Annotated in this window: 48 protein-coding genes and 2 pseudogenes (1 of these 50 cut by a window edge); 24 read left to right on the top strand and 26 right to left on the bottom strand. The window is 71.3% G+C overall.

Features of this window, described 5'->3' with window-relative positions; all coding sequences use genetic code 11:
* Nucleotides 1–641 carry the 3' portion of a M56 family metallopeptidase gene (locus tag P8T65_RS21605; RefSeq protein ID WP_316726940.1) on the top strand. The gene continues 292 nt to the left of window position 1, outside the view, so 641 of the gene's 933 nt are visible here — the last part of the coding sequence; its start codon lies beyond the left edge, outside the window; the stop codon is at nucleotides 639–641.
* Nucleotides 642–712: 71 nt separating this feature from the next.
* On the opposite strand, the gene P8T65_RS21600 is transcribed toward P8T65_RS21605, so the two are convergent.
* Entirely contained in the window at nucleotides 713–1,732 is a 1,020-nt protein-coding gene (locus P8T65_RS21600; RefSeq protein ID WP_316726939.1) for a sporulation protein, read from the bottom strand.
* Nucleotides 1,733–1,825: 93 nt separating this feature from the next.
* Nucleotides 1,826–2,044 (bottom strand): hypothetical protein, encoded by a 219-nt coding sequence (locus P8T65_RS21595; protein ID WP_316726938.1) that lies wholly within the window; start codon nucleotides 2,042–2,044, stop codon nucleotides 1,826–1,828.
* Nucleotides 2,045–2,215: 171 nt separating this feature from the next.
* Between P8T65_RS21595 and P8T65_RS21590 the strand changes: the two genes are divergently transcribed.
* The 3 genes from P8T65_RS21590 (at nucleotide 2,216) to P8T65_RS21580 (ending at nucleotide 4,110) form a co-directional block, all read left to right on the top strand.
* Entirely contained in the window at nucleotides 2,216–2,359 is a 144-nt protein-coding gene (locus P8T65_RS21590; protein ID WP_316726937.1) for a hypothetical protein, read from the top strand.
* A gap of 71 nt (nucleotides 2,360–2,430) precedes the next feature.
* A complete protein-coding gene (locus P8T65_RS21585) occupies nucleotides 2,431–3,102 on the top strand; it encodes a HEAT repeat domain-containing protein (RefSeq protein ID WP_316726936.1) in 672 nt (223 codons plus the stop codon).
* Between the two features lie 3 nt (nucleotides 3,103–3,105).
* Nucleotides 3,106–4,110 carry a MerR family transcriptional regulator gene (locus tag P8T65_RS21580; protein WP_316726935.1) on the top strand — a complete coding sequence of 335 codons (1,005 nt, stop codon included), beginning with the start codon at nucleotides 3,106–3,108 and terminating at the stop codon, nucleotides 4,108–4,110.
* A 559-nt stretch (nucleotides 4,111–4,669) separates the two neighbouring features.
* Here the strand turns inward: P8T65_RS21580 and P8T65_RS21575 are convergent.
* From P8T65_RS21575 to P8T65_RS21495, 17 genes and pseudogenes are all read right to left on the bottom strand, one after another.
* Entirely contained in the window at nucleotides 4,670–5,023 is a 354-nt protein-coding gene (locus tag P8T65_RS21575) for a helix-turn-helix domain-containing protein (protein ID WP_316726934.1), read from the bottom strand.
* A 749-nt stretch (nucleotides 5,024–5,772) separates the two neighbouring features.
* Nucleotides 5,773–5,976, bottom strand: a complete 204-nt coding sequence (locus P8T65_RS21570) for a cold-shock protein (RefSeq protein WP_184905941.1) — start codon at nucleotides 5,974–5,976, stop codon at nucleotides 5,773–5,775.
* Nucleotides 5,977–6,284: 308 nt separating this feature from the next.
* Nucleotides 6,285–6,560, bottom strand: a complete 276-nt coding sequence (locus P8T65_RS21565) for a hypothetical protein (RefSeq protein ID WP_316726933.1) — start codon at nucleotides 6,558–6,560, stop codon at nucleotides 6,285–6,287.
* A 369-nt stretch (nucleotides 6,561–6,929) separates the two neighbouring features.
* Nucleotides 6,930–7,253, bottom strand: a complete 324-nt coding sequence (locus P8T65_RS21560; protein ID WP_316726932.1) for an SCO5918 family protein — start codon at nucleotides 7,251–7,253, stop codon at nucleotides 6,930–6,932.
* A 6-nt stretch (nucleotides 7,254–7,259) separates the two neighbouring features.
* A complete protein-coding gene (locus tag P8T65_RS21555) occupies nucleotides 7,260–7,571 on the bottom strand; it encodes a CBS domain-containing protein (protein ID WP_399099612.1) in 312 nt (103 codons plus the stop codon).
* Between the two features lie 102 nt (nucleotides 7,572–7,673).
* On the bottom strand, nucleotides 7,674–9,185 hold the full coding sequence (locus P8T65_RS21550) for a DEAD/DEAH box helicase (protein ID WP_316726931.1): 1,512 nt from the start codon (nucleotides 9,183–9,185) through the stop codon (nucleotides 7,674–7,676).
* Between the two features lie 176 nt (nucleotides 9,186–9,361).
* The gene (locus tag P8T65_RS21545; protein WP_215447838.1) at nucleotides 9,362–9,565 is read right to left on the bottom strand and encodes a cold-shock protein; all 204 of its coding nucleotides are present in this window, start codon (nucleotides 9,563–9,565) and stop codon (nucleotides 9,362–9,364) included.
* 226 nt (nucleotides 9,566–9,791) lie between these two features.
* Complete coding sequence (locus tag P8T65_RS21540; protein WP_316731654.1) at nucleotides 9,792–10,136, bottom strand: hypothetical protein; 345 nt, start codon at nucleotides 10,134–10,136, stop codon at nucleotides 9,792–9,794.
* Between the two features lie 617 nt (nucleotides 10,137–10,753).
* Nucleotides 10,754–10,993 (bottom strand): annotated as a pseudogene (locus P8T65_RS21535) (SecDF P1 head subdomain-containing protein); the annotation flags it as partial.
* Between the two features lie 154 nt (nucleotides 10,994–11,147).
* The gene (locus tag P8T65_RS21530; protein ID WP_316725954.1) at nucleotides 11,148–12,239 is read right to left on the bottom strand and encodes an IS630 family transposase; all 1,092 of its coding nucleotides are present in this window, start codon (nucleotides 12,237–12,239) and stop codon (nucleotides 11,148–11,150) included.
* Between the two features lie 88 nt (nucleotides 12,240–12,327).
* The gene (locus P8T65_RS21525; protein WP_316726930.1) at nucleotides 12,328–12,540 is read right to left on the bottom strand and encodes a ferredoxin; all 213 of its coding nucleotides are present in this window, start codon (nucleotides 12,538–12,540) and stop codon (nucleotides 12,328–12,330) included.
* A complete protein-coding gene (locus P8T65_RS21520) occupies nucleotides 12,537–13,880 on the bottom strand; it encodes an NADH-ubiquinone oxidoreductase-F iron-sulfur binding region domain-containing protein (protein WP_316726929.1) in 1,344 nt (447 codons plus the stop codon). The genes P8T65_RS21525 and P8T65_RS21520 overlap by 4 nt, the downstream gene beginning before the upstream one ends.
* Nucleotides 13,877–14,563 (bottom strand): ferric reductase-like transmembrane domain-containing protein, encoded by a 687-nt coding sequence (locus P8T65_RS21515; RefSeq protein ID WP_316726928.1) that lies wholly within the window; start codon nucleotides 14,561–14,563, stop codon nucleotides 13,877–13,879. The genes P8T65_RS21520 and P8T65_RS21515 overlap by 4 nt, the downstream gene beginning before the upstream one ends.
* Entirely contained in the window at nucleotides 14,560–15,588 is a 1,029-nt protein-coding gene (locus P8T65_RS21510; RefSeq protein WP_316726927.1) for an FAD:protein FMN transferase, read from the bottom strand. The genes P8T65_RS21515 and P8T65_RS21510 overlap by 4 nt, the downstream gene beginning before the upstream one ends.
* Complete coding sequence (locus P8T65_RS21505) at nucleotides 15,585–16,028, bottom strand: hypothetical protein (RefSeq protein ID WP_316726926.1); 444 nt, start codon at nucleotides 16,026–16,028, stop codon at nucleotides 15,585–15,587. The genes P8T65_RS21510 and P8T65_RS21505 overlap by 4 nt, the downstream gene beginning before the upstream one ends.
* Before the next feature lie 128 nt (nucleotides 16,029–16,156).
* Nucleotides 16,157–17,506 carry a sensor histidine kinase gene (locus P8T65_RS21500; RefSeq protein WP_399099604.1) on the bottom strand — a complete coding sequence of 450 codons (1,350 nt, stop codon included), beginning with the start codon at nucleotides 17,504–17,506 and terminating at the stop codon, nucleotides 16,157–16,159.
* Nucleotides 17,503–18,897, bottom strand: coding sequence for a response regulator transcription factor (locus P8T65_RS21495; protein WP_316726925.1), 1,395 nt, complete (start codon nucleotides 18,895–18,897; stop codon nucleotides 17,503–17,505). The genes P8T65_RS21500 and P8T65_RS21495 overlap by 4 nt, the downstream gene beginning before the upstream one ends.
* Nucleotides 18,898–19,304: 407 nt before the next feature.
* Between P8T65_RS21495 and P8T65_RS21490 the strand changes: the two genes are divergently transcribed.
* Nucleotides 19,305–21,794, top strand: a complete 2,490-nt coding sequence (locus P8T65_RS21490; RefSeq protein ID WP_316726924.1) for a PAS domain S-box protein — start codon at nucleotides 19,305–19,307, stop codon at nucleotides 21,792–21,794.
* A 354-nt stretch (nucleotides 21,795–22,148) separates the two neighbouring features.
* On the top strand, nucleotides 22,149–25,745 hold the full coding sequence (gene putP / locus P8T65_RS21485; RefSeq protein ID WP_316726923.1) for a sodium/proline symporter PutP: 3,597 nt from the start codon (nucleotides 22,149–22,151) through the stop codon (nucleotides 25,743–25,745).
* 285 nt (nucleotides 25,746–26,030) lie between these two features.
* Here putP and P8T65_RS21480 read toward each other — a convergent pair whose 3' ends face one another.
* Nucleotides 26,031–27,551 carry an NCS1 family nucleobase:cation symporter-1 gene (locus tag P8T65_RS21480; protein WP_316726922.1) on the bottom strand — a complete coding sequence of 507 codons (1,521 nt, stop codon included), beginning with the start codon at nucleotides 27,549–27,551 and terminating at the stop codon, nucleotides 26,031–26,033.
* A gap of 341 nt (nucleotides 27,552–27,892) precedes the next feature.
* Between P8T65_RS21480 and P8T65_RS21475 the strand changes: the two genes are divergently transcribed.
* From P8T65_RS21475 to P8T65_RS21450, 6 genes are all read left to right on the top strand, one after another.
* Nucleotides 27,893–28,234: a helix-turn-helix transcriptional regulator gene (locus P8T65_RS21475; protein ID WP_316726921.1), complete on the top strand. Its 342-nt coding sequence runs from the start codon at nucleotides 27,893–27,895 to the stop codon at nucleotides 28,232–28,234.
* A complete protein-coding gene (locus tag P8T65_RS21470) occupies nucleotides 28,231–29,172 on the top strand; it encodes a phosphatase PAP2 family protein (RefSeq protein ID WP_316726920.1) in 942 nt (313 codons plus the stop codon). The genes P8T65_RS21475 and P8T65_RS21470 overlap by 4 nt, the downstream gene beginning before the upstream one ends.
* A 291-nt stretch (nucleotides 29,173–29,463) precedes the next feature.
* Nucleotides 29,464–30,600: a PQQ-dependent sugar dehydrogenase gene (locus P8T65_RS21465; RefSeq protein ID WP_316726919.1), complete on the top strand. Its 1,137-nt coding sequence runs from the start codon at nucleotides 29,464–29,466 to the stop codon at nucleotides 30,598–30,600.
* Nucleotides 30,601–31,660: 1,060 nt separating this feature from the next.
* Nucleotides 31,661–32,956: a heparan-alpha-glucosaminide N-acetyltransferase domain-containing protein gene (locus tag P8T65_RS21460; RefSeq protein ID WP_316726918.1), complete on the top strand. Its 1,296-nt coding sequence runs from the start codon at nucleotides 31,661–31,663 to the stop codon at nucleotides 32,954–32,956.
* Between the two features lie 261 nt (nucleotides 32,957–33,217).
* Nucleotides 33,218–33,481: a cation:proton antiporter gene (locus tag P8T65_RS21455; RefSeq protein WP_316726917.1), complete on the top strand. Its 264-nt coding sequence runs from the start codon at nucleotides 33,218–33,220 to the stop codon at nucleotides 33,479–33,481.
* 478 nt (nucleotides 33,482–33,959) lie between these two features.
* Nucleotides 33,960–35,759 carry an ABC transporter ATP-binding protein gene (locus P8T65_RS21450; RefSeq protein WP_316726916.1) on the top strand — a complete coding sequence of 600 codons (1,800 nt, stop codon included), beginning with the start codon at nucleotides 33,960–33,962 and terminating at the stop codon, nucleotides 35,757–35,759.
* Nucleotides 35,760–36,552: 793 nt separating this feature from the next.
* On the opposite strand, the gene P8T65_RS21445 is transcribed toward P8T65_RS21450, so the two are convergent.
* Both P8T65_RS21445 and P8T65_RS21440 read right to left on the bottom strand, forming a co-directional pair.
* A complete protein-coding gene (locus P8T65_RS21445; protein ID WP_316726915.1) occupies nucleotides 36,553–37,842 on the bottom strand; it encodes a DUF418 domain-containing protein in 1,290 nt (429 codons plus the stop codon).
* A gap of 141 nt (nucleotides 37,843–37,983) precedes the next feature.
* Nucleotides 37,984–38,511, bottom strand: coding sequence for a hypothetical protein (locus P8T65_RS21440; protein WP_316726914.1), 528 nt, complete (start codon nucleotides 38,509–38,511; stop codon nucleotides 37,984–37,986).
* 349 nt (nucleotides 38,512–38,860) lie between these two features.
* Here P8T65_RS21440 and P8T65_RS21435 point away from each other — a divergent pair, with 349 nt between their 5' ends.
* The 9 genes and pseudogenes from P8T65_RS21435 to P8T65_RS21395 all read left to right on the top strand — a co-directional run bounded on the left by P8T65_RS21435 (nucleotide 38,861) and on the right by P8T65_RS21395 (nucleotide 51,745).
* Nucleotides 38,861–39,535, top strand: a complete 675-nt coding sequence (locus P8T65_RS21435) for a response regulator transcription factor (RefSeq protein WP_316731652.1) — start codon at nucleotides 38,861–38,863, stop codon at nucleotides 39,533–39,535.
* Nucleotides 39,535–40,667 (top strand): annotated as a pseudogene (locus P8T65_RS21430) (sensor histidine kinase). The gene P8T65_RS21435 and the pseudogene P8T65_RS21430 overlap by 1 nt, the downstream one beginning before the upstream one ends.
* Nucleotides 40,668–41,382: 715 nt before the next feature.
* Nucleotides 41,383–41,820, top strand: coding sequence for an NfeD family protein (locus P8T65_RS21425; RefSeq protein ID WP_316726913.1), 438 nt, complete (start codon nucleotides 41,383–41,385; stop codon nucleotides 41,818–41,820).
* Between the two features lie 45 nt (nucleotides 41,821–41,865).
* On the top strand, nucleotides 41,866–42,975 hold the full coding sequence (locus P8T65_RS21420; protein WP_316726912.1) for an SPFH domain-containing protein: 1,110 nt from the start codon (nucleotides 41,866–41,868) through the stop codon (nucleotides 42,973–42,975).
* A gap of 328 nt (nucleotides 42,976–43,303) precedes the next feature.
* On the top strand, nucleotides 43,304–43,792 hold the full coding sequence (locus tag P8T65_RS21415) for a hypothetical protein (RefSeq protein WP_316726911.1): 489 nt from the start codon (nucleotides 43,304–43,306) through the stop codon (nucleotides 43,790–43,792).
* A 163-nt stretch (nucleotides 43,793–43,955) separates the two neighbouring features.
* Nucleotides 43,956–45,989, top strand: a complete 2,034-nt coding sequence (locus tag P8T65_RS21410; RefSeq protein ID WP_316726910.1) for an SPFH domain-containing protein — start codon at nucleotides 43,956–43,958, stop codon at nucleotides 45,987–45,989.
* 228 nt (nucleotides 45,990–46,217) lie between these two features.
* Complete coding sequence (locus tag P8T65_RS21405) at nucleotides 46,218–51,146, top strand: DNA repair ATPase (RefSeq protein ID WP_316726909.1); 4,929 nt, start codon at nucleotides 46,218–46,220, stop codon at nucleotides 51,144–51,146.
* A 78-nt stretch (nucleotides 51,147–51,224) separates the two neighbouring features.
* Complete coding sequence (locus tag P8T65_RS21400; RefSeq protein ID WP_316726908.1) at nucleotides 51,225–51,404, top strand: hypothetical protein; 180 nt, start codon at nucleotides 51,225–51,227, stop codon at nucleotides 51,402–51,404.
* Nucleotides 51,405–51,418: 14 nt separating this feature from the next.
* Entirely contained in the window at nucleotides 51,419–51,745 is a 327-nt protein-coding gene (locus P8T65_RS21395; RefSeq protein WP_316726907.1) for a hypothetical protein, read from the top strand.
* Nucleotides 51,746–51,778: 33 nt separating this feature from the next.
* Here P8T65_RS21395 and P8T65_RS21390 read toward each other — a convergent pair whose 3' ends face one another.
* The 4 genes from P8T65_RS21390 to P8T65_RS47305 all read right to left on the bottom strand — a co-directional run bounded on the left by P8T65_RS21390 (nucleotide 51,779) and on the right by P8T65_RS47305 (nucleotide 54,581).
* Nucleotides 51,779–52,438 (bottom strand): hypothetical protein, encoded by a 660-nt coding sequence (locus P8T65_RS21390; protein WP_316726906.1) that lies wholly within the window; start codon nucleotides 52,436–52,438, stop codon nucleotides 51,779–51,781.
* Nucleotides 52,439–52,540: 102 nt separating this feature from the next.
* Nucleotides 52,541–52,960 (bottom strand): CBS domain-containing protein, encoded by a 420-nt coding sequence (locus tag P8T65_RS21385; RefSeq protein ID WP_316726905.1) that lies wholly within the window; start codon nucleotides 52,958–52,960, stop codon nucleotides 52,541–52,543.
* Entirely contained in the window at nucleotides 52,947–54,182 is a 1,236-nt protein-coding gene (locus P8T65_RS21380; protein ID WP_316726904.1) for a cation:proton antiporter, read from the bottom strand. Before P8T65_RS21380 ends, P8T65_RS21385 begins: the two co-directional genes overlap by 14 nt.
* Nucleotides 54,183–54,356: 174 nt before the next feature.
* Nucleotides 54,357–54,581: an STAS domain-containing protein gene (locus P8T65_RS47305; protein WP_399103173.1), complete on the bottom strand. Its 225-nt coding sequence runs from the start codon at nucleotides 54,579–54,581 to the stop codon at nucleotides 54,357–54,359.
* Between the two features lie 162 nt (nucleotides 54,582–54,743).
* Here P8T65_RS47305 and P8T65_RS21375 point away from each other — a divergent pair, with 162 nt between their 5' ends.
* From P8T65_RS21375 to P8T65_RS21365, 3 genes are all read left to right on the top strand, one after another.
* Nucleotides 54,744–55,829 (top strand): helix-turn-helix domain-containing protein, encoded by a 1,086-nt coding sequence (locus tag P8T65_RS21375; RefSeq protein ID WP_316726902.1) that lies wholly within the window; start codon nucleotides 54,744–54,746, stop codon nucleotides 55,827–55,829.
* A 198-nt stretch (nucleotides 55,830–56,027) separates the two neighbouring features.
* On the top strand, nucleotides 56,028–57,344 hold the full coding sequence (gene nhaA, locus P8T65_RS21370) for a Na+/H+ antiporter NhaA (RefSeq protein ID WP_316726901.1): 1,317 nt from the start codon (nucleotides 56,028–56,030) through the stop codon (nucleotides 57,342–57,344).
* Nucleotides 57,345–57,381: 37 nt separating this feature from the next.
* Entirely contained in the window at nucleotides 57,382–57,591 is a 210-nt protein-coding gene (locus P8T65_RS21365; RefSeq protein ID WP_316726900.1) for a hypothetical protein, read from the top strand.
* Nucleotides 57,592–57,671: the final 80 nt, after the last annotated feature.

The raw sequence follows: 57,671 nt of genomic DNA, 5'->3' as shown, positions 1-57,671 counted from the left end.
TGGTCTGCGGTCGGACCGTGTGGCGGCACGGCCGCGTGCGCCGCAGGGCCCACCGGGCGCTCGGCGGGCTGCCGGGCACGGAGGTGGTCGTCCTGCCCGACGACACCCCGTACGCGTACGCGTTGCCCGGCGGGCGCCGGGACCGGGTGGTCGTGACCACCGCGCTGCTGTCCTGCCTGGAACCGGCCGAGCGCCGGGCCCTGTTCGCGCATGAGCGCGCCCACCTGGCCGCCCGGCACCACCGGTTCCTGCTCGCCGCCCAACTCGCCGCGTGCGCCAATCCGTTCCTGCGGCCTCTGCGCACGGCCGTGTCCTACACGGCGGAACGATGGGCGGACGAGGAGGCGGCCCAGGTGGTGGGCAGCCGCCGGACAGTGGCGCACGCGATCGGCAAGGCGGCCCTGGTCTCCCGTGGGACCCCGGTGCCGACACTGGCCGGGTTCGCCTCACCCGGCCCGATCCCACGCCGGGTGACGGCCCTCCTCGGCCCGGCCCCCCTCGTGCGCAGCTGGCCCTCGGTGTTCACCACGGTGGGCCTGGCCGCCTGGGGAGCCGCCGCGGGCACGGCCGTATCGGCGATGTCGTCCGCGAACTCCGCGGTGACCATGTTCCTCATCCTGTACGCCGCCACGCCTCTCTGAGCCGCCACGCGGTGCCGAAGTTCCGCGACACCTCATTGGTGGCGTTGAGTCGGGCGCCCCGAAGCCGCCCGTCAGCTCTCCTCTTCCTCCTCTTCCTCGTCCTCGCCCTCGAAGAAGTCCCCGACCTCGTCGACCACTTCGGCGGCCACCATCCCGCCGACGACGCCGACCGCGAGTCCGGCCGCACCCGCGGCGACGACCGTGCCCATGCCGGGGCCGGAACGGTGGCCGTCATGGTGGTGATCGTCATGGCCGTGGTGACCGTGGCCGTGCGCGTACGGGGCACCGTGCCCGTCGGAGGCGGGCGAGCCGTACGTGGACCGGTGTTCGGCCAGCCCGCGGATCCAGCCGTCGACGACCGCGTTCCAGTCCTGGTGCTCGACGCCCTCGTGGGAGACGGTGAACCGGGTCAGCGCGTCATGGCCGGAGGAGAACAGGCCGCCGCGCTTGTCCGCCTCCAGGACGACCTCCATGCCGCCCGGGTCGGCCAGGAACGTCACCTCGATCTCGTTGAACTGCTGCGCGTACGAGGGCGCCGGGAGCAGCTCGATCTCCTGGTAGAAGGGCAGCTGTTGGCCGGTGCCGCCGATGCGCCCGTACTCCAGGTCCGCAGACCTGAAGCCGAAGCCGAGCTGACCGAGCGCTTCGAGGATCGCCTCCTGCGCGGGCAGCGGGGCGACGGCCAGCTGGTCCAGGTCGCCCTTGTCCTTGGCGCCCGAGACCGCCAGTTCGGTGCGGACGCCGAGGACGATGCCCAGGCCCTGCCCGTACAGCTCGGTGATCGGCGTCTCCCAGGGCAGCGTCACGCTGAACGGAACGCTGCGCAGCTCGCCCTCGGCGAGCCGGAAGCCGCCGCCGACGGTGAACCGGTCGAAGGTGACGACCCCCTCGCCCTCGCCGTCCCCGTGCTCGGCCTCGACCCGTGCCACCAGCTCCAGCGTGATGTGGTCGATGTCGAAGTCGGCGTCCCCGCCCTTGAGATGGACCTGGCCGGTCAGCGCACCGCCGGGCCGGGCCGCGCCCGGGTCGAGGACCGTGTCCACCGTGGGTCCGCCCATGCCGAGCGAGCCGAGCAGTCGTTTGAACACCATCGTGGCGTCCACTCCTTCTACGTGCGTGTGTTTCTTGGGGGGTGGTGCCGCCGGGCCGCGGGCTTCGCGGCGCCACGGCGGTTCGCGGGCTGGTTACTCGGCCGCGTCGAGGGCGGCGAGCGCCTGTGCCCAGCGGACGTACTTCAGGTGCGCCAGGTCCGCTATGGTCGTGACCCCGAACGCCTCCCGGAGCAGTTCGCCGTCACGGTCCGAGACCCCCTTCAGGGCCCCGACCGGGGCCCCGAGGATCTCGGGCAGGCTCTTGTCCGCCCACGACTTGTCCAGCACCTTGTCCAGGTCGATCGAAGCCATGTGTGTCGTCTCCAAAGGGTGCGTGCGAGGCCCGGCCCGCGCCGGATCTTCTACAAACATGTAGAAGAATAGTTTCGCCGACGGCCGCGCAGTGCACGGTCCGCGCGGGCGCGACGGAAAAGGCCGAAACGCATACCCGCAACGGCCGGAGGGCCGCGCTCGGCCACCGGTATGAGCCCCCGGACCGACAAGGCCGCCTGGCGAGCGCTCGACCTGACGCGCGCCTACGTCGCACGCGGCCACGCCGCGAGCATCGAGCGCCTGGAGCCGGACCATCTGGCGCACACCCGGGGGCGTCTCCTCAGTGACTCGTGATCGGGCAGCCGACCCCGTTTGACCTTGACACGGTGACAAGGTCTTGACTCCTTCCCAAGGAGGTGGTCCCGATGACCATGATGAGAGGGGACACGGATGCGATACGAGCGCTCCAGGGGCTGGAGGACAGTCGCTCGTCCGTGCGACTGCGGGCCGCTCTGGCGGTCGGTACGGTGCCCGACCCGTGCTTCGTCGACAAACTCATCGAACGATGCGCGATCGAGCCCGAGTTCTTCGTCCGCGACATGCTGACCTGGGCACTCACCCGTCACCGGGTGTCCCTGACGCTCCCCAAGCTGCTCCGCGAGGTCCGCTCCGAGCGTGCTCAGGCACGCGGCCAGGCGCTGCACACGCTGTCCAAGATCGGGGACCGGCAGGCGTGGCCGGCGATTACCCGGGCACTGTTGTCCGACGCCGACGACGAGGTGGCGCGCAGCGCCTGGCGGGCCGCGGTTGTGCTCGTCCCGGAAGGAGAGGAGCCCGCCCTGGCCACGAGCCTGGCGACGCAGCTCGGGCGTGGTGAGCGGGAGACGCAGCTGAGTCTCAGCCAGGCGCTGGTGGCACTGGGTGAAGTGGCCGGGCCGGCCCTGCACGCCGCGACGACGGCTGAAGACCCGCGCGTGCGTGCACACGCGCTCGCCACCCAACGGCTGCTGCGGGACCCCGACGCCGGATTCGAGCTGGCGATCGAGGAGGCCAAGCGCGTCGCGGCCCTCACCGGAGCCCCCAAGGCAGACGATTGACCTGTGTTGATCGGTGAGGTGGCCAAACGGTCCGGAGTCAGCGCCCGCATGCTCCGGCACTACGAATCGCTGGGTCTCGTGCGGCCTTCGGGCCGTACTGGATCCGGCTATCGGGAGTACTCCGCGGAGGACATCCGGCGGATCTTCCACATCGAGAGCCTGCGGTCGCTGGGCCTGTCACTGCGTGAGATCGGGCGCGCGCTCGACGATCCCGATTTCACGCCCTCGGCGCTCGTCGGCGACCTCATCCGGCAGACGCGCGATCGCATCGCGGCCGAGACCGAGCTACTCACGCAGCTCCGCCGCATCCATGCTGCGGACCCCGTCGGCTGGGAGGACGTGCTCCAGGTCGTTGCGCTCCTCCAAGCACTGGGGTCGAAGAGCGCCGACGCGCGCCAGCGCGCGGTCCTCTCCTCGGGCGACGAGGTTACGGTGCCGGTGGAGGCCCTGGTCGAGGCGGCACTCAGCGAGACGGAGCCGAACGTCGCGGGAGCCCTGCGATGGGCGTTGGCTCGATCGGACGGCGATCCCCTGGCACTGCTGGCAGAGGGCCTCAGCTCACCGGTGGCCGCGGTGCGGGAGCGCGCCGTTCAGGCCCTCGTCGAGATGCCTGGTGATGAAACCATCGCGCAGCTGCGGGATGCCCTTGCGAACCCCGACGCCGTGGTCCGCGGGTATGCGGCTTTGGCGCTCGGGACATGTGGTGTGGCCGATGCGGTCCCGGCGCTCATCGACATGATCGTGAAGGGAAGAAACGACACCGATGCAGCCGATGCACTGAGCGTGCTGGCGAGCGACACCGCGACGGCAGATCAGATCGCGACCAGGCTCGTCGACCGCCTTGCCGACGGCACAACCAAGGCGCCTGCACGCGGGCGGCTGACCCAAGCACTGGCGGACATCCCGGGGGCGACGGCGTCACGTGCCCTCGTGGAGCTGTCCCATGACGAGGACCGTGCTGTTGCGCTGACCGCCACATACCTGCTTCAGCTCCGCGACGTGGGGTGACAGAATCTTTCCCCCGCTTGCCCCGCACGAGTCCCGCGGGGCGGAGGGAGCCTGGATCCATTGCCAAGCGGCTCGTCATCACCACCGGCACGAAGAAGGGCCGGCACCCCTCGCCGGCCACGGTCATGCGGACGCTACGCGAACACGACGAGCAGGCCGCCAAGGCGGTGAGCACATGATCGCCCGGCTGTTTTGCGGCTGGTGTCCGGGCTAGGCCCTGTCGTCAAATTCCCGTCGCCGCCCGAAGGGCGGCCCCAGGGCGTCCGGCGCCGTGCTGCTGCCGCGCCCCCTCGACGGCACCACCACGACCCCGGCCGTCAAGGCGACCGGCGACTTCGTGGACGTGCGGTAGCTCGCGCCACCACGCTCGCACGGCGACACCGGCGACGTGGGGCCGTCGACGTCGGGAGCGTCTACGTCGGGACCGCCGTCGACCGCAGGAAGCGCCACCGGCCGCAGCCGGGAGGACGGCCGCGGCACACGACCCGCTGTGACAGGCCGCCGCTCATGGCCGGTCGGGGTGTCGTGCACGGCCGAGCCGACCGGCGCGCACAGGTGATCAGCCGGAATGGGGCAGGCGAGAGCTGGAAGCCTCGTGTTCGGCGCGCCGACGGTACTCGGCGTTGATCCGCTGGGCTTCCTCGAGCTGGTCCTCAAGGATGACGATGCGGCAGGCAGCCTCGATCGGGGTGCCCCGGTCGACGAGTTCGCGGGCGCGCGCGGCGATCCGCAGCTGGTAGCGGGAGTACCGGCGGTGTCCGCCCTCCGAGCGCAGCGGAGTGATCAGACGAGCCTCACCGAGGGCTCGGAGGAAGGCCGGGGTGGTGCCGAGCATCTCGGCGGCCCGCCCCATGGTGTATGCGGGGTAGTCGTCGTCGTCCAGACGACCACTGAGGGGGCTATCTGCTGTCATGTCACCTCTTTGTACAACGCGTCGAGGGGCCCTGATGCCGTACGGCACCAGGGCCCCGAAGGAAATTCAACACCATCCGTCGGCCGTGATGCTCTGCCGACCTTCTGCTTCCGCTACCCAGCCCTGCTGAAGGGGGGGGTGCGGGGATCGCGGTTGCGTGACCGGGGACCACCTTCCAATCCGGGGTCTTGCGGTACCCGGCCGGGTACTTCAAGGGCCGGGCGATCCTGATGGCGTCTGCGTCCTCCGTCCTTCCGCTGAACCAACCACTCGACTGCAGGGCGCCACGCCCTGCGTACTGCATGTACTGCACCCGCCAGTTCGTGTCTGCCGGGTTCGCTCGACTCGTGTTGACGAGAAAACACTAACTGATCCAGTACCCAATGTCTACTGTGGCAAAGGTAGATTTCACCTGTTGGAGGAGACAGATAGCCTGCGATCTGGGGAAACGTCGACCGGTAGGTCGTCGTGGGAGACCCGCGTGGCGGGGCCGGGGGGGCAGGCGTGGCCGATGGGACCGGTGAGGCCGAGGCGCGCCGAGGCGGATCAGGGGGCAAGGCGAGGGCGCCCGACGCCCGGGGTCCGGCCGTGCTCTCCGTCGGCGACGGGGCCGTGGGGCGGGTCGGCGCGTTGATCGTCGCCGTCACACAGGAGGTGGCGTGGCGCTCCCTGAAACGCAGCGAGCTGGGACCCGCACCCCAAGGGGTGAGAGTCCCAGCTGCGAAGTGTGCGTTGTCGCCGGTGTCAGATCAGGCGGGAATGATGTTCTCGGCGGTCGGGCCCTTCTGGCCCTGCGCGATGTCGAACGACACCTTCTGGCCTTCCAGCAGCTCGCGGAACCCCTGGGTGGCGATGTTCGAGTAGTGGGCGAAGACGTCGGCGCCGCCGCCGTCCTGCTCGATGAAGCCGAAGCCCTTTTCCGCGTTGAACCACTTCACGGTGCCAGTAGCCATGTTTTTCTCCTTCGGGACGATGCCAGGAATCCGCCCTGTGCGGATTCCGTGTCGCCGTGCTGATTGGCCCGTCGGAAATAAACCTTCTGGCAACCACACCTGCAACTGAAAACGACGTTAGCACGGCCTGGGCGGCCCTCTTCGGTCAAGAAATTCCACCGGTGTCGGCGTTCGAGGAATGCTCGTTGCGTGTCGTGCCTATTTCTTACTTCGCGGATACAGATATTGCTCCGCGCGGCCGGCAGCGTACTTGCCGGGCCCCCGGTCGCAGCGCCATGACCTCCGTCGAGCCCGGCGGTGCACGCCCTTCACCGGCGCAGGTGGCTGTCTCCGTCTTCCGTGGAGCGGCCGTCTTCCGTGGACCGGCTGGTCTCCAGCCAGGATCGGACGGGTTCCGCCGCGTGGGTGGTGTCCACGGTGAGGTCGAGGCGGGTGCCGCCGTCGGGGCCGGCGGGGTAGCTGCGCTGTTCGGTGGAGTCGAAGCAGCGGCGGAGAACCTCCGCGACCCGACGGGCGACTTCGGGTGAGGCGGCGACGACACGGACCTCGGCGTGGCCGTCCGAGGGTGTTTCCATCGACGGCATGGCGACCTCGGATTTCGACGTGCCCGTACGAGACGGGCCGTGCTCACCACCCTACTCCGGCAGTCGCCGCAGCTCCCGGGCCCCTTCCCGACACCGGGCGAACGGACCCCGGCGCCAGGCGAGCCCATGGGGGCGCGCTGAGGAGCCCGGTGAACAGCCCCGGTGATCAGCCCGGCGTGAACGGCGAACGGCGGGCGTGAACGGCGGGCGGCAGACGTGAACGGCAGGCGGAAGAGGTCACGGGATCGCGTCTGCGTCACGGGGACTCCCGGGCCGGCAGGACGCGTCGAGGCCGGGCGGGTACCGCCGTTCAGGTCACCGCGGGCGCGTACCGTCCGGGCGGCGGCCGAGTGCTCCCGCCGCGAGGCGTCACGCGTTCTGCGGATCGGGGCCCCCGAGCAGTGCCGAGGCGGCCTGGAGGGGGCTGAGGGCGGCCGGGGCCGGGGGCCGCGCGGCCCGGGGGCCGCCATGGCAGGTGAAGCCGAGGCGGACCATGGCCCGGACCACCTCACCGCCGCTGAAGTCGCGGCGGTCCTGCCGGGTGATGACCTCACCGACCTGCTTGACGGGATACCGGCGGCGGCCGATGGTCACCGAGTCACCGGTGACGATCTCGGGACGGACGCCCGCCATCGAGGCGAGCACTCCGACCCTGGTCAGTTCGAACGGGTACTGGGCGATGACACAGCGCATGATGCCTCACTGGGGGAAGGAGGAGGGGCTGACGATCGGGCATGTGAAGGGTCCGCCGAGGACGTCCCGCAGGCGGACGCGGTCCGTATAGGCGGAGCTGCCGCGGTGCACGACGAGTTCGGCCCGGGAGACGCGGCCGGTGCGCTCGTCGTCCCCGTCGCACAGGAGCAGGTGCTCCACACCGGCACCGGCCATGACGGACAGGGCGACCTCGACGGTCATGTCGTCACCGACCCGCAGCTCGGTCGTGTCCGGGTGACCGGCCCTGTGCGTGAACCGGGGAGCGATGGGGCTTCGAGGTGTCTGAACCGGTGTCACGGCTGCCTCCTGCGGTACGGGTGGACGTTCGGGTCGAGATGGCTCCGGACGGGCTCCGGGGGCCACGGCGGCCCGCCGCACGTCCCGCGGCCCGCCGACACCTCACGCGGCGCGGCGCTTGGCCGCGGACCGGCCCCGAGCGGTGCGGCCTCGTCGGCCCCGGGATGAGGCCGGGGCCCCGGCCTTGCCCCGGCGGGACGGCTCCGCGGTCGGCGCGGTGACGACGACCGGGACACCGGAAGGGGCCTGGGCGCCGGTGATACGGCTGAGCGTTTCCTCGCCCGAGCGCACCGCGGTGGTCGTCGGGGTGATGCCGGCCGAGGCCATCAGCCGGTTCATGTCGCGGCGTTGGCGGGGGGTGACCAGGGTGACGACTCGGCCGGACGCGCCGGCACGGGCCGTACGGCCGCCGCGGTGCAGGTAGTCCTTGTGGTCGCCGGGCGGGTCGATGTTGACGACGAGGTCGAGGTCGTCGATGTGGATGCCGCGTGCCGCGACGTTGGTGGCGACCAGCACCGTGACGTGGCCGTCCTTGAACTGGGCCAGGGTCCGGGTGCGCTGGGGCTGGGACCTGCCGCCGTGCAGGGCGGCGGCTCGGACGCCGCTGTCCAGGAGGTGCCTGGTCAGCCGGTCCACCGCGTGCTTGGTGTCCAGGAACATGATCACCTGGCCGTCACGTGCCGCGATCTCGGTCGTCGTGCGGTCCTTGTCCGTCTCGTGCACATGGAGGACGTGGTGCTCCATCGTGCTGACGGCGCCTGCCGACGGGTCGACGGAGTGGACCACCGGGTCGGTCAGGTAGCGACGGACCAACAGGTCGACGTTGCGGTCCAGGGTGGCTGAGAAGAGCATCCGCTGGCCGCCGGGTCGCACCTGGTCGAGCAGTGCGGTGACCTGGGGCATGAACCCCATGTCGGTCATCTGGTCCGCCTCGTCCAGGACGGTGACGGCGACGTCGTCCAGTCGGCATGCGCCTCGGTCGATGAGGTCCTTGAGCCGTCCCGGTGTCGCCACGACGACTTCCGCCCCGGCCCGCAGCGCGTTCGCCTGCCGCCCGATCGACATCCCGCCGACCACGGTGGCCAGGCGCAGCCGTACGGCGCGGGCGTACGGGGTGAGCGCGTCGGTGACCTGCTGGGCGAGCTCGCGGGTGGGCACCAGAATCAGGGCGAGCGGCTGCAGAGGCTCGGCGCGGCGCCCCGCCGTACGGGCCAGCACCGGCAGGCCGAAGGCGAGGGTCTTGCCCGAACCCGTGCGGCCGCGACCGAGTACGTCACGGCCGGCCAGGGAGTTCGGCAGGGTCGCCGCCTGGATCGGGAACGGCACGGTCACACCCTCGTGGCCGAGTGCGGCCGACAACGGTGCGGGCATGGCGAGTTCGGCGAACGACTCGACGGCGGGCAGCGCGGGCGTGACCGTCTTCGGCAGCGCGAACTCGCCTCCGGGCGCGGCGGGCCGGCCGCCACCGTAACCCTTGGGCCCGGCCGTGGGGCGGCGCCGGGTGCCGGAGCGGCCTGCGGCGGGGCCCTCGAAACGGTCGTAGGCGCGGGTGGTGGGCGTGGTACGGGTGGTGCGGGTCGTGCGTGAACTGCGTGACGGACGTGCTCGGTTCATACGGAACCTTCCTCGATGCGGGCGCGTATCAAGGAATTCCCGCAGCACGGTGAACGGCGCAGAGAATCGCGAGAACGGACCGAAGACAACGGGGGAGAACCCCCTGGAAAATGCAGCGAGCCGGGGCCCGCACCCCAAGGTGCGGGCCCCAGCTGCGAAGTAAGCGTCAGAGCGTGTCAGGCCGGAACGATGTTCTCGGCGGTCGGGCCCTTCTGGCCCTGCGCGACGTCGAACGACACCTGCTGGCCTTCCTGGAGCTCGCGGAAGCCCTGGGTGGCGATGTTCGAGTAGTGGGCGAAGACGTCGGCGCCGCCGCCGTCCTGCGCGATGAAGCCGAAGCCCTTTTCGGCGTTGAACCACTTCACAGTACCGGTAGCCATGTCATTTCTCCTTCGGGAACGGGCTCGGAGCTCACCGTGTGTGGACTCCGTGTCGCCGTGATGATCAACCCGTCGGAAAATGAACCCTTTTGGCAACCACAACTGCAACCTGATTTGACAGTAGCACGGCATGCTCGACCACGGGGCCGGAAATAATCCCGCACGATTTCTTGTTCGACCCTGTGGATTTTTGGATTTACCGCCCCGCCCCGCCCTGTACGGCCTCCTACACGCGCAGCAGCCGTCCGGTGATCTCCCGGTACTCCCGCAGTGCGAACCTCAGTTCGGTGGACTGTGTCTCGTGGTCCAGGTCCGCCCAGCCCGCACGCAGGGCCCGCCGCCGCTCCGCGAGGGCGTTCATCAACTGGGCGGCGGCTTCGTCGAACGCCCTTTCCGCCTCCTCCAGTGCCTCGCGGGGGCTGTCCGCGAAGGTGTTGACGGCATGTCCGAGGCGGTGCGCGATCTCCTCCCGGCCGTCCGAGGGGAGCAGCGGCTCCGGGCCCGTGGCATGGCGTCCGGCGTGACCCGAGGGCCGGTCCGCGGGCTGCTGGGCGCGTGTCTGGTCGTACATCGTCGTGTGTACCGCTTCCATGGGAACGAGTCACCGCCCGAAGGCGCCGTTCGCCTCCTGGGCGGCCTGTCGCAGGCTTCCGGAGACCCGGTCGCCCCTGCCCTTCCCGGCCCTGTGCCGTGCTGCCAGTCAACGTGCGGGGCCGGTGGGTGTCAACGCGCCGTCGGCCCGGGCTTGCCTGCCGGAGGGTGCTGACCAGGCCGGCGACCAGGGCGGCGGTGACCAGCGGCGTCCGGGCGTCGTCCCGCGCGGGGAAGCGCCGCGGGGAGCGCGAGGGTGTGTCGCGCCGACCCGACTCGACCGCCGACCCGACATGAGCGAGGAAGCCGCGGAACCGCTCATGGCAGCCGCGGCGGGGACCCCTGGCCCTGCGGGAGGCCGGCCAAGCTGCGCTCGGCCCCCGCGTGGGCGTCCGCCTCGGACAGCCCGGCGAGCCGTTCGGCGAGGCCCGTGGCCCGGCCGCCGCCGTCGCCGTTCGCCGCGGGGGCCTGCCGACGCGGCGCCCGGACCAGTCATCCCCGCGACCCTCCCCGCGCCCTCACACCACGGCGCCAGACCCCCGCGCCCGCCCGCGCCGCCCCCAGCGGACCGCGCGCCCCGCTGCCGCCGCTGTCCTCCGCGAGGGTGGCCAGGGCGCCGAGCAGCCGGTAGACGACGAGGATGAACAGCCCGGTCGGGGCGACCCCGATGATCGCGGCCTGGGTGCTGGCCGCGATGGCGTCGGCGCCGAGTGTGGGGCCGACGGTGCGCTGCTCCACGACCTCGACGGGCACCGGCAGCGCGCCGCCCTTGACGAGCGCGGCCAGCTCGCGGGCCTCTTCCCGGCCGAAGCCGCCGGTGATCTGCGTGGAGCCGCCGGGGTCCGGCGGCGCGCCGCGTCGGCCGAGACACCCCCTAGAAGCGTCCTGAAGATCTTGAAAATGCGCCCGGCTTGCCCTACTTGATGGCGATTGACATTTACCGGCAATTCAGGGTGAGTCGGGCGGCCAGAGCAAGATCTTCAGCGGTCTCCTAGTGACCTGAGTCAGAGATTCTCTGGCAGTAGGTGGCGACTTTGTCGAGGATCTCGTCGGCGGTCTTCGTCCAGACGAAGGGGCGGGGGTTGTCGTTCCAACCGGCAATCCAGGACCGGATGTCGCGCTCGAGTGCCTGGACCGAGCGGTGGACACCGCGGCGGAGCTTCTTCGCTGTCAGCTCGCCGAACCATCGCTCCACCAGGTTCAGCCACGATGAGCCGGTGGGCGTGAAGTGCAGACGGAAACGGGGGTGTGCCACCAGCCACTTCTTGATCGCGGGTGTCTTGTGGGTGGCGTAGTTGTCCAGGATCAGATGCACCTCGAGGTCCGCAGGCACCTCCTTGTCGAGTTTGGCCAGGAACTTCTTGAACTCTGCGGCCCGGTGCCGGCGGTGCAGTGAACCGATCACCTTGCCGGTTGCCACCTCCAGTGCCGCAAAGAGCGTGGTGGTGCCGGCGCGGACGTAGTCGTGGCTGCGGCGTTCGGGCACCCCGGGCATCATCGGCAGCACCGGCTGTGAGCGGTCCAGGGCCTGGATCTGGGATTTCTCGTCCACGCACAGCACCAGTGCCTTCTCCGGCGGGTCGAGATACAGGCCCACCACGTCGCGGACCTTGTCGATGAACAGCGGATCCGTGGAGAGCTTGAACGTCTGCGAGCGGTGCGGGGCCAAGGCGAACGCCCGCCAGATCCGCGAGATCGCCGACTGCGACATGCCGGTGGCCGCGGCCATCGACCGGGTTGACCAGTGGGTGGCGTTGGCCGGCTTCTCCTCCAGGGTCTTGACGATCACCCGCTCGACATCGGCATCGGTGATCTTCCTCGGGACACCGGGCCTCGGCTCGTCGCACAGGCCGTCCAGGCCGTGGTCAAGGAACCGCCTTCGCCAGGTGCGGACCGTGTCCGGAGCGGCCTTCAGCCGTCGTGACACCTCCATGATCGAGTGCCCCTCGGCGCACTCCAGCACGATCCGGGATCGCTGAGCCAGAGCTTGCGCGGTCGACCGGCGACGCACCCACCCCTCAAGCACCTCACGCTGGGCATCGGTCAACGACAACGGCGGGATCTTCGGGCCAGGACGACTCATACCGAACCAACGACGAACCTCTGACTCAGGTCACTAGGGGCGTACGGCCCCGCTGCCTGTGCCGTACGCGGGCCGGGACGCCCGCTGGTCAGGTCCGGTCGTCCTCCGTGTGCAGGGCGAGGACGGGGCAGGCGGCGACGGCCCGGCGGGCGTGGGCACGCAGTCGGTCGGGGACGGTCCTGTGGCTCAGGACGGGGTAGCCCCATTCGTCGAGGCGGACGAGCTCCGGGAGGAGCTCGGCGCACAGGCCCTGCCCGGTGCAGGCGACGCGGTCGACGCGCAGGGTGCGGGTGCGGCTCATCGCCAGGTCCCCGGGGCTGTGGCGGGTGGCACGGGGATCCGGGGCGGCTGATCGGCCGCCGGGCAGCTGCCGTGGGCGAGGTGGTGGTCGACGTCGTCGGCGAACGCGTGCAGGGCGGAGGCCGCGAGGCGGGCGGCGCCGTCGGGATGGCGGCAGGCGCCCCGGTCCGGGAGCAGGCCGACGCGATGGCGCAGGCGGGACAGCAGGACCGCGTCCGCCCGTCCCGTGGCCAGGGCGGTGAAGTCCTCGGCCACGGCTGGCAGCCCGAGACGGCAGGGGCCGCACTGGCGGGCACTGTGCGCGGCCAGGTAGGCGAGGACGCGGGCCGTCTCGGCCAGGCCGCACGACGCCTCGGGCAGGGCGACGAGCACGCCCGCGCCGGGCGCCGCACCCAGCGGGGCCAGATCGTGCCGGGTCAGCGGGGTGTGCAGGTGCTCGGCGGCGAGCCAGGCGCCGGCGAAGCCGCCGAGCAGGACCGCCCGCAGCGGCTGCGTGGCGCCGTCGGCCTGATCGAGGACCGTGGCGAGCGGCGTGCCCAGTGCCACCTCCAGCACGGCGGGTGTGCGGACGGCTCCGGAGACGGTGACGAGCAGGGTGCCCGGCTCGTCCTGCGTGCCGACCTGCCGGAACCAGGCCGGTCCGTGGCGGGCGATCAGGGCCAGATGAGCGAGGGTCTCGGCGTTGTGGACCAGCGTGGGGCGGCGGCCCACGCCCCGCTCGTGCGTGCGGGGCCGGTCGCCCCGGGGCTGGGCCGGGCCGCCGTCGAGCCAGCGCACCAGAGAGGTCGACTCGCTGGAGACGTAGGAGTGCGGAAGGCCGTGCACCAGCAGGCGTACCGGGTCCGGGCGGGCGCGTCGGCGCTCCTCCACGGCGGCGCTGAGCTGCCGGTACTGGGCGGCGCGGTCGCGGGACAGGCACACGTGGACGGTGTCCGCGCCGACCGCCAGGGCGGCCAGCACGGCGCCGTCGAGGACCAGATGGGGCGCGACGGCGATCAGGAACCGGTCCTTGCGGCTGGCCGGCTCGCTCTCCATGGCGTTGACGACGACCACGCCTCGGCCCCGGCGTGCGGCGACCGCGCCCAGTTTGCGAGCGGTGGGGAACCCGGCGCCGCCGCGCCCGGTGAGCCCGGCCGCCGCCACGGCCTCCACCAGCGGCAGGGGCGCGGGGCCGCCGGTCGCCGAGGTGAAGGGAAGTGGCCCGTAGCGCCTCAGGTGATCGGTCAGGGTGGCCGCCCGGCCGGTGGCGTACCAGTCCGCCAGCAGCCGGGCGGCGGCCGGATCGCCCGGTCCGGGGGCGTGGGGGCGGGGAGCGAACCGTGCCCCGGCCGACGAGCTCATCGTCCACCTCCGAGAAGGGGCACCGTCGAGGCGGCGCGCTGGGACCAGCCGGGCTGCAGGGGCCCGGTGGCGAGGAACGCCGCGAGCACCACCGGTACGGCGGCAGCGGCGACGGCGGCCGTCAGACGCCCGGCGACCCGTCCCGGGGCGGCCTTCACCAGCCGCCACCACACGGCCGGGACCACCGCGCCGACGCACCCGGCGTACAGCCAGAGCTGGAGAGGGAGCCGGGTGTCGGTGCCGGTGCCCACCCCGTGGAGGAGGGCGAGCGGCCAGGCCGCGTACGCCAGCCAGTGCACGGCCTTCCAACGGCGCGCCCCCAGGCGCCGGCGCAGCCCGCTGGTGACCGCGACGGCCAGCAGCAGGTCCAGCCCCGCCGTGCCGAGGCCGAGCCACAGTGGACGGTAGGACGCCCCGAACGGCACCACGGACACCGCCCATTCCAGGTGGACGAACGGATCGAGCACCGCCGTCACCACGTGCACGACGAGGAACGTCAGCGTGAGCAGGGACAGGTTGCGGTGCAGCACGCCGAGCTCGAAGCGGCCGATCCGACGGGGCCGGGACCGCCCGCCGGAGACGATGCCGAGCACCACGGTGGCGGTGAGCAGCAGCAGGGCGAGGGTTCCACTCGCGCGGCTTGCGTACCAGAGGGGGCTGCCGGTCAGGGCCAAGGCCGTCATCGCGGACCTCCAGGAGCGGTTCCGGAGCCGGTTCCGCAGCCGATTCCGGGGGTGACTCTCGTGGTGGCTCCGGACGTGGCGGCGGGCGCGGGGTCGGGCGGCCAGCCGCCGAGACGCACGACGCGGCCGTCCAGACCGACCAGCCGGGCGGGCAGAGCGCTGCCGCGCAACCAGTCGACCGCGTTGTCGCCCAGCACGATCGCCGCCGTACTGGCGGTGTTGGCGTCCACACAGGTGGCGGCCGCGACGGTCACCGTGCGCCAGACGGGGGCGGCGGGTTCGCCGGTGGTCGGGTCGACGATGTGATGCAGGGTGCGTCCGGCGCGCCGCCAGGTGCGGACCCGGATGCCTGAGGTCGCCAGCGCTCCGCCGGTCACCGCGACGGTGGGGCCGTGGTCCGCGGCGGGCCGCGCGTGGTCGTCGGCGAGGGCGATCCGCCAGCCCCCGTCCGGGGCCGGACCGGCCACGGAGAGGTCTCCGCCGAGACCGACCAGGATCCCGCAGCCGGTGGCCGCGGCGGCCAGGTGGGCGGCGCGGTCGGCGGCGAGGGCCTTGGCGGTCGCGCCCAGGTCGAGGTGGGTGTGCGGCGGAAGCCGCAGCCGCCGGGAACGCGGGTCGAAGTCGATCCGCCGCCATCCGGGGGCCGGGAGGGCGGGTGGCAGTGGGCGGGTGTCCTCAGGACGAAGGGAGGTGAAGGTGCGGTCGTAGCCGAGGGCGGTCATGGCACGCCCTACTGTCGGGTCGACGGCGCCGTCGGTGAGGCGGGCGGCGCGGAGAGCGGCCTGGAGGGCCTCGGAGAAGCGTTCGCCGACCGTCGTCGGGGTTCCCGCGTTCAGGTTGACGCGGGCGAGTTCGGAGTCCGGCCGGAAACGACTGCAGGTGAGATCGACAGCGGCCAGTTCGGCGCGCAGGACGGCCTCCGCGGCCGGCCGGGCGTCCGGGGCGGTCACGAGCAGCACGGCAGTCGTGCCGAGCGCCGGGAACACGGCGGCGGCCGGGGACGGGGCGGGAGCCCGGGTGGTCATGACGCCCCCGTGGTGGTGTGGGGCTGCTGCCGGGTGGGGGCGGGCGGTTGAGCCGGGGGTTGCGGTGCCGGTCGGGACGCCGGAGCCGTTCCCGCGTCGTCCTCACCCTCGTCCTCACCCTCGTCCTCGTCCTCGTGCTCACCCTCGTGCTCGTCGTCAGCGTCGTCACGGGCCGAGTCGCCACGGTCCTCGGGGCCGGTCTTGGTGGAGCCGGGGGATGACACCGCAGGGTTGTGCGGGGACGGGCTCGACGGCACGGGCGAGGCCGAACTTCCGGGGAGCAGGTGGGTGTAGAGGCTGCCCAGGGCCGCCGCACCGGTCACCGCGGCGGCGACGATCCAGCGGGTGATTCGGCGGCTCCGCCGCAAGCCACGATCACGTGTGCGCGCCGAGTCGGTGGGGGACGGGAACTGGCCGGAATCGTCGAGCGAGGGAGGCATGGCAGCGGCTCCTGGTGGATCGGCGGCCCGCAATCGGCTGCGTGCACCTCCAGGCTGTGCTCACGGCACCCGGGAACCTGCTCACGTCCTCTTCGGAACCGGTAAAGATCTCTGAGCCGGTGAAGATCTCAGGGCTCTCCCGCCCACAGAGGCAGGTCCATGACGACGGTGAGCCCGCCGCCCAGCGTGTCCTCCAACCGCACGGCGCCCCCGTTGACGGTGACCAGCCGGTGGACGATGGCCAGCCCGAGCCCCGTGCCTCTGGCCTCGGGATTGCCGAACCGGCGGAAGGCGACCGCCTTTGCCTCGTCGGTCATCCCGGGGCCGTCGTCCCGCACCCACACCCGGGCCGACTCCCCGACCAGCCGGTGGCCGACCGTCACCTTCCCTCCGTCGGGAACGGCCTCCAAGGCATTGGCGATCAGGTTGTCGAGGATCTGCTCCACGTGGCCGCTGCCGAGCGCGGCGGTCAGGGCGGGCCCCTCCGACGTTCTCAGACGCACGCCGCGCTCCTCGGCCACCGGTGACCACGCGGCCACCCGCTCCGCCACCACCTCGCCGACTCGGACCGTGGTCGGCCGGGGCGTCGCCTGCTCGGCACGGGCCACCGCGAGCAGCCCGTCGACCAGCCGTGACAGCCGCGCGATCTCTTCCTGGGCCGCGTCCAGCTCCACCGCCGTGTCACCCTCGGCGCCGGTGCCCAGGACGTCCAGCCGTAGCCGCAGGGCGGCCAACGGGGTGCGCAGTTGATGGGACACGTCGGCGATCACGGCCCGGTGGCCGTGCACCAGGGCCTCCGTACGGGCCGCCATGGTGTTGAACGTGGTGGCCAGACGGCGTACTTCCGGTGGACCGCCGTCGACGTCGGCACGCGCGTCCAGGGCACCTTCGCCCAGCCTCCGGGCACTGACGTCCAGCGCCGACAGCGGTCCGGCCACCCACCGGGCCAGGCGGACGGACAGCAGCACGGACGCGGCGAGCCCCGCGGCGCCGATCGCGGCTGACCATGCCCATATCGTGGCGACACGGGTGTCGAGCGGATCCGAGGAGCGGGCCAGGACGACGGCGCCGGCGGGTCGGCGGACCTCACCGGCCGGCTCCGCGGCCAGCAGCCGGCCCTCGTCCTCCGGCGGCTCCGGCTCATGCCCGGCGAGCACGTCCTCCACCAGTTCCTCCGCCTCCTCGCCCTGGGCGGCGGTGCAGGGCGTACTTGCCACCGGTCGCGCGGCGGCGTCGTACACGGCGGCGCAGTCCCCGGCCCGCGCCGCGGTCTCCAGTTCACGGCGCATGCCGGTGGGCGGCTTGCCGTCGGAGAGGTGCTCCTCCGCCGCCGCGGCGATCGAGCGCGTGGCCGCCCGCTGTTCGTCGCGGAAGGCGACCCGCTCGCGTGCCGTCATCGACACGGCCAGCGGGACGACTGCCAGCACCAGCAGCACGGAGGTCAGGGCGAGCAGCGTCCAGGTGATCCGGCGGGTCACGGCCGCTCCCGCGCCCCTTCGGCCGTACCGAGCCGGAAACCGTGCCCGTAGACCGTCTCGATCAGTCCCGGCACGCCGAGCTTGCGACGCAGCGCCGCGATATGCACGTCCAGGACCTTGGTGGGGCCGTACCAATGGGCGTCCCAGGCCCGCTCCAGGATCTGCTGTCGGCTCACCACCCTGCCCGGGTCGGTGGTCAGGCACTCCAGGATCCCGAACTCCTTCGGTGTCAGCGCGACCGCCCGTCCGCCCACCGAGACCTGCCGGGTGCGCAGGTCGAGCGCCAGCGGCCCGTGCCGCAGGATCTCCGCACCGGCGGGGCGTCTACGGCGCAGTACGGCCCGGACCCGTGCCAGGAGCTCGGCCAGCCCGAACGGTTTGACCAGGTAGTCATCAGCGCCCTCGTCCAGGGCCACCACCCGGTCCGCTTCCTCACCGCGCGCGGTCACCGCGATGATCGCGGCATCCGACCGTGCGCGCAGCATCCGGCACACCTCGACCCCGTCGATGTCGGGCAGCCCCAGATCGAGCAGCACGACATCGGAAGCCGCGGCGCTCAGTGCGGCCCGGCCGGTACGCACCCCCTCGACCGCGTATCCGGCCTGCCGCAGGCCACGGGCCAGGGATTCCGCGATGCTGCGGTCGTCCTCCACGACCAGCACCCGCGTCGGCTCGGTCGAGCCCGTGACCTGACCGTCCATGCGTCGGACCTGCTTTCGGACTGTGAGAACGGCTGTACCTCTTGCCGTGCAGTCTGCGTCGCCGGACGGGCCGCGCCGCAAGGGGCCGTTCGTCCCGGTGTGCTTCGCGGAACGGGCACCGCCGACTACGGCGATCGGTGCCGCCGCGGCGACACCGGTGAGCGGTTCCTGCACGGAGAGCACGAAGAAATCGCCTGCACGGCGCGCAGCCCGCCGGGGAGGCCGTCGTGCCCTCCGGGCCGGGCAACGCCCCTGCTTGCCCCGCGTGGTGAACGTGAGGATTCTCGGTGTCAGCACCTTGGAGGAATCCGGCCCGCGTTCGGTTCCCGGCTTGACGTGGTCGCGCAGCGAGGCGATGAACATGCTGTCGGGAACGCCCTGGTCCTGCAGGGCCCGGCGTACGGCGCGGTCGGTGGTGGCGCTGGGGGTGATGATGCAGTACCGGTTCTTCCCGAAGGCGTCACCGGATCGCCGTTCCATGACGACGTTGTTGACGATGTCCCCGAGCGCGGACGCGCTCTGGAACCGTCCCGACCGCTGCCCGTCGGGCGGGATCGTGTCGAACAGGTACTGCATCGGGACGGGGCGATCGGCTGTGCGTTCCCACTTCAGGTAGTCACTGGCCTTCCACTGCCCGCGTCGGCTGAATTCCCATGTCTGGACCCCCATGTAGCGGCCCGGGGGAGGCATCTTCGTCACCATGCGTGCGCGTGGGATGCCACCGCAGTGAGACAGCCGGGCGAGCCTCGCCCCTCGGGCTGCCCCCTGCGCGGCGTCCGGCTCGCCATAGCCCTGGTGATCCCGCGAACAGGGGAGCGCCGGGCTCGTGCGGCGACGGCGACACCGGCCGTCCCGGTGCCGGAGGCGGGACGCCGCGGCTCGGGCGCCGCCGGCCGGCGAGGGCGCGTCGCTTCGCCGACGCCCCGCATCCCCGCTCCCGTTCTTCGCTCGTGATCGCGCGTCGTGGCCGGACAGGAGACGCCGATAGCGAGATAGAAACGCCATATCGCTCTATGTTTGTCTTTTATTGGCTTTTCCATCTTTTATTATCCTTGGCCTGGATAATGCTGGCTGGTGCTTCCTTCGCAAGGGATGCGGTGACGAGAGAGCGGCAGGCGCCCGGACTGCCCGGCGCACGTGGAGCGGTACAGGCCGATGGTCTGCCGTTCCGGGCGCCGGTCCTGGCCGCTGCTCGCGCGGCGGCACGGGCCGCCGCCCTGACGGCAGCCCTGCTGGGCGCGTTGAGCCTGGCCGGATGGGGCGTCGACGTCGATGCGCTGAAGAGCGTGCTGCCCGGCGACCCGGTGAGCGCCAAGGCGAACACCGCAGTGGGCGTTCTGGCGCTGGGGCTCTCCCTGGCCGTGGCGGCCACCGGTCCCGGCCGTCGACGGATGGTCGCGGCGCGTGCCGCGGCGGCTCTGGCCGCCCTGATCGGCGTACTCACCATCGTGGAGTACACGACCGGGAGCGGCCTCGGCATCGACGAGCTCCTCTTCACCGACGACACCGCGGAAGCGGCGACGGGAACGCCCGGCCGGATGGCCCCCAACACGGCCGCGGGGCTGACCCTCGGGGCCGTGGCGTCGCTGTGCGCCAGTACGGCCCGCATCCCCGCCTGGTGCAGCCAGATCCCGGGCCTGGCCGTGGGGGCTCTCGGCATGCTCCGGCTGTACGGGGCCGCCTACGCGGTGCCCGAGCTGGAGCGGTTCGGCGCCTACACGGGCATGGCCCTGCACACCGCGCTCGCTCTGGTGCTGCTGGGCACGGCCGCCTTCCTGGCCCGGCCGGACGAAGGTCTCGCGGGGCTGTTGACGAACGCGGGCACCACGGGTGCGTTGGGCCGCTGGCTGGTCGCCACCGTCGTGGTCGTGCCGCCGTTGCTGGGCTGGAGCGTTCTGGCAGGCGAGGACGCGGGGCTGTTCGGGGCGCGGCTGGGCACCGCGCTGCTGGTGTGCGGCCACGTCGCCGTGTTCACCGCGGGCGTCTTCGCGGCCCTGGCCGTGGGCCGCCGCGTCGAGGTGGCTCATGCCCGTGCCGAATGGCAGGTGCGGCAGAACGCGCTGGTGCAGGCCTTCATGGACCACACGCCGGCCCTGGTCTTCATCAAGGACGTGCACGGCCGCTTCCTGGCGGTCAACACGACGTTCGTGGAGAACACGGGCCTGTCCCGGGAACAAGTACTGGGCCGTCTGGACAAGGACGTCCTGCCACCCGACCTCGCGCGTAAGGCGCGGGCCGCCGACCTCGCCGTGCTCAGCGATCGCGCCCCCGTGCAGCGTGAGGAGTCGATCACCCTGCCCGGTGGTCCGCAGGACGTCCTCACCTCCCTGTTCCCGCTGAACGATGCGAACGGCACGCCCTACGCGCTGTGCGGAGTGGTCACCGACATCACCGAGCGGGTCGCTGCTCAGCGTGAGGTCCAACGGGCGCACCGGCGCTTCCGCGCGCTGCTGGAATCCGCACCCGACGCCACCCTGATCACGGACGGCCGCGGCACCATCGTCATGGCCAATACGCAGGTGGAACGCCTGTTCGGGCGTGCGCCGGGTGACCTCGTCGGGACCGAGGTCGTCGACCTGGTGCCCCGTCCTCTCCGCCGGCGGCACGGCGCCCTCCTCGGCGCCTACCTGCGCCTGCGTGCCCCGAAGCCGACGATCATGGACAGGGAGCTGTACGGGCTGCACGGCGACGGCCGCGAGTTCCCCGTCGAGGTGAGCGTCAGCAGCCTCCGGTCCGAGCACGAGACCCTCGTGTTCCTGACCGTACGGGACATCACCGAACGCAGACGGGCCGAGGCCGAACGCGCCGAACGCTACGAGCAGCTACGACACATCGCCTACACCCTGCAGCACAGCCTCATGGGCGAGCCGCCCCGCCTCCCGTACCTGCCCAGCGCCCACCGCTACCTGGCCTCCGTCCAGGACCCCGGCGTCGGCGGTGACTGGTTCGACGTCATCCCCCTCGGCGGGCGCCGCACCGGCGTCGTCATCGGCGACGTGATGGGCCGTGGCCTGGAGGCGGCGGCCGTCATGGGACAGCTGCGTGCCGCCTCCCACGCGCTGGCCCGCACCGGCACCTCGCCCAGCCGACTCATGACCGGGCTGGACACGTTCGTCGGCGACCTGGCGGACCAGCTCGTCACCTGCGCCTACCTGGTGATCGACCAGGACGCGTACGAGGTCACCCTGTGCTCGGCCGGGCACCTGCCCGTCATCGTCGTGCCCCCCGACGGGCCCGCCCACCGGCTGTCGGCACCGGTCGGTGTGCCGCTGGGCGTCAACGACGCGAGCGACGGCGAGGTGCTGTTCGCGGAGGTGACCCTGCCGCTGCTGCCGGGGAGCACCCTCGTGCTCTACACCGACGGACTGGTCGAACGGCCCGGCACCGACATCGAGGCCCAGATCGACGTGCTCACCCACGCCCTCGAAGCCCTGCCGAAGGGCGTTCCCACGGACCCGGAGAAGCTCGACCGTGCCGCGGCCCGGCTGATCAGGACGCTCATCCCGGACACGGCCGCCCATGACGACGACGTGACGCTGCTGATGATCGCTGTGCCCGGCCGGGAAGGGGAGGACGCCTGTGCTTGATCGCCGACGCGGCCATCGCCGCGGCGAGACGGGCGACGACCCGCTGCTCGTCGCGCCCGCCGCGACGCGGGCCGCCGCTCGGCACCGGGCGCGACGTCGACGAAGGGCCCGCGGGCCCCGCACACCGCTGGACGCACTCGCACACCCGTCGGGAGCAAGGGCTTCACGCGCGCGGACCGTCGCAGCACCGAGAGCACGGGCACCGGCGCCGGGCCTCGACCTGTCGATCGATGCACCGGAGGCGCAAGTCGCCCACTTGTGACCTGAATCTGTACATTTGTACGCCGGGGTGTACGGCTGTCGGGCGTGCCGACGGTCGCGCCCGTCTCATGGACCTCGCAGGCGAGGACAGACATGTTCGACTTGAGTGCGCCGGTCGTGACCACGTTCGTCGTGTACGTGGCCGCCATGATCGGAATAGGTGTCTGGGCGTACACCCGCACTCACACCTTCGCCGACTTCGCCCTAGGGAACCGCAGGCTCAGCGCGTTCGTCGCCGCCCTGTCCGCAGGGGCCAGCGACATGTCCGGCTGGCTGTTCCTCGCCCTTCCCGGAGCGGTCTACGCGGCCGGCCTCGGCGCCGGCTGGATCGCGCTCGGCCTGGCGGTCGGCACCTACCTCAACTGGCTGTTCGTCGCTCCGCGGCTGCGCACCTACACCGAGCACGCCGGCAACGCCGTGAGTCTCTCGGCGTATCTGGAGGAGCGGTTCGAGGACCGCACCCGGCTGCTCAGGATGGTCTCGGCGGCGGTCACCCTCGTGTTCTTCACCGTCTACGTGGCCAGCGGTCTGGTGGCCGGCGGGTTGCTGTTCGAGCAGGTCTTCGACCTCCGTTTCGGACTCGGGGTGACGCTGACCGCCCTGGTGATCGTCATCTACTCGGGTCTGGGCGGCTTCCTCGCCGTGAGCCTGACGCATGTGGTGCAGGGCACGCTGATGTTCCTCGCCCTGCTCGTGCTCCCTCTGGTCGGTATCGCGGCGCTCGGCGGCTTCGGGGCACTGGGCGATGCCGTGGAGAGCAGGACGCCGAAGCTGCTGGACGCGGGGGCCGACGTCGGCTACGCGGGCGGTCAGTGGTCGGCGGACGGGTCGCTCGGCGCCGTCGCGATCGTCTCGCTGCTCGCCTGGGGCCTCGGCTACTTCGGTCAGCCGCACATCCTGGCCCGTTTCATGGGCATCCGCAGCATCCGTGCCGTCCCCGCGGCCCGTCGCATCGGAACGGTGTGGGTCGTCGTCGTGCTCGCCGGTGCCACACTCGTCGGCCTCGTGGGGATCGGGGAGCTCGGGGTCCCGCTCAGTGACCCGGAGACGGTCTACATCGACCTGACCCGGACCCTGCTCAACCCCTGGGTCGCCGGGCTGATGCTGATCGCCGTACTGGCCGCGATCATCTCGACCGCGGACAGCCAGCTTCTCGTGTCGTCCGTCGCCCTCACGGAGGACGTCTACCACGCGTTCCTCAACCGGCGTGCCTCCGACAGGACGCTGGTGTGGATCGGTCGCGGCTCCGTCGTCGTGGTGATCCTGGTGGCCTGCGTGATCGCGCTGGAGGGCGGCGGTGTGCTGAGCATCGTCGCCTATGCCTGGGCGGGCTTCGGAGCCGCCTTCGGGCCGGTCGTCCTCCTCTCACTGCACTGGCCCCGTATGACCTGGGCGGGGGCCATGGCCGGGATCGTCTCGGGCGCGGCGACGGTGCTTCTCTGGAAGAAGATCAATCCACTGCTCGGGCCACTGGAGTCGGGCATCTACGAAATGGTCCCGGGCGTGCTGGTCGCCACGGTCGCCGCACTGGTCTTCGGCAGGTTCGTCGGCCGGCCGCCGAAACGGGCCTTCTGGCGGATGCCGGGCGGCGGGATGAGCCAGTTGATGCTCTCGCCGTTCCTCGCCCACGCACCGGTCGGCATGGCCGTCCTGGACACGGATCTGCGCTACGTCTGGGTGAACCGGCCGCTGGACCGCCTGGTCCCCCTGGAACAGCGGCTGGGCCGGAAGGCGACGGAAGTGCTGCCGAGCGGGGAGGCGGAGGCGTTCGAGGAGAAGATGCGGACGGTTCTGGAGACCGGGGCCCCGGTGATGGACTACGAGTTCCGAGCCCCCGGCTCCACGGACCTCGACCGCAGACGCGCGTACTCCGCCTCCTTCTTCGCGATGAAGGACCGCCGGGGCCGGGCCGTGGGTGTCTGGTACATGATCATCGACGTCACCGAGCGCTGGCGGGCCCAGGAGCGCCTGGCCCTGCTGAACGACGCCGGTGCCCGTATCGGCAGCACGCTGGACGTGACGCGGACCGCTCAGGAACTGGCCGACGAGGTCGTGCCGGTCGTCGCCGACTTCGTCGCCGTCGATCTGCTGGACTCGGTGATGCACGGCGAGGAGCCGGCCCCCGGACCGGTCGACATGACGCCCGTGATTCGCCGCGCGGCGCAGCAGTCGGTGCGCGAGGGCTGTCCGGAGGCGTCCCTGGCCGTCGGAGAAGCGGTACGGCGTGCCGCCTTGTCGCCCGTGACTCGCTGTCTGCTGGAGAGCAGAACCCTGGTGGAACGGATCCTGGAGCCCTCCACCAGCGCCTGGGTGACCGAGGACCAGTCACTGGGCGCCACCCTGCGAGAGTTCGACTTCCGCTCGCTGATGGTGGTTCCGGTACGGGCGCGCGGCGTCACCCTGGGCGTGGCGACGTTCGCCCGGTCCCGGCACCGCCACCCCTTCGAGGAGGACGATGTCCGTCTCGCCGAGGAACTCGTCTCCCGCGCGGCGGTGAGCGTCGACAACGCGCGCCGCTTCACCCGCGAGCGCGCCGCGGCCCGTTCCATGCAGCGGTACCTGCTGCCGCAGGAACTGACGGCGGGGTCCGCTCTGGAGGTGGCGTCGTGGTACTTCCCGGCGGACGCTCCCAGCGGTGTGGGCGGCGACTGGTTCGATGTGATCCCGCTCTCCGGAACCCGGGTCGCACTGGTCGTGGGGGACGTGGTCGGGCACGGCATGAACGCGGCGGCGACCATGGGACGCCTGCGCACCGCCGTCCGCACGCTCGCCAACCTGGACCTCCCTCCGGACGAGTTGCTCGCTCATCTGGACGACCTGGTCATCGGCCTCACGGAGGAGGACGGCAGCGGGGAGCCGACGGCGTACGGGGACGGGACGGCGGGCACCGCGTTCATGGGAGCCACCTGCCTGTACGCCGTGTACGACCCCGTCAGCAGACGGTGCACGCTGGCCCGGGCCGGTCACCTCCCGCCCGTGGTCGTCGGCCCGGACGGCGTCGCCGACGTCCTGGAACTGCCCGCCGGACCGCCGCTCGGCCTCGGGTACCTCCCCTTCGAGTCCGTCGAACTGGAACTGGCCGAGGGCAGCCTCATCGCGCTCTACACCGACGGCCTCATCGAGACCTTCGACCGGGACCTCGACGTCGGTCTGACTCAGTTGGGCGAGGCCCTCACGGTGTCCCGGCCGACCCTCGAAGGCATCGGCCGCAGTGTGGTCGACGCCCTGCTGAACGGTCCGCCGTCGGACGACGCGGCCCTGCTCCTCGCCCGGACCCGCGTGCTGGCTCCGGACCGGGTCGTCTCCTGGAACCTGCCCAGCGACCCGGCCGCCGTGGCGCACGCCCGTGCCCTGGTCGGCCGGCAACTCGCGGAGTGGCACATGGACGACCTGACGTTCACCACGGAGCTCATCGTCAGCGAGCTGGTCACCAACGCCATCCGCCATGCGAGCGGACCGGTCTGCCTCCGCCTGATCCGGGATCGCAGCCTGATCTGCGAGGTCTCCGACGCCAGCAGCACCTCGCCGCGCCTGCGCCATGCCCGGACCACCGACGAAGGAGGGCGGGGCCTGCTGATCGTGGCCCAGCTCGCCCAGCGATGGGGAACCCGTTACACCGCGACCGGCAAGATCATCTGGGCGGAACAGGTCATTCCCGGCCCTGCCGCCACCTCGGTCCGCCAGGCATAGCGTTCCGGCACCGTCACGCGGCACACCTGCCGACGGCACCCGGTCACGTCGCCCCGGCGCCGCTCCGAAGACCACCCAGGTGCCGCGCCGACCTCGTTCGCCGCGGCGACCCCATCGATGTGCGCGGGCCGGGGCTGGTCTCGTACGACAGCCCCGTGAGGGAGGAGGACGAGGACGGCGACGACGAGCGCTCGCAGCGGTGACGCAGTCCCTCGTGGACCGGGACGGCGAGAAGCCCTGAACCACCCGGGCGGAGCGCCCCCGGGCCGCCCCGCCCGCGGACTCCTATGCCTCTGTCGCCTCCGGCGCTTCCGTTGCCGCCGTCCTCGCGGTGTGGGGGCTCTTGCCCCTGCTGAACGCGAAGTAGAGCACGCCGGCCACGACGACTCCGATGAACCAGGAGTACGGACCCAGCGAGGCCCCGTATCCTGACGGTCCGTAGACGGGGAGGATGCTGGAGAAGACGGCGCCCACCACACCGGCGGCGAACGCCCGTATGTTCCAGCCCCCCTGGAAGCGGAACTCCCCGTCTTCCTCGTACAGAGCGGGCACGTTCAGCTGTGTCTTCCGGATGAGGTAGTAGTCGACGACGATCACACCGAAGATGGGGCCCATCGTCGAGCCGATGGCGTTGACGAAGCTGGGGGCGTTGTCCCAGGGGTGGAGCGGGTAGAGCAGGAGCGCGATGACGGCGGCGATGAGGCCGCCCCTGCGGAAGGTCACGTGCTTCGGGGCCACGTTGGCGAAGTCGAAGGCGGGACTGACGAAGTTGGCGACGACGTTGATGCCGAGGGTGGCCACGGCGAAGGTCAGGGCGGCGAGCAGGACGAGGAACGCGCTGTCGAACTTGGCGGAGATCTCGGCCGGTTCGAGGATGACCTCGCCGTACACCTTGCTGGCGGCGGCCGTGGTGATCGCGGCGACGAGGGAGAAGAGGATCAGGTTGACGGGCAGGCCCCAGATGTTGCCCTTCTTCAGGGCCTTCGTGTCCGGGGTGAAGCGTGCGAAGTCACCGAAGTTGAGGAACAGGGCGGCGAAGTAGGTGACCCAGGTGGCGGCTATCGCCGCGATCGCGGCGAATGAGCCGGGGCCGACGTCGAGCCCGGTGGCGCTCTTGGCGAGTGCGGCGAGGTCGCCGCTCGGCATGTCGACGGAGAAGGACAGCGTCCCGGCCTTCACGGACAGCGCGATCGCGAGGATCAGCATCATCACCCAGACCGCCGGGCCGGCGAAGTCCTGGAAACGGCGGACCGTCTCCATGCCCTTGCTGATGATGAGCAGTTGGGCGGCCCACACACCGAGGTAGCAGAGCACTTCGAGGCCGCTGTGGTCGAAGAGACGACTGGTCTCGTGCAGATGCTTGGGTCCGTCGTAGCGGACGAGGAAGGCCACGATGGCGCCGGCGGCGGCGCTGGTCTGGGCGCCGTACCAGAAGGTGGCGACCACGGCCCGTACGAGGGCCGGGACGTTGGCGCCGAAGGTGCCGAACGAGGCGCGGGCGAGGACCGGGTACGGGACACCGGTCTTGACGCCCGCCTTGCCGATGAGGGTCATCAGCCAGTAGATGATCAGCGAGCCCACACCGATGCCGATGAGGAACTTGAAGGTGTTGCCCGCGACGAGGAACAGGCTGGCGGCCAGGAAGTAGCCGTACAGACTGTGCACGTCCGAGGTCCAGACGTTGAAGATGCTGAAGGCGCCCCACTTGCGTTCGGTGGCGGGGGCCAGGTCCGCGTTGTAGAGACGGGAGGAGTACCCGGGCGGGGCGGTGGTTCTGTCCGCGTCCGCGCTGTCCGTGGCCGTCATGTCCTGCTCCTTCTTGCTGTGCCCTGTCCCCTACCGGCGCTGCGCCGGACGGTTGATTGCGGCAGCTAACGGCCAGGTTGTTGCACCGGCGTGTCGGGCGCGTACCAGACCCATCAACGGAAAATTTCTTCCATTTACAGGACCGGGTCGCGGAAGGGACGGCAAGGACGACTGCCGACCCGTTCAGTCGGCCGTGGCCGGGCTGAACCAGGCGGTGAGGGCGGTCCGGAGGGCGGCGGGGGCGGGGGTGGGGTGACGACGCTCGCCTTGGGCATGGAGGTGCTGCCTGTGATCACCCAGGACTGGCAGATATATTTCGTAGCTCGATATATGCTCGATGCGTGACCAGACAGAATCCGCCCTTGACGGAACCGCAGTACTTCATCCTTGCCGCACTCATGGATGGTCCGTTGCACGGTTACGGCATCATCAAGGCTGCCGAGCAGGCCACCGACGGGCGGCTCCGGATCGCTGTCGGCACTCTCTACGGCGCGCTGGAGCGGATGGAGCGGGCCGGGCTGGTGGCCGCCGGCCATGAGGAGATCGTGGACGGGCGGGCGCGGCGCTACTACCGGCTCACCGAGGACGGCACCGAGGCGCTCGGCCGGGAGGCGCTGCGGATGCAGCAGGCGGCGGCCATCGTCATCGGACGCTCGCGGGATGCCGGAGCGGCCCCGGCATGAACCGTCTGCTGCTAGCGGTCTATCCCGAGCCCTACCGCTCCCGACAGGGAGAGGAGGTGCTGGCCTGCCTCTCCGAGGCGTATCCCGGCCGCTCCTGGCCCCCGCCGCGGGAAGTCGCCGCCCTGGTGCGCGCCGGGGTGCGGGCCCGCGCCCGTGCCGTCGTCGACGACACGGCCCGGCCGTGGTGGCTGGACGGCATCCATCTGGCCGCCCTTCGCTCTCGGTGCAGGGGCAGCGAAGAGGCATGGATCTACCCCCTGTCAGGAGCGGTCTACGGCTCGACGCCCCTGCCACCGATGGAATTGAGCGCCAAGCCGACCCTGATGGTGGGCCTGGCCGTCATCGTGGTCCTCACCCTGGTGCGGCGGTGCTGGTGGCAGGGATGCGCGGCGCTCGGGGTCGTCATTTTCACGACCGGAGGCAAGGAGGTGCTCGAATCGACCATCCTGCCCCGCCCTGATCTGGTGGGCGCGCCGGAGAATCTCCTTGAGCAGGGTTTTCCCAGCGGGCACACGGCCATCCCCGCCGCGCTGACCCTCGCCGCCGTCCTCGTGGTTTCCCCTCGCATCCGCCCCTATGTCGCCACGGCCGGTGTGCTGTGGCTCGCCTGCATCGCCGCCGCCAGCGCGACCATGGGCGGGCACCGGCCCAGCGAGGTGCTGGGAGCCACACTGTTGGCCTGTGCCTGTTACGGCCTCGCCACCTGGCTGCTGCTGCCGGCCGCCGTGCCAGGCGCCACGTGGAGCCCCCGTGCGCTGCCCGCCATCACCCTGACACTGGCCTTGGCCGTCGCCCTCGCCTCCGGCGCACGGAACGACACCCTCACCAGGTCACTGACCTCCGCGGCGGCGGGCTTCCTGTGCGCGGCCCTGGTCTGGTACGCCGCAGTCGGGCGGCCCGCCCGCGCCGCACGCCGCACACGCCCCGCGCTGGGCTGACGACCCGGCCGGCGTGTCCTCCCGCAGTCCCGGTCAACACGCAGCGGCGACGGCATGTACGTCAACGGCGTCAAGATCCTCCTCAAGGGAGCCAACCGGGCGGAGCGGAGGTGAATGGGTGGCGGAGTCTTGTCTATTTCAACAACCCCTGTCCCGGTAGCCTCATCTGTGGCCAGTAGCGCACCATCCCCCCACCCCCCAGGTAAGCGTGCCGGCATGGACGACACCCACGTATCTCTGCCCCTGGCAGCCGGGTGCTCTCCCCCGTTCGCCGCCTCTAGGAGGACCACGGTGAAAGTTCGCACCAGAAGCTCGGCGATCATCGGCACTCTCTGCCTCGTCGCTTCCCTCGCTTTGACCACGGCGTCTGCCGACGAACCCAGCGCCCCACGTCAGGCAGCAAAGGTCGTGCTCACGAAGGTGGCCACGGCCCAGAATCCATCCGTCGGCACCGCCGGTCCCGGCGGCACGGTCTGGCTAGCCGAACGCGCCGGCAAGGTAAGGGTCTTGGGCGATGAGGGGCTCGGCGCGCCCGTCATCGACATATCCGGCGAGACCACCACCAACGGCGAACGTGGCCTGCTGGGCATCACGTTCGACAAGGAGTTCGCGCACTTCTACATCTCGTTCACGAACCTCCAAGGCACCACCACCGTGGACGAGTTCGCGGTGCGGGACGGCAAGATCCAGCCGGGTACCCGGCGTACCGTCCTCACCCAGACACAGCCCTACGCGAACCACAACGGCGGTGACATCGCGTTCGGCCCCGACGGCTACCTCTACATCGCGCTCGGCGACGGCGGCTCGGCCGGCGACCCGCACGGCAACGGGCAGAACCTCGGCACGCTGCTCGGCAAGCTGCTGCGGATCGACCCGAGCGGCGGCAAGCCCTACGCGATCCCGCCGGGCAACCCGTTCGTGGACGACCCGAACGCGAAGGACGAGATCTGGGCGTACGGGTTGCGCAATCCGTGGAGGTTCTCCTTCGACGCGGGCACGGGCGACCTGCTGATCGGGGACGTCGGCCAGAGTGCCTGGGAGGAGATCGACTGGGCGCCGGCAACCAGCAAGGGTGGCGAGAACTACGGCTGGTCCCAGATGGAGGGCAACCATCCCTTCCGGGGCGGCACGGAGCCCGCGAACCACGTACCGCCGATCCACGAGTACGACCGCAGCGGGCCTGGCTGCTCGGTCACCGGCGGATACGTCTACCGGGGCGAGGCCATCCCGGACCTCAGGGGCCAGTACGTGTTCAGCGACTACTGCGACGGCACCATCCGCACGCTGCAGTTGGAGAACGGCAAGGTGACCGGCGTGAGCGACCTCGGAGTCGACGGCGGCCGGGTCGTCTCGTTCGTGCAGGCAGGCAACGGCGAGCTGTACGTGCTCGACCTGCGCGGCAGCGTCTCCCGCATCGACCCGGCGTGACGACGACCGCATGAAGAAGTCGCCGAGCTGCCGGTACCACCCAGGTCGGCCGGATCACCTTCGGGATCTCCGGCCCGCTTGAGGCGCGTCCGAGGCCTCGACCCGAGAGCCTGACGTCCTTCGGGTGCAGGACCCGCGGTTCGGCGACCGCTGCTGGACGACGCTGAGTCGGTGTTGCGCCTTCGGAGTCATCTCTTCGGGTCGGGGTCGGGGCACTCCCGGCCCGGCCCGGAACCGGCGGTATGCCGACCGGCCGTGTCTGCCACCGCGTCCACGACGAATCCTCCGCAAAGACGGCGCCCGACGCCACGGCCTCGCCGTCCTCCACGACGACGCCGACCGCCGTGCCATCGCCCGGCACGCATCCGACCTGACCGAGCACAACATCCACGACATCGTCTGAGCCGTTTCCGCCGGGCCTGCGTGCGGCCCGGGCCCTTCGTGACCACCATGGCGCGTCAGTTGAAGTACTGCCTCTTGGGCTGAAGTACTGCCTCCTGGGCATGAGTTGGGCGGCCAACAACACTGCGGCGTCCACAACCACCGTCCGCACGGCGAAATAGCAGGTCAGCGATCCAGCGCACCTTCGGTGCGCGCCGGGGGCGTGGTAAATGCCGTGGCGTGCGCCGGGGGTGCTTCTGTCTGCCCTGACGTGGGCTGATGGGGGTACGGGACGCTGAGCTGGTTCGTTCCGGCCGAAACCGAAGCCTCTGTGATGCCGGTGAGCTCGCAGGTCAGCATGGTGCTGGGGACCGCCCACGGGAACCGTGGAGTGTTGCTGCGAAGCACGTGCGTCAGAATTCCTGATTCACCCTGGTCCTCCCGGAACGGCGCACCCGGCGGCCGCGACGACCACCGGGCACCCAGCCCTGCCCACACCCACCCTGACCTGGACCTATTTACGCGTCAGATGCCCGTCTTTCGGCGCCGGCAGCGACGAGCCCGCGACGCGGCCGAGACCGGCCCCCGCCAATCGGAGGGGGTCGGTCGGCTGACCGGCGGGACATCTCCCGAAGCTCGGCGGATGGTCGACAGCCCCCGCCTCGGCAAGGTTGTCCCGGTGACCGACATCCAAAGCGCCAAGGAGGCGCCTCCCCAGCCCTTACCCGCGTCCGAGTCCGCCACGGCGACGGAACGCCCCTCGTCGACGGCGCGGCTGGTCGGGGTGGACCTCGCCCGCGCACTGGCCGTGTTCGGAATGTTCGCCGTGCACACCGGCCCCTTCAACCCCTTCCCCACGTCCGGCAGCGGCGTTGGCGAATGGGTCGTCTGGCTGGCGAGCGGCCGGGCCTCGGCGCTGTTCGCCACCCTCGCAGGGTTCTCGTTGGTGCTGATCGCCGGTCGCCTGGAACCGAAGACCGGACTGGCCGGCCGGCAGGCGAGGGCCAGGATCGTGATCCGGGCCGTGATCCTGCTGGTGGTGGGCACCGCGTTGACGATGACCAACTTCGGCGGCGCCACGATCCTCAACTTCTACGCGGTGTACTTCCTGCTGTCCCTGCCCCTGCTGCGGCTGCGAGCCAGGACGCTCGCGCTCATCGCGGTCGCGCTCGCGGTTGTCACGCCGCAGCTGGCGTACGCCCTGAGGGCGCTGCTCAGTGAGTCGATCGTGAACACCATCGACTCGTACGACCCGATCGCGCGCCTCTCCGGCGTGGGTGTGCTCGACTTCCTGCTCACCGGCTTCTACCCGGCGATCACCTGGATGACGTTCGTGGTCACCGGCATGGCGTTGGGCCGGCTGGACCTCGCCTCAGGCGCGGTGCGGCGGCGGCTGGCCGTGGTCGGTCCCGCGCTGATCGCCCTCGGATACGGCGTCTCGTGGCTGGCGCTCCGGCTGACCGGCGGCGCTCAGAAGATCATGGTCGGCATGCCTGCCATGAAGGACCCGGGTGCCATGAAGGACTTCGGTGCCATGAAGGATCCCGGTATGGCAGAGGGATCTTTCGACTTGCCGGTCGGTGGTGGGTTGGGGGGCCCCGACGCCTGGGGGCTGCTGGCGGCCGAGCCGCACAGCGGTTCCACGTTCGACCTCGTCGGCTGCCTGGGGGTCGCGATCACCGTGATCCTGTGCGCCACGGTGGCGTTGGACCGACTGCCGTGGCTGCGTCGGCCGGCAACGCCGGTCATCGCCGTCGGCACCATGTCCCTGACCCTCTACGTAGGCCACATCCTGGCAATCCTCGCCCTGCCCGGCGAAGCGGCCACCCCGCCGCAGGCCGCCTCTTTCGGGCTGCTGCTCTGCTTCGTCGTCGGGGCCACCGTGTTCGCGGCGGTCTGGTCCCGCTTCTTCCGCCGCGGCCCCCTGGAGCACCTGCTCAACGACGCCACGAAACTGGCGCGTCGCGTCCGATGAGCCTCGGGTGGGCACCCCGGGAAGTCCGAGCGTGAGTCGGCCTCCGGCGGGCGGTCGCCGGAGGCCGTGGCCCCGCGGCTCCCGCGCAGCCGTCCGCCTCTCACCCGCCGTTCCGCCCCGACTCCGACTCCAAGGACCGTCGCCGCGGCCGTCATCCCCACCGCCCGGAGTACCGGCTCCCAGGGCCTCGGCCCGGCATCGCATTGCCGTGCCGACCGACCGGAAGGTCCGGCGCGTCGGGGGCGCCCGGCGCTGGTCGGTGTGCTGGGCGTCGCCGCGCTCACCGTGGTGCGCACCCTTCCGATCATGCTCGCCTTCCTCGGCTCGAAGTTCACCTGGCGAGAACGGCTCATGGTCGGCGCCCTCGGCCCACGCGGCACCACCTCCACCGTGTTCGGCCTGCTCGAGTTCCATGCTCTCCCGGACGGGCGGTACGCCTACACCGCCGTGTACACCATGACCCTGACGGTGCTCGGCAGCGTTCTGCTCCACGGCGGCGGCTCGGCGGTATCGCCCGGTCCTTGACCGGCCCGCCCCCGTCGGCAGCCGGCCGCCCCGGCTCCCCGGGGACCGACGAGCCGGACGCATCGGTCGTCGCCGCGCAGAGTTGATGGGCCGTACTACCCCAGGCCGGTCTTCTCCAGCCACCCGGCGGGGGTGGGCCCGACAGTTGCCGGATGTGCGCGGAGCGGCCGGGCGTCCAGCCTGGAGGCATGACACAGCACGTTCGCGACAAGGAGCGCTGGCACTTCTCGGCCTGACGCTGGTGGGGGCGCCGGTGTCCTGTTCGTCGTCCGTTCTGAGTTCCACGAGGCAGGGGTGCACGTCTTCGCCACGCGGGCGGCCTCACCGGTCCACTGAGCCGGCGATCGCGGATCTCTCGGGGCAGGCGCCTGGCCGTCGTACGCCCTGATCTCCGTGATGCCGTTGTGCACACGCTCGCGACGCGGGCCGCGGCAACCGCCGACGCGGTGCGCGGCCGACCACGTAGGAAAGGAATCCTGTGAACACCGCATCCGCCCCAGAGGCGACGGGTGCCGAGACCTTGCGCGCCCGCGAGACGCTCAAGGCGCTGTACGGGTACGTCCGTCCGCACCGGTGGGCCGTCGCGCTCGGTCTGCTGTTGGCGCTGGTAGGGGCTGCCGGAGGGCTGCTGCAGCCGCTGGCCACGAAGGCGCTGGTCGACCGGCTCTCGTCCGGGGGCACGATCGGCACCATTCTGCTGGCCATGACCGTTCTGGTCCTGCTGAGCATGGTGGCCGAGGCGTTCGGTGCCTTTGTGCTGGAACGGACGGCGGAGTCGGTGGTGCTCGCTGCCCGCCGCAGCCTCATCGGACGGTTGCTGCGGCTGCGCCTCACGGAGGTGGACCGGATGCAGCCGGGCGATCTGATGTCCCGGGTGACCTCCGACACCACGCTGTTGCGGGCCGTCAGCACCCAGGCGGTGGTCTCCGCGGCGACGGGAGCGGTGACGCTGGTCGCGGCGGTCGTGGTGATGGCGTTCCTCGATGCCGTCCTGCTGGGCGTCACGCTCGGCGTCGTCGCGGTCGTCGGTGTGGCTGCCGCGCTGGTGCTGCCGAAGATCGGGGAGGCCGCCGAGCGTGCGCAGGCGGCTGTCGGGGAGATGTCCACGGGCCTGGAGCGGGTCTTCGGCGCGTTCCGTACGGTGAAGGCGTCCGGCGCCGAGGAGAGGGAGACCGCTCGCGTCGAGGCGGCGGCACGCAGGGCGTGGCGCCACGGCGTGCGCAGCGCGAAGTGGGAGGCCGTGCTGGGTTCGGCCGACAACCTCGCCGTCGAGCTGGCGTTCCTCGCGGTACTGGCCGTCGGCGGGGCGCGGGTGGCGTCCGGGGACATGCCCGTGTCCACGCTCATCGCGTTCCTGCTGTACCTCTTCTTCCTGATGGAGCCGGTGTACCAGCTGGTCGAGGCAGCGTCCCAGTACCAGGAGGGCGCGGCCGCGATCGCCCGGATCGCGCAGGTCGACCGCCTGGCGACAGAGAAGCAGGACCGGCACCGGTCGGCGCGGCCCGCGGCGACCAAGACGGTGGGGCCACGTCCGGCGTCGGTTCGCTTCGAAGAGGTGTCCTTCCGCTACGGGACCGGGTTGCCGGACATCCACCAGCGGGTGGACTTCGAGGTGCCGGGAGGCGGAATGACGGCGTTCGTCGGCCCCTCGGGGGCGGGCAAGTCGACGGTCTTCGCGCTCGTCGAGCGGTTCTACGAAGCGACCGGCGGCCGTGTCCTGGTCGACGGCAAGGACGTGACACAGTGGCCGCTGCCCGAGCTGCGGTCCGTCATCGGATACGTCGAGCAGGACGCGCCGGTGCTGGCCGGCACGCTGCGGGAGAACCTGGTCTTCGCCGCGCCCGGCGCGACCGACGACGAGATACGCGAGGTCCTCACCCGGACCAGGCTCGACGCCCTCGTCGAGCGTCTCCCGCACGGCCTGGACACCCCGGTCGGGCACCGCGGCACGAAACTGTCCGGCGGCGAGCGCCAGCGCATCGCGATCGCCCGCGCGCTGCTGCGCGGGCCCCGGCTGCTGCTCCTGGACGAGGCGACCTCGCAGCTCGACGCCGTCAACGAGCTGGCACTGCGGGACGTCATCGCCGAGACCGCACGCGAGACCACCGTGCTGGTGGTGGCCCACCGCCTGTCGACCGTCACGGACGCCGACCGCATCGTCGTCATGGACGCGGGCAAGGTCCGCGCGGTCGGTACCCACGAGGAGCTGGTGGCCGAGGACGAGCTGTACGCGCGGCTCGCGGCGACGCAGCTCCTGACCTCGGCGGGACGCGGGTGAGACGGGCCTGACCCGGGGGCCCGCCGGTGCCGTCGGCCGTCGGGCCTCGTCCACCGGCTGCCCCCGCCGTGCGGCGGGGGCAGCCGGCTGCGGCGGTTTCGCTGCCCGCCCAGTCAGTCCCTCACCCGGGAGTCCCCATGCCCGTGCTCATGGCCGAGGGCGAGCAGGCCCGCTGAGCAGGCCGGACGGCCGCCCGCTCGACCTGACGCGCACGGGCACCGGCCGGCAGCCCACTCCGCGCCCCGGTACACCCTTTCCGCCGCGGGCTCCCACGGCGCTGATCATGGCGGCGGTGACCGCGGAGCCGACGCGTGGATCATGACGGTCATCGTCGAACCGGCGCCTGCACCACCTTCGCGGACCTTCTCCAGGCCATCGAGCGCCATGGCGGAGCACGCGCGCACGATCCCCGCACCACTCGGCGCCGTCGGCACCCGGCACACCGGCCAACGGTTCTCAGCACACGAGGAATTCGGGGAGTACGCACGCCTGCGCCGCGACGCCCTGTTGCGCTACAGGCGACCTGGCCGGGCGTCAACCTGAGGACCGAGTGGTGGCGGCCACCGTGTCCTGAACCCGCGCCGGTCCTTGCCCCCGGCCGCGCCGACACCAGGCCCACGGATGTACCGCAGTTGTCCAGACCGCGTCCGTGGACGACCGGTTGGCGTCAGGCGGAGCTGAGATCAGTCGGCCAAAGACCACAGCCGAAGCCCGCAAGGGCGATCCCCTTGCGGGCCTCGGACGGCTGACCGGGCCGGGATGGGGCATGAAGCCGAGCCACCCCGACCGGACATCAGCGGATGTACTTGGCGGGTTTGGTGGCTGCGTTGAGCAGGTACTCCAGAGGGCCGCGGCGGAAGAAGCGGGACCAGATCGTGGCGAACACGATCGCTGTCAGGATGTACGTGAGCACGGGTACCCAGGACGTCGTGGTGCCGGCGCCGGAGGCGGGCCACGCGGACTGTGCGAGGAAGTGGCCGACGTAGGCGGTCAGGGACATGGTGCCCACGGCGATGACCGGTTTCGCCAGGCGGCGCAGTAGCGGCAGGCGGTCGATCGCCACCATCGCGGCCACGATCACGAGGATCGCGACACCCACGCAGCCGATGGTGTCGAGGGTGGTGCCGGTGTGCGACATGGCACCCAGCAGGTCCGAGGCCGACAGCTCGGGCCCGCCGGACCCGCTGCCCATGGACCCTGCCCCGGACCCGCTGCCCATGGATCCGCTGCCCATGGACCCCGCTCCGGAGCCGCTGGACGGCCCTCCGCCTCCCCTGAAGCTCAACACCGCGCTCGTGCCACCCAGCAGCGTGGCCAGGCCGTAGGCGCCCACGGTGAGGCTTGCACCGAGCGCAGCCAGGCGCCGCTGGACGGTGGCGGCGGTCAGGTCGAGGCGGGCCAGGGCCATGCCGGCGGTCACGAACGCCATCCACGTGATCGTCGGGTAGAGGCCCGTGAGCAGCAGATCGAGTACGCCCACGGTGCTGAGCCGTTCCAGCGGGTCGTAGGCGTTGATGCTCTGCTGGACGGAGTCGCTCAGCCACATCTTCAAAACGAACGCCAGCTGCGGCATGACGAGCGCGATCCCCGCCGCGATGATCGCCAGCGTCCTGGCGCTCAGTCGCACCAGGAGCAGCGCGAGGAGGAAGTAGACGCCGTAGTAGGCGAGGATGATGATGTCCCCGTACTCCATCGCCAGCACGGTGCCCAGCGCCAGCAGGATCACGGCGCGGATCGCGATGCGGGCCTTCGCCTGCCGGCCCGCCAGGCCGGTCTTGGGCTCACGGCGGCCGGCGATCAGCATCAGGGAGAACCCGGCGAGGGTGGCGAACAGGGCCGACGAGCGCCCCTCGGCCAGGGAGTACACCCAGCTGCCGAGGTCGTTCCCGGCTGACGGCATCGGGGCGATGTGCACGATGTACATGCCGAACACCGCCAGCGCGCGGGCCAGGTCCAACCCGACCAGGCGTCCCATCGAGGGGCCGGGCGAGACCTGCCCGGCGGACTCGGGGGAGGTTCTGGGCCCTGGAGGCGAGTTCTCCGGCGGAGCCGATGTCTCCTGCGGCGGCTGTATCTGTGTCATACACAGAATGCTTCGGTGCCGGCAGGAGACGGACCATCCGGCAGGCTTCGGTAACGCCCCCGCCGACCGGCCGGGCCCACCCCGCCGACCGGCGGAACAGCGCCGCGGCGGCCGGCCGGCGGGCCCGGACAGCCAACTGCCCTATTTGATGATGGCGTTGGCCACCACGACCGTCAGCCCGAGCAACGAGTCCACGGTGCCGATCATCAAGGCGGAACTCCACGTGCGACCGGCAGCGCGGGCCGCGAGCAGGCCCCAGACGAACAGCAGCACCACGTTCACGGCGAAGGCCACGTACTCGATGCCCGCCGAGGGCCACCACCCCCAGCCCGCGCCGAGCAGCAGGACCACCGTCGGCACCGTCGCCACCACCAACGGCCACTCGGACAGCAACAGCCGCACCGCGGCGCGCACACCGTGATGGGTCCGGTCGCCGCGCAGGGCGATGAGATGCGCGTAACCGTGCGCCAAGGCCGATGCGGCGGCCGTGATCAGGAGCCACTGGGCGCTGATGAACCGGTCGGCGGACGCCGTCTCACCCTGCTCCGTCAGGGCGGCCACCATGGAGCTGGCGAGTACCGCCCCGTACACGCCTCCGAACAGCACATGGGGCTGCGCCGCACAGCGGCGCAGAGCACGGACAGGCCGACGAAGGCGCAAATCGGGCATGACTGGGTGATCCTCGAACGGTTCGGGAAACGACTGCGGCCGGCAGACCCGCTCGGGCCCACGGACCGATCCCACCGAACGAGAACCGCCGACACCATCCGCCGGACCTCGCCCACCCGCCCGCCGACGGGCCGGAGCGCTCCCCCCCCCGAACGGCTGGAACCATCCTGCCGGGTGGCGGGAGTCTGCAGCGGCCGCACCGTCCCGCACCTGGCCGGACGTACTGTCCACAGGGAGCGATCACCGTACGGGAACGTGAGCGCCCCGACGCGGGGCGTATGGCGTACAGGGACGCCGAGAAGCTGGACAGGGCAGACAAGTGTGAGGCGGAACGCCGGTGATCCGGGTAGTGGTGGTGGACGACGAGGCGCTGGTGCGGTCCGGGTTCCAGCTGATCCTGAATGCCTCTGACGGCATCCAGGTCGTGGCGACCGCGGAAGGATCGCACGCCGCCGACGTGATCCGGCGTGAGCATCCGGACGTCGTGCTCCTCGACATCCGCATGCCGGACGTGGACGGCCTGACCGTCCTGAGGGAGATCCAGACGCTGCCCGAGCCGCCGACGGTGGCTATGCTGACCACCTTCGACACCGACGAGTACATCGTGACCGCGCTGCGCTCGGGAGCCGCGGGCTTCCTGCTCAAGGACACCGAACCCGAACAGCTCGCCCACCTCGTACGCACACTGGCCGCGGGCGGGGTGGTGATGTCCCCGAAAGCCTCGCGGGCCCTGCTGCGCGGCCATCCTGGGGCGGACACGCCCCAGGACGCGGACGTGGCGCGCGTGAACCTGCTCACCGACCGCGAACGTGACGTCCTCGTCCTGATCGCGGAAGGACTGTCCAACGCCGACATCGGCACCCGCATCCACCTGAGCGCGGGCACCGTCAAGGACCACGTCAGCTCGATCCTGACCAAACTCCGGGTCACCGGCCGCGTCCAGGCGGCACTGCTCGCCGAGCGGGCCGGACTGCTCGGCGACAACGGCGACGTCGGCGCCGGCACGGCACGGGACAACCGGTGATGGGCACGGGTGAGGCACTGCGGCGGGTGCCGCCCTGGGCCGTCGACGCGGGCCTCGTCGTGCTCGCGGCCCTCGACGCCTGGATCAACCTCTATGGCGAGGCGTCAGCGTTCATGTGGGCCTGCGCCGCCCTCGGCTGCGCCGGACTGTTCCTGCGCAGGCGCCTTCCCCTGCCCGTCTTCCTGCTGACACTGCCCATGACCCTGTTCATGGACGTGGCAGTCGTGCCGATCGCCGCCCTGTACACACTGGCCACGCGCACCCGTAACCGCCCGCTGCTGGCCGGATGCGCCCTGCTGAACGCGGCGGCGACCACCCTCGCCTGGCCCCTGTCCGACACGTTTTCCGGCGACACGTTTTCCGGCGACGGGACCTGGACGCTCATCGAGTTCGTCTACACGCTGGCCATGGCCTTCGCTCCGATCCTGTGCGGCCAGCTCGTGCAGGCCAGACGCGACGTGGCCCGCCAACTCGTCGAGGTCAAAGTGGCCCGCGAACACGAACGCGCCCTGTACGCCCAGACCGTCCTCGCCCGCGAACGCGCCCAACTGGCCCGCGAGATGCACGACGTCGTCTCCCACCAGGTCAGCCTCATCGCCGTGCAGGCCGGAGCCCTGCAGGTCGCCGCCAAGGAGCCGGACGCCCGCGACGCCGCCCGCACCATCCGCACCCTGAGCGTGAACACCCTCGACGAACTCCGCCACATGGTCACCCTGCTCCGCGCCTCCGGCGGCAAGGACACCGAACTCACTCCGCAGCCCACCCTCGCCGACCTCCAGCAACTGATCGCCAACAGCGGCATCGAGACCACGCTGACCGGCGAGCTCCCGCCCGGCATCAGCACAACCGCCCAACGCACCGTCTACCGCACGGTCCAAGAAGCCCTCACGAACGTCCACAAGCACGCCCCGGGCGCCCGCGCCGAGGTGCGTCTGTGGCATGACGCGCAGCACTTCGGCCTCACCGTCGCCAACACCGCCCCACCCGCCCGTCCGTCGCCCTGCCCAGCGCCCGGCACGGCCTGATCGGCCTGAGAGAACGCGCCGAACTGCTCGACGGCACCCTCACCGCCGAACCCACCCCGAAGGGCGGATACGAGGTCGAACTACGGGCCTCCGTCCGGCCCGCCTGAGCACAACCCGCCCGACGCGGATCGGCGTGCCCGGACACGACAAACTCCAGGCCGCTGACCTGGGGTTTCATAGGGAGCGGGTGACGAGAATCGAACTCGTGTTCTCGGCTTGGGAAGCGACGGCGCTTGAGTGGCGCATATGGCCCCGACCTGCTGAGACGGCCCTTCTCCACAGTGGAGGTTCCGGTCGGATCGCACCGCTGCCGACCGTGCTTGCCCGCCCTTACGGGCACGCTATGGGCACGACATCGTGGAGCGGCGGGATATCGCGGCGGAACTGCAGATCGAGGCGGATGCCGGTGACCCGGACGGGACGCTCGCCGGGAGTGGGCTGTGAACATCGATTCGACCTCCAGCCGGGCGCATCGCCTCGCGGCCGGTGCGCCCTGCAAGTCTCCGGCCGACGACCCGCAAAAAAGGGGGGCAACGCGTGAGGAGGCAGCTGGACGCGGGGCGTTGGGACGTTCACGGCGGACCGGAAGAGTCCACCTGGTCTCCGACGACCGGGCCCGCCCGCTGTGCTGGTGTGGACCGTTGTGCAGTTCATGCGGTGGCGCGGGAACGCTGATGATCACGGCGGCCGTTCAGCTGCCCGCGGGTACCACGCCGATCAGGCCACGCCCCTCCACGAACAAGAACCACGGTTGCCGTGTCTGTCTGCCCGGCGTCCGGGAAGGTAGCTTGGTGGAGAAGGCCCCTGAAGGAGGGCGATTCGATGCCGTGGTTCTTCTGGCTGCTCGCCGCCGCGGCGCTGGGTGCGGCGGAGTTCTTCACGCTGACCCTTGTCTTCGGGTTGTTGGCGGGCGCCGCGCTGGTCGCCGCCGTGGTCGCCGGTGTGGGCATCGGCCTGCTCGGCCAGCTCGTGGCCCTCGCGGCGGCATCGGCGGCGGGTCTCCTGATCGTGCGTCCTGTCGCGCTGCGGCACATGGCGCAGCAGCCGCTCGTGCGGGACGGCACGGACGCGCTGATCGGCAAGCGGGCGGAGGTGATGCAGGAGGTCACCGCTACCCGTGGCCTGATCAAAATCTCCGGCGAGGAATGGTCCGCCCGCGCCCTGGACGAGAGCCTTGTCATCCCGGTGGGAGCGCTGGTGGACGTCATGGAGATCGAAGGGGCCACGGCCATCGTCTACCCCCGCGAACTCCTTCCGTGAGCGGCTGAACGGCTGAGCGGTTGAACACCCAGCAACGGAGGCACTGTGGATCCCGTCGTCATCCCCCTCCTCGTGGCGGCCATCGTCGTCGTCTTCCTCGTGGCCTCCACCGTGCGGATCGTTCCGCAGGCGCGCCGCTACAACATCGAGCGGTTCGGCAGATACCGCCGGACGCTGCAACCCGGTCTGAACTTCGTCGTGCCGGTGGCGGACCGGATCAACACCAAGCTCGACGTGCGCGAGCAGGTCTATTCGTCCGATCCCAGGCCGGTGATCACCGAGGACAACCTCGTGGTGAACATCGACACCGTGCTCTACTACCAGATCACTGATCCGCGGGCGGCGGCCTACGAGGTCGCCGACTACCTCCAGGCGATCGACCAGCTCACCGTGACCACGCTGCGCAATGTCATCGGCAGCATGGACCTGGAGGAGACGCTCACCTCGCGCGAGGAGATCAACTCCCGGCTCCGCGCCGTCCTCGACGACGCCACCGGCAAGTGGGGCATCCGGGTCAACCGCGTCGAGATCAAGGCCATCGATCCGCCGGCCACCATCAAGGAGGCGATGGAGAAGCAGATGCGGGCCGAGCGTGACAAGCGGGCGGCCATCCTGCACGCCGAGGGTGAGCGGCAGGCCAAGATCCTCACCGCGGAAGGCACGAAGCAGAAGGACATCCTGGAGGCCCAGGGCACGCAGCAGGCCATGATCCTGCGAGCGGACGGTGAGGCCAAGGCGGTGGAGCTCGTCTTCCAGGCCGTCCACCGCAACAACGCCGACCCGAAGGTGCTGGCCTACAAGTACCTGGAGACGCTCCCGCACCTGGCGAGCAGCGACAACAACACGTTCTGGGTGATCCCGGGGGAGCTGACCGAGGCGGTCCGCACGGTCACCCGAGCCTTCGGCGACGAGTCGACGACGGTCGCCCCGGCCCCGGGGCAGTCCGGGGAAGCGGCCACCGCCGACGATCACACCGCCCCGGACGACCTCCGGACTCCCCAGCTGGAGGCGGGCTCCCTGGTGTCCCTCGACGCCGCGGCCGCGGCGGACGAGGCCGGGAAGCAGGCCGCCGCGGCGGTCAGCGACGCCAAGGCGGAGGCCGAGGCCGCGAAGTCGGCGCAGATGCCGCGCCGGGCGCGGACATCTGACGGTTGAGCCGCCTCGGCCGGCCGAGAACCGTTCCCGTGCCCGGACGCGGGGGCGACGTCACTGCCGGTACGACCGCCACGCCGACCCATGGGCAACCCAGGGACGCCAAGTGGAATGCCTGGCGTTTCTTGACGCCTTCTTGGCAGGGCCCCGGCATGGACGATCCGCCCAAGACTGCCGGGATCCGGCAATGCGATGAGGAGCGGATGCGGGCACCATAGGGGCCGAGGGGAGCACGCGACCGCGGTCTCGATGCCGGGCACCGGCAGGTGTCCGGCATCCGGGCTGCGGAGCTGTGCCGAGGTCGTGTGACGGCGTTGAACGGGGGGTGGGCATGCGGACGTTCTTGGAGGCCGCCACAGGCTTTCCGACTTTCCTGTTCACCGTCCCGCTCGTGGCGGCCGCGGGCTTCTGGCTGCTGGTCGCGGTGGGTGCCGCCGGCTCACGCACCTTCGACGGGGACGCCGACCTCGGTGCGCTGGGCCTGGACGGCGTCCCGGTCGCGGTCGCGTTCTCGCTGTGGACGGGCTTCGCCTGGGCCGCCAGCCTCGGCGCCGTCGTCCTGCTGCAACCGCCGGCTTCGTCGGGGCCGGCGCACGCGCTGACGGGGCTCGTCGTCCTCGTCGCGGCGCCCTCGGTCTCATGGTGTGCGACCCGATCGGTGGTACGGCTGCTGCGCCGCCTCCGTCCAGATGAACCCGGGCCGTCCTCGCCGCGCCTCGCCGGGCCGTCCCGCACGGGCCGTTCGGAGCGGGCGGACGGCGGCCCCCACCAGGGCGACCACGCGGCCCCGGAACTCCACGCGCGCCGTCGGGCCGCCTGAGCCGCAGACCCGCCCCAGCCCCCGGGGTCGCCCTCCAGAGGCGCCCGGAAGCGCGTGTGCTCCTTCCGGCCCCCGGCATGCGCTCCCTCCTGATCTTTCCGATTCCCGATGACGTCCGGGCCTTCGCCGGTCTCGGGTCCCTCACCTGCCAAGGATGTTTCTCATGACTGCCATGATCGTGGGCGCCGGTGTCTGCCTGCTCATAGCGCTCCTCGTCCTCCTCCTCTTCTCCCGGCTGTTCCGCAAGGTGGAGCAGGGCAAGGCGCTGATCGTCTCCAAGACGAGGAAGGTCGACGTGACCTTCACGGGGCAGGTCGTGCTGCCCGTGTTGCACAAGGCCGAGGTGATGGACATCTCGGTGAAGACCATCGAGATCACCCGGGCCGGCAAGGAAGGTCTGATCTGCCGGGACAACATCCGGGCCGACATCCGGATCTCGTTCTTCGTGAAGGTCAACAAGACCGTGGAGGACGTCGTCAAGGTCGCCCAGGCGGTCGGTACGGCACGGGCGAGCGACCGGAACACGCTGCAGGAGCTGTTCCACGCGAAGTTCTCCGAGGCGCTGAAGACCGTCGGCAAGCAGATGGACTTCACCGACCTCTACACCAAGCGTGAGGAGCTGCGGTACCGGATCATCGAGGTCATCGGCGTCGACCTCAACGGCTACCACCTGGAGGACGCGGCGATCGACTACCTGGAGCAGACGCCGCTGACCCAGCTCGACCCGGCCAACGTCCTCGACGCGCAGGGCATCCGGAAGATCACCGAACTGACGGCCGTGGAGCACGTCCGCACCAACGAGGCCCAGCGCACCGAGGAGAAGGAGATCACCCGGCAGAACGTCGACGCCCGGGAGACCATCCTGGAGCTGGAGCGCCGCCAGGCCGACGCCGAGATCAAGCAGCGGCGGGAGATCGACACCGTACGGGCGAGGGAAGAGGCCGAGACGGCCAGGGTGGTGGAGGAGGAGCGGCTGCGGTCGCAGGGAGCGTTCCTGAAGACCGAGGAGCAGCTGGGCATCCAGCGCGAGAACCAGGCCCGCGAGGTCGCCGTCGCCGCCAAGAACCGCGAGCGGGTCATCGCCGTGGAGAGCGAGCGCATCGAGAAGGACCGGCTGCTGGAGGTCATCGCCCGGGAGCGGGAGACCCAGTTGACGCGGATCGCCGCCGAGAAGGAGGTCGAGGCGGAGAAGCGGGAGATCGCCGAGGTCATCCGCGAGCGGGTCGCCGTGGACCGTACGGTCGCCGAGCAGGAGGAATCCATCAAGAAGCTGCGGGCCGTCGAGGAGGCGGAGCGGCAGCGGCAGGCCGTGATCATCGCCGCGGAGGCCGAGGCGCAGGAGAAGCTGGTCAAGGACATCAAGGCCGCCGAGGCCGCCGAGCAGGCCGCCACCCACCGGGCCGCCGAGGAACTCACCCTGGCCGAGGCCCGGTTGAAGACCGCCGACCTCGACGCGCGGGCCAAGCTGCGCCTCGCCGAGGGCGTCCAGGCGGAGGCCGCCGCCGAGGGCCTGGCCGCCGTCCAGGTCCGTGACAAGGAGGCCGAGGTCATCGAGAAGGCCGGCCGCGCGGAGGCCGAGGCCACCGAGGCACGCATGCGGGCCGAGGCGGAGGGCGCGCGGGCACAGGCGCTCGCCGAGGCCGAGGCCATCGGCGAGAAGCTGAAGGCCGAGGCGGCCGGCCTCACCGAGAAGGCCGCCGCGATGGCCGCGCTCGACGAGGCGTCCCGTACGCACGAGGAGTACCGGCTGCGGCTGGCGGCCGAGAAGGACATCCGCCTGGCCGGGCTGGACGTGCAGCGGCAGGTCGCCGAGGCACAGGCCACGGTGCTCGCCACCGGCCTGGAGAACGCCGACATCAACATCGTCGGCGGCGAGTCGGTCTTCTTCGACCGGCTGGTCGGGGCGATCTCGCTCGGCAAGGGCGTCGACGGCTTCGTCCAGCACTCCGAGACCGCCCAGGCACTCGCCGGACCCTGGCTGGACGGCACGGCGAGCTTCACCGACGACCTCACCCGTGCCCTGGGCTCGGTCTCCACGGCCGACGTACGGGACCTGACCGTTTCCGCACTGCTGATGAAGCTGATGAAGACGGGCGGCGCCGACTCCCAGGCTCTGCGGCAACTGCTCGACACGGCGGGTGAGCTGGGGGTCGCGGACACCTCGCTCGCCGCGCTGAACGGCAACGCCAGGAGCTGAAAGGCCGAGCGGCGCGGGGCCACCGCCCCGGGGCCGCTCAGCGGTCCGGAGCTGCCGCACAGGGGACAGCAGCTCCGGACCGCGTCACACCGGCCCAAGACGGCCTCGACTTCGGAAAGTCCCCGACCTCCTGAGACTTCCTGATACTTCCTGAGACCTCCTCGGACTTCCGAGACCTCCTGAGACCTCCTGAGACTTCCGAGTGACATCCGAGAGGGACCGATCCGCATGACCACCGGGACGACGGACCTGGACACCCGCACGTACGAGGCGCTCGACACCGGTACGTACGACGTGCTGCGTGACCGGCTCACCGCGCAGGCCGCCGAACTCGCCCGCCGCGCCGAGGCCCTCAACATCCGCCGTGCCCAGGAGTTCGGCTCGACGCGCCTCGAACTCACCGGCACCGAGCGGTTGCGCACCGAACACTCCTGCGTCCCCCGGGACCTCGTCTCCCTCGGTGACGTGCTGCTCCTCGGCCGCAACGCCCACACCGGCCGGCGAGACGGGACGGCCGTGAGCGACGTCTTCACGCTGCACGACCGCGATCTGAACCGGCTGCCCGACGACGCCGTGCCCGGTCTGCTCGACGACCCCGACTTCGTGGCGGAGTTCACGGCCCTCCACCGTTACTACCGCCAGGCCCACCTGCTGCGCCTGAGCCGTGTCGACGGCAGGCTCCTGGCCGTCTTCCGTACCGGCGAGAAGGCCGACGACATCCGCGTCCTGCGCTGGGCGCTCACCGACGACGGACAGGTGTCCTTCCTCGACGCGCGCGGCGACCGCGACCATGTGCCGCCGCCCGCCCACGACTTCACCTGGACCGAGGCGACCCGCGAGTCCCATGTCCTCGGCCGCCACCCGCACGTGTCCGTCGAGGGAGAGGTCTTCGTCACGACTGTCGGAGGCACCCTCACCGTCAAGGTCGAGGACGACACGGAGACGGGCGAGGGAATCCACTCCGAGCCCGTCGACGAGCCGTTGCAGTCACTCGCCGACGCCGACATCGCGTACGCGCGGGTGGGCACCCTGGTCCTGCTGCGTATCCGGCCCTACAAGGAGGACGCCCACCGGTACCTGGTGTTCAACACGCTCACCAGGAGCGCCGTCCGTCTCGACGGCATCGGCCCGGCCTGCCGCCGCCTCCCGGAGGACCAGGGCATCGTCTTCCCCGGCGGCTACTGCCTGGCGAACGGCACGCACAAGACCTTCGACGGCATCGGTGCCGACGACCTGGAGTTCGACCGGGTGGTCCGCTCACCCAACGGTGAGGACGTCCTCTTCGCGTTCCACGCCCCCGTGGCGGGCCGCAGCCTCCTGCTGCCGTACAACGTGATCCGCAAGGAGACCGCGACCCCGCTGACCTGCCGGGGCTGGGCCCTCCTCGACGACGGCACGCTCGTCCTGCTGCGCACCGAGGGCGAGGAGCCGCAGCGCGTCCACCCGGTCCAGCTGTGGAGGTCCCCCTACGTCTCCGACACCCACGCCGCGGCCCGGCCCCTCGGGGACGGCCCGCTCGCCCGCGTCGGCAACGCCGACCTCGTGCGCGGCATCTCCGACTGCCTCTCCATCGCCGGTGCGGTCGCCGGGACGACCCCGACGAGCGAGGTGTACGAGGCGCTGGTCGCGGCCTGCGTCCGGGCCGCGGACTCCTACCACTGGCTGGAGGACGCCGAACTCGGCGATCTGCGGGAGCCGCTCACGGACGTGCGGACGACGGCCGAGCAGGTACTGGCCGAGTTCGAGACCGTACAGGCGCTCACCCGGCAGGCCGCCGACGCGCTCGACGAGGCGGCGGACCGGGTCGCCCAGGTGGTGCGCCGACTGCGCGGGGAGACCTTGCGGGGCGCCGCCGTCTGGGTGTCCGGCCTGACCGAACTCCGGCAGGCGCAGGGGCATCTGCTCACGCTCAGGGACCTGCGGTACGCCGACGCGGCCCGCATCGACGCACTAGCCGCGGACGTCGAGTCCGACCTCGCCTCGTTCGGCCGGCGGGCGGTCGCCCACCTGGCCCGCGAGGACGCCTTCGGCGACCACCACGCGGAGGTCGAGCACCTCCTCGGGGACGCCGCCGCCATCACCACGGTCGCCGAGGCCGCGCCCGTCGCCGCCCGCATCGACCGACTCGCGGACGGACTGGGCACGGTCACCGAGGTCGTCGCGGGACTCGACATCGGCGACGCCACCGTCCGTACGTCCGTCCTGGAGCGGATCGCCGAGGTCCTGGCCGGTGTCAACCGGGCCCGCGCCGTGCTCGACGGCCGCCGCCGCGATCTCCTCGACCGCGAGGGACGTGCCGAGTTCGCAGCCGAGTTCACCCTGCTCGGGCAGGCGGTCACCGGTGCCCTCGTTTCCGCCGACACGCCCGAGGCATGCGACGAGCAGCTCGCCCGCCTGCTGGCCCAGCTGGAGAGCCTGGAGGCGCGGTTCTCGGAGTCCGCCGAGTTCGACGACTTCCTCGGGGAGCTGGCCGACAAGCGCGACGAGATCCACGAGGCGTTCTCCTCCCGTAAGCAGAACCTCGCCGACGCGCGCGCCCGCCGCGCCGAGCGCCTCGCCGACTCGGCGGCCCGTATCCTGCGCACGGTAGTCCGCCGCGCCGCCTCCCTCCCCGACGCGGACGCCGTCACCACGTACTTCACCTCCGACCCGATGCCCGCCAAGGTCCGCCGCATCGCCGAGGACCTGCGGCACCTCGGCGACCAGGTCCGGGCGGACGAGCTGGACGGCCACCTGAAGGCCGCCCGTCAGGAGGCCCTGCGCGCCCTGCGCGACCGCACCGACCTCTACGGCGACGACGGTCGCACGATCCGCCTGGGCACCCACCGTTTCGCGGTGAACACCCAGCCGCTCGACCTCGCCCTCGTCCCGCACGGCGACGGCCTGGCCTTCGCGATCAGTGCCACCGACTACCGCTCCCCGGTCACCGACCCCGACTTCGCCGCGACCCGCCCGTACTGGGAGCGCCCGCTGCCGTCGGAGTCCCCGGACGTCTACCGCGCCGAACACCTCGCCGCCCGGCTGCTCGACGAGCACGGCGCGACGGCCCTCGCCGAAACCACGGACCTGACCGCGCTGGTACGCCGGGCGGCGCAGGAGGCGTACGACGAGGGATACGAGCGCGGAGTCCACGACCACGACACGCTCCTGATCCTTACCGCGCTGCTCCGTCTGCACGAGGACGCGGGCCCGCTCCGCCACGAGCCGGTGGCCCGCGCGAGCGCCCAGCTGTTCTGGGCGCACGCCACGACGGCCGAGGAGCGCGAGGCGTGGACCCGCCGGGCCGTGTCGCTCGCCCGCGCCCGGGAGATGTTCGGGCTCACGTCCGCGATCGCCGACCTGCGGGGCGAGCTGGCGCGAGCGATCGGCGGGCCCACCGCGGACGCCGCCTCGGCCTACCTCTTCGAGGAACTCACCGGCGGCGCCGACGGCTTCGTCATCGACGCGGGCACCCACACCCTGCTCGACAAGTTCCGCCGTACGGTGGGGACTTCGGCGTACGACGAGGACCTCACCGCCCTCGGTGACCTGGGGGCACGCCGACAGTTGGTCGAGGCGTGGCTGTCCGCGTACGCCGCCTCCACCGGCGCGGACCTCGCGCCCGGTGACCTGGCGGAGGCGGTGGCCGCCGAGCTGTGCCCGGATCTGACCCGCTACACGTGTGACGCGCCCCTGACCGAGACGGTCGAGGGCCTGCTCGGCACCCACCCCCGCCTCACCGGCGGCACCCTCACGGTCCGCGTCGACGAACTCCTCGCCCGCACCCACGCGTTCCGCACCCACGAGGTGCCCGCTCACCGCGCCTACCAGCGTCGCCGCACCACCCTGACGGCCGCCGAACGCGCCCGGCTGCGCCTGGACGAGCACCGCCCGAGGATCATGTCCGGATTCGTCCGGGGCAGGCTCGTCGACGAGGTGTACCTCCCGCTCATCGGCGACAGCCTCGCCAAGCAGCTCGGCACCACGGGCGAGTCCAGGCGCACCGACACCGGCGGCCTGCTGCTGCTCGTCTCCCCGCCCGGCTACGGCAAGACGACCCTCATGGAGTACGTCGCCGACCGGCTCGGCCTGATGCTGGTGAAGATCAGCGGCCCCGCCCTCGGCCACACCGTGACCTCGCTCGACCCCGCCGAGGCCCCCAACGCCACCGCACGCCGGGAGATCGAGAAGATCAACTTCGCGCTTGAGGCGGGCAACAACACCCTCCTGTACCTGGACGACATCCAGCACACCTCGCCCGAACTGCTGCAGAGGTTCATCCCGTTGTGCGACGCCACCCGCCGCGTCGAGGGAGTACGGGACGGCGAGCCGCGCACGTACGACCTGCGCGGCAAGCGCTTCGCCGTCTGCATGGCCGGCAACCCCTACACCGAGTCCGGCAGCCGCTTCCGCGTCCCCGACATGCTCGCCAACCGGGCCGACGTGTGGAACCTCGGTGACGTCCTCACCGGCAAGGAGGACGCCTTCGCGCTCAGCTTCATCGAGAACGCCCTCACCGCTCACCCGGTCCTCGCCCCGCTCGCGGGCCGCGACCGCGCCGACCTCGACCTGCTGATCCGGCTCGCCGGGCACGACCCCACGGCCCGTGCCGACCGGCTCGCCCACCCCTACACCTCCGCCGAGCTGGAGCGGATCCTCGCGGTCCTGGGGCACCTGCTCACGATCCGGGAGACGGTCCTGGCGGTGAACGCCGCGTACATCGCCTCCGCCGCGCAGTCGGACACCACCCGCACCGAGCCGGCCTTCCGGCTCCAGGGCTCCTACCGCAACATGAACAAGATCGCCCAGCGCGTCCAGCCGGTCATGAACGCGTCCGAACTGGCCGCTCTGATCGACGACCACTACACGGCCGAGGCCCAGACCCTCACCACCGGAGCCGAGTCCAACCTCCTCAAGCTGGCCGAGCTGCGCGGCACGCTCACCCCGGAACAGGCCGCCCGCTGGACGGAGTTGAAGGCGGCGTACGTCCGCACCCAGGCCCTCGGCGGCCCGGACGACGACCAGCTCACGCGCGCGGTAGCCGCACTCGGCCTCCTCGCCGACCGGATCGCCGCCGTCGAGTCGGCCATCTCGCGGGCCGCGGACCCGCGCAGCCTGCTCGCGAACCCGAACGCCCGGCACGCGGCCCACCCGGTACGCGACACGGAAGGGAGCTGATATTCCTTTGGCATATGCGATAGCTTCCGGTGCGGTAAGCACCCCCTTCCTCTTCTTCCTCTTCCCTGGAGTCACCTGATGGCCCGCCCTCTCACCACGTGCACGGTCACGCGTTCGCTCGCGGCCGCCGGTGCGGCGCTCGCACTCTGCGGCGCGGTGATGTGGGTGCTGCCCGGGCCCGGTCTTCCCGTACTGCTGGCAGGCATCACCTGTCTCGCGGTCGCCGGAGCGGTTCGGCTGATCGACCGGCCCCGGTGAAAGAAGGTGTCGACATGCACGGCAATCCGCTCTACCACTGGATCGCTCTGGCCGTCGCCAGTGTCCTGATGCTGCTGCCGGCGATCGCGATCCTGCGTGGCTGGGTCCCGCCGTGGATGAGACGTCGGCCCACCGGCGGCCTGCGGCCCCGTGCCTACGCGCTTCTGTGCTTGTACGGCGGCATGCTGGCCAACGGGGTGCCCCGCCTGGCGAACGCCTCGTACGACGTGGTCATGGCCGCCATGTTCGTCGGTATGGGGTTCTACGGCCTCGCGGCCCTTCTGTTCCTGCTGTCCGCGATCAAGGACAACCGGCCCCGGGCCGGGACACCGGAGCCGTGACCGTGACTGGTGGGGCAGGCCCGAGCGCCGTCGTCAGGGGAGCAGACCCGCCAAGGCGACGACACCCAGGGCCAAGGGTGACCACACGACGAACGGCGTCCCTCTGAGTCGCCGGTCCGGATCCGTGACGGGCCGCAGACGAGGGTGGCGGGCCATGACCGTCAGGATGTCGGCCGCCTCCTGTCCGGTGTGGGGACGGCCGAGGATCCGGTTCAGCCAGGCAGGGCCATACAGTCCGGCCATGGGGTGCCTGTCGCCGTCGAAGAACTCCAGCAGGCCGTCCCGCCGCATGTCCACCCGGCTGAGCTGCTGCCACGGAAGGAACCTGACGGTCCAGAACCGTCGTATCCACACACCACTGTGGCCCGCGGAGACTCGCCACATTCCCAGGCGGCACGCCATCCACGTGGCGAACATGGTTGCCCAGCACAGGAAGATCCAGTCCCCCGGAGTGTTGCCGGCCCTTTCCTCGACGCCGGGGCGCAGCACGAACCAAAGGAACTGTGCACACCACAGGACGGCGAGGACCCGCCCTCCCCAGCCGGCCCGCCAGCTCGGCGGCGCGGCCGGTGGGGCCGACTCCTGGGCCAGCAGGCCGAGCCGCTGTTCACGGATCTCCCGACGCTGCCGTCTGCTGTCTCTGCGCGCGGTGCGCCGCGTCCGGGTGTACGCGGTGAGGCCGGGGATGTTCACGGGGTGCCTCCGAGGCAGGCGGTTGCCGGGGTGCTGGTCGGAGTCCAGGTCACGGGCCGGGGCCCGTGGCCGGAGCTGCGGTTGCCGTCCGAGGAGTTCGGCTCACGCTCCTCCTCCGGCGAGCCGTTCCAGCAGCCGGACGGCTGTCACCACGCCCGCCAACCACCGTTGGTCGCCGTCGCGTTCGACGACGGCGACCAACGGGCTGCGGGTCCGCACGATGAGGTCCGCGACCCGCGTGAGGTCGTCGGTCTCCTCGACCGTGGGCGGGCTGGGGCTGCCGGGAGGCAGCCAGTCCGTGACGCTGAGACCGGCGATCCCCGCCGCCCCGTCGCGGTCCTGCCCGTCGGCCATGAGTCGTCCGACGAGTTGGGCGCAGGGCACAAGGGCGTACGGTGCGGCGTCGGTGTCGACGACCAGGAGTGCGGGCAACCGGTGCAGGGCCAGCAGCCGGACCGCGTGGGCGGCGTCCTCGTCGGTGGTGACGTACGGGTAGGGCTCGGCGAGGTCACGCGCCCACACGGTCGGCCTCCTCGGTGGCGGACGGCGTGCCCGCACCGGAGGACGTGCCCGCGAGGTCGTCGACGTGGAAGAGACGGGCGATCGGCACGTCGGTGGAGCTGTGCGCGATGATCGAGAAGGCGATGCAGACGGCGATGAGGGTGAACGCCTCCTCGCCCTGTGGGATCCCGGCCTGGAGCACCAGCAGTCCGTATACCACCGAGGCGAAGCCCTTCGGCCCGAACCAGGCCGCGACCAGCTTCTCCTGCCGGGTGAACCGCGTGCCGAGCAGCGACAACAGCAGCGACGCCGGGCGGATCAGCACGATCGCCAGGACGACCGCCGCGTATCCGCCGAAGGACAGGTCACCGAAGAGCGACGGTGTCAGCAGTGCACCGAAGACCAGCAGGGCCGCGAACTTGGCCAGCTCCGCCAGCGCCTCACCGAGCGGCTCGAACGCCTCCTTCGCCTCCAGCGAGCGTGCGGTGAGCACGGCCCCCGCGGAGAACGCGGCGAGGTAGGGGTTGGCGTGCGTGAGGTGGCAGACCGCGTACAGGATCACGCCGATCGCCAGCGGCAGCAGCGGCTGGAGCTTGGGCTCGGCGCCCAGCAGCCGGAACCGTACGAGTTCGACGACGACGTAGGGCAGGACGATGCCGAAGAGCAGCCCGAGGACCAGCTCCAGGGCGATCTTCCCCAGGGACGACTCGGCGTGCCCGGAGGTCGGCCCGGCCGCCGCGATCAGGACGAGGACGACGGGCAGGGCGAGGCCGTCGTTGATGCCGCTCTCCACGTTCAGCAACTGCCGCAGCTTCGACGGGACTTCCTTGCGGCCGACGATCGCGGAGGCGAACACCGGGTCGGTCGGCGCGAGTACGGCGCCGACCAGGAAGGACGTCGTCCAGTCCAGGCCCACCAGGTAGTGCGTGATCAGCGCCATGCCGATGAACGCCAGCGGCATGCCGAGCCCCAGGGCGCGGACCGGGTTGCGCCAGTTCTGGCGCAGCTTGGGGAAGGAGACGTGCATGCCGTCGGTGAACAGCACCGCGAACAGCGCCAGGTCCGCGGTCACCGACACGATCTCGCTGTCCGGCGTGATGTGGATCCAGCCCAGGAAACCGTCGCTGACGAGCGCGCCGCCGACCAGGAAGAGCAGCGATGTCGACAGCACCGTGCGGGCGGCGAGACCCGACAGCAGCACCGCGATCAGCAGCGCCACCCCGAAGACCACGACGAGCACCATGAACAGGACCCCCGAATCGGCGAAGAGAGCTCTCCCAAGACCGCCGACCAGACTTCCCGGCACACCGGGGGCACCATACATGTTCTTTACGCGGCGCTGACAGGTTCTTGGCGCGCAGCCACGGGCTCTCTTTCGTTGCCGGGTTCCGGCACCGGGCGTTGCCCGGGGCAGGCGTCAGGCTGCGGTGGGATCTCCGTCCGGAAGAGAACGAGCGAGGGCCCGTGTCAGGCTGATCTTCCGCATGGCCGACCGTGCCTGATCGTTGGGGCGAGTGATGATCAGTCGTGTGCCGTGCTCACGGGCGGCGCGGAGAGCCGCGAAGAGCGCCGCGCACCCTTCAGGGCTGACATGGCCCACCCCCGTCATGTCCACCTCCAAGACGTCCGGGCCCTCGCCGATCAGGCCGCGGAGGCGCCGGCCCGTGGCAGGGGCACTGCGGAATCCGCCCGAACCGGTGTCTCCTTGCCGGGGGCAGGCACCGCTTCAGGCAGGGGCGGGAGTACGCTCCTGCGACCGTGCGTCAAGACGACGACGAGGGCGCATTCGATCTGGGGGACCTGTATGGCGGGACGGGACGTGTCCGAGGGGCGCGGGGCAGCGGGACACGAGGCGTACCTGGAGGGATACGCCGACATCCTCGCCGATGCCTCGGCCACCGGCCGCAGGCTCTCCCGGGACGAACTGGCCTCGCGCCGTGCCCTGGGTGAACAGGCGGCCGAGGCCGGGATCGGGCTGCGTGCCCTGGTCGGCGCCCACATGACAGCCACCCGGGCACACTGGCCCAACGGCAGCGAACCGATGGTGGACGACGTGCTGTCCGTCGCCGCGCAGGCTCTCGACGCCTTCGCCGAGGGCTACGAACGGGCTCAGCGCCACGCCGTGCGCCAGGAGGAGGCCGCCCGCCGGGAGTTCATCGACGACCTGCTGTACGGCCGCAGCGACCTGGGCCGACTGGCCCAGCGCGCGGAACGCTACGGGCTGCGGCTCTCGTACGAACACGCGGTCGCCGTGGCCCGCGGCCCGGCCGCCTACGAGGAGGGCGACCCGGTGCTCCGGGAGGTGGAGCGCGCGCTGAGAGGCCGGTTCGGCGACCGCAGCATCCTTCTCACCACCAAGGACGGCCGACTCGTCTGCGTCGCCCCGGGCGACCAGGACGACGTCCTCGTGTACTTCGCCAAGCAGGCGTTCGCCGCGACCGGGGGCGGACAGGTGGCGCTCGGCCGCCCGCACACGGGCCCGGCGGGCGTCGTCCAGTCGTACGAGGAGGCCCTCAACGCCCTCGACCTGGCCGAACGCCTGGAACTCGACGATCCCGTGCTCCGCTCCGCCGACCTCCTCGTCTATCCCGTCCTCACCCGAGACCGACAGGCCATGGCCGACCTGGTGGAGAACGCCCTCGGCCCTCTGCGTCAGGCCCGCGGCGGAGCCCAGCCGCTCCTCGACACCCTCACCGCCTACTTCGACTCGGGCTGCGTCTCCGCGGAGGCCGCCCGGCGACTGTCGCTGAGCGTGCGCGCCTTCACGTACCGCCTCGAACGCATCCACAAACTGACCGGTGCCGACCCCTCCGATCCGGTCCACCGGTACACCCTCCAGACCGCGGTGATCGGCGCCCGACTGCTCGACTGGCCGACGAAACCCCTCTGACCCGCCCCCCGGCAGGGCACCCAAACGTGATGATGATCGCAGCGGCCCGCCCGCATCGGACACGCTCGGGCCGCATGCCCCGCGCCGTGGCGGTTAGTGTGTAAAGAACGCGTCAAAGGCGCGGGGTGTGCCGGGAAGTCTGGTCGGCGTCGAAGGGGCGCGTATGCCCAGAACCCGATGCTGTGGAGGTCTTCCCGGATGCGTGCCCCCCGTCGTGAACGTTCCGTCTTCCTCGGTCTGCTGCCCTGGCCGGAGCAGGTGCGGGTGGCCCGCGCCCTGCGTACGGAGACGGTGGGCGGGCTCGTGCTGCTGGCGGCGGCCGTGGTGGCACTGGTCTGGGCGAACACCCCGTGGAGCGGGTCGTACGAGGACCTGCGCGACGCACACTTCGGGATAGCGGCTCTCGGCCTTGACCTGTCCGTGGGGCACTGGACGGCGGACGGGCTGCTGACCGTGTTCTTCCTGGTCGCCGGGATCGAGCTGAAGCGTGAGCTGGTGGCAGGCGAACTGCGGACCCCGGCCACGGCCGCCCTCCCGGTGGTCGCCGCCCTGTGCGGCATGGTGATCCCCGCCGGCGTCTACCTGGCCACCGTCGGACTCGGCGGCGGCAGCGCACAGGGCTGGGCGGTGCCCATGGCCACCGACATCGCCTTCGCGCTCGCCGTCCTCGCGGTGCTCTCCACCCACCTGCCGTCCGCGCTGCGGGCCTTCCTGCTGACCTTGGCCGTGGTCGACGACCTCGGCGCGATCCTGGTCATCGCGGTCTTCTTCACCAGTGACCTGAACCCGGCCGCGCTCGCCGGGGCCGTGGCCGGACTGGTCGTGTTCTATCTGCTCCAGCGCTTCCGGGTGCGCGGCTGGTGGTGGTACGTGCCGCTGGGCCTGGTGATCTGGGCGCTGATGTACAACGGCGGCGTGCACGCCACCGTGGCCGGTGTGGCCATGGGCCTGATCCTGCGCACGGTCCGCGACGAGGACGAGGACGCCTCCCCCGGGGAGCGGACCGAACACCTGCTGCGGCCGGTCTCGGCCGGGGTGGCGGTGCCGCTGTTCGCGCTGTTCGCCGCCGGGGTGAGCGTGTCGGGCACCGCCCTGGGCGCGGTGTTCACGCAACCGGAGCCCCTGGGCGTCGTCCTCGGACTGGTACTGGGCAAGACGGTGGGCATCTTCGCCGGCACCTACCTCGCCGCCCGCTTCACCCGGGCCCGCCTCAACCCCGACCTGGCCTGGGCGGACGTGTTCGCCCTCGCGGTACTGGCGGGCATCGGCTTCACCGTGGCCCTGCTCATCGGCGAACTGGCCTTCACCGATCCGGCCGACGTCGAGCACGTCAAGGTGGCCGTGCTGCTCGGCTCCCTGATCGCCGCTGCCCTCGCGGCCCTCCTGATCAAACGCCGCAACGGCATCTACCGCCGCCTGTGGGAGGCGGAGAACCGGGACGAGGACGCCGACGGCATCCCCGACATCTACCAGCGCGCCGCCCCCGGTCGCGACGGTGCCGAGGGCACGGGCTGAGACCTCGGCGATGCGAGCTGGACAAAAGGAGTCGAAGGTGAAGGAGCCGTTCGGACGGGGCGGTGTGGTCGACATCGCGATGGGGTGGCTGGCCGTCCTGGTTTCGACAGCTTTGCTGGTGAAGGGCATAGAGCTGTCCAGGCACGGGGCCTCGCGATGGTGGCCGACGATCGCGGGCGGGACGGTCGTGCTCAGCCTGCACGGCTTGTACCGGATCCGCCGGGACACCCCCCGGAGCGGCTCGTGAGTGCTGCGCGTTCGCTTGCCGCCGCCGGATAGGGTGACGGCCGCGCGGGTTGGACGGACCCCGTACGAAGTCCGTACCCA

The organism is Streptomyces sp. 11x1 (assembly GCF_032598905.1).
Lineage (GTDB): Bacteria > Actinomycetota > Actinomycetes > Streptomycetales > Streptomycetaceae > Streptomyces.
This window is presented reverse-complemented; position numbering and strand designations above follow the sequence as displayed.

Excerpts from the sequence above, each read along its gene's own strand:
- P8T65_RS21530 (WP_316725954.1), bottom strand. The coding sequence starts at position 12,239 with ATGAGTCGTCCTGGCCCGAAGATCCCGCCGTTGTCGTTGACCGATGCC.
- P8T65_RS21545 (WP_215447838.1), bottom strand. The coding sequence starts at position 9,565 with ATGGCTACCGGTACTGTGAAGTGGTTCAACGCCGAAAAGGGCTTCGGC.
- P8T65_RS21575 (WP_316726934.1), bottom strand. The coding sequence starts at position 5,023 with ATGACAGCAGATAGCCCCCTCAGTGGTCGTCTGGACGACGACGACTAC.
- P8T65_RS21510 (WP_316726927.1), bottom strand. The coding sequence starts at position 15,588 with ATGACCACCCGGGCTCCCGCCCCGTCCCCGGCCGCCGCCGTGTTCCCG.
- nhaA (WP_316726901.1), top strand. The coding sequence starts at position 56,028 with ATGCGTGCCCCCCGTCGTGAACGTTCCGTCTTCCTCGGTCTGCTGCCC.
- P8T65_RS21560 (WP_316726932.1), bottom strand. The coding sequence starts at position 7,253 with ATGCGCTGTGTCATCGCCCAGTACCCGTTCGAACTGACCAGGGTCGGA.
- P8T65_RS21395 (WP_316726907.1), top strand. The coding sequence starts at position 51,419 with ATGCACGGCAATCCGCTCTACCACTGGATCGCTCTGGCCGTCGCCAGT.
- P8T65_RS21515 (WP_316726928.1), bottom strand. The coding sequence starts at position 14,563 with ATGACGGCCTTGGCCCTGACCGGCAGCCCCCTCTGGTACGCAAGCCGC.
- P8T65_RS21565 (WP_316726933.1), bottom strand. The coding sequence starts at position 6,560 with ATGCCGTCGATGGAAACACCCTCGGACGGCCACGCCGAGGTCCGTGTC.
- P8T65_RS21595 (WP_316726938.1), bottom strand. The coding sequence starts at position 2,044 with ATGGCTTCGATCGACCTGGACAAGGTGCTGGACAAGTCGTGGGCGGAC.
- P8T65_RS21480 (WP_316726922.1), bottom strand. The coding sequence starts at position 27,551 with ATGACGGCCACGGACAGCGCGGACGCGGACAGAACCACCGCCCCGCCC.
- P8T65_RS21445 (WP_316726915.1), bottom strand. The coding sequence starts at position 37,842 with ATGACACAGATACAGCCGCCGCAGGAGACATCGGCTCCGCCGGAGAAC.
- P8T65_RS21585 (WP_316726936.1), top strand. The coding sequence starts at position 2,431 with ATGACCATGATGAGAGGGGACACGGATGCGATACGAGCGCTCCAGGGG.
- P8T65_RS21375 (WP_316726902.1), top strand. The coding sequence starts at position 54,744 with ATGGCGGGACGGGACGTGTCCGAGGGGCGCGGGGCAGCGGGACACGAG.
- P8T65_RS21570 (WP_184905941.1), bottom strand. The coding sequence starts at position 5,976 with ATGGCTACTGGCACCGTGAAGTGGTTCAACGCGGAAAAGGGCTTCGGC.
- P8T65_RS21470 (WP_316726920.1), top strand. The coding sequence starts at position 28,231 with ATGAACCGTCTGCTGCTAGCGGTCTATCCCGAGCCCTACCGCTCCCGA.
- P8T65_RS21540 (WP_316731654.1), bottom strand. The coding sequence starts at position 10,136 with ATGTACGACCAGACACGCGCCCAGCAGCCCGCGGACCGGCCCTCGGGT.
- P8T65_RS21520 (WP_316726929.1), bottom strand. The coding sequence starts at position 13,880 with ATGAGCTCGTCGGCCGGGGCACGGTTCGCTCCCCGCCCCCACGCCCCC.
- P8T65_RS21590 (WP_316726937.1), top strand. The coding sequence starts at position 2,216 with ATGAGCCCCCGGACCGACAAGGCCGCCTGGCGAGCGCTCGACCTGACG.
- P8T65_RS21440 (WP_316726914.1), bottom strand. The coding sequence starts at position 38,511 with ATGCCCGATTTGCGCCTTCGTCGGCCTGTCCGTGCTCTGCGCCGCTGT.
- P8T65_RS21380 (WP_316726904.1), bottom strand. The coding sequence starts at position 54,182 with ATGGTGCTCGTCGTGGTCTTCGGGGTGGCGCTGCTGATCGCGGTGCTG.
- P8T65_RS21525 (WP_316726930.1), bottom strand. The coding sequence starts at position 12,540 with ATGAGCCGCACCCGCACCCTGCGCGTCGACCGCGTCGCCTGCACCGGG.
- P8T65_RS21495 (WP_316726925.1), bottom strand. The coding sequence starts at position 18,897 with ATGCCTCCCCCGGGCCGCTACATGGGGGTCCAGACATGGGAATTCAGC.
- P8T65_RS21415 (WP_316726911.1), top strand. The coding sequence starts at position 43,304 with ATGCGGACGTTCTTGGAGGCCGCCACAGGCTTTCCGACTTTCCTGTTC.
- P8T65_RS21425 (WP_316726913.1), top strand. The coding sequence starts at position 41,383 with ATGCCGTGGTTCTTCTGGCTGCTCGCCGCCGCGGCGCTGGGTGCGGCG.
- P8T65_RS21405 (WP_316726909.1), top strand. The coding sequence starts at position 46,218 with ATGACCACCGGGACGACGGACCTGGACACCCGCACGTACGAGGCGCTC.
- putP (WP_316726923.1), top strand. The coding sequence starts at position 22,149 with ATGTTCGACTTGAGTGCGCCGGTCGTGACCACGTTCGTCGTGTACGTG.
- P8T65_RS21505 (WP_316726926.1), bottom strand. The coding sequence starts at position 16,028 with ATGCCTCCCTCGCTCGACGATTCCGGCCAGTTCCCGTCCCCCACCGAC.
- P8T65_RS21400 (WP_316726908.1), top strand. The coding sequence starts at position 51,225 with ATGGCCCGCCCTCTCACCACGTGCACGGTCACGCGTTCGCTCGCGGCC.
- P8T65_RS21600 (WP_316726939.1), bottom strand. The coding sequence starts at position 1,732 with ATGGTGTTCAAACGACTGCTCGGCTCGCTCGGCATGGGCGGACCCACG.
- P8T65_RS21410 (WP_316726910.1), top strand. The coding sequence starts at position 43,956 with ATGACTGCCATGATCGTGGGCGCCGGTGTCTGCCTGCTCATAGCGCTC.
- P8T65_RS21550 (WP_316726931.1), bottom strand. The coding sequence starts at position 9,185 with ATGAACCGAGCACGTCCGTCACGCAGTTCACGCACGACCCGCACCACC.